Consider the following 51,960-nt stretch of genomic DNA (forward strand, 5'->3'; position numbering starts at 1 on the left):
CGTCGGCGGACGGGGCGCTGCGGCGCGTCCGGCGGACCCGGGCGATCAGGGGCGCCGCGGCGCGTCGCGGTCCCGTCGCGGAGCGTCACTCGTTCGGCTGACGGTGCGGCGCGGTGGAGGCTCCCGGCCGGATCGGTCGTACTCGATCTGCCATGGTGGGCGACGGGGCGTCAGACGCCCTCTCACCCGCCAACTCCCGTACCGGGGGCCCCTGGTGCGCGGGCCGCCGCAGTCCGGCCCCGCGCCCGCCCGGTGCGGCGGAAAGGACGTCGAGCACGATGACCGACGACATCTCCCACGCGAAGATCCACCCCGCCATCGGGCTGGCCCGGCTGGGCAACAGCGCCCACCCCGACGGCTGGTTCTACGGGCCCGAGACCCCCGCCCCCGAACCCGTCACCCCCGGCGCCCACAAGGACGACACCGGCGCGATCAAGCGCCAGGCCGCCCGGTTCCGGATCTACGGCTACGACGCCCGGGGCCGGGTGGTGCGCGAACTCACCACCGCCGAGGCCGGGGTGGAGATCGAGTGGGCCGTGCACGTCGCCAACCGGAAGTCTGCCTGGTACAACTTCGACCTGGCCTTCGACATCCCCGACATGCAGGGCATGAAGTCCGCCCGCCGCAACCCCAAGCAGACCGACCGCGCCCGGCTCGTCATCGACCCCGGCCGCAAGACCCTGCGGGCCGGCACCGGCGGCCAGGTCGAGTTCACCGGCGGCACCTTCCTCGGCGTCGACGTCCCGCTCGGCCGGATGCACACCGACGACCACGGCCGGCTCGTCGTCCTCGGCGGCACCGGCACCTCCGGCGCCCCGAACGGTGAGGAACTGCACTCCTTCGGCAACAACGACGGCTGGTACGACGACACGTCGGACGGCCCGGTCACCGCCACCCTCACCCTCGGCGGCCGGAACGTCCCGGTCGAGGGCGCCTGGGTCGCCGTCGCCCCGCCCAACTACGCCCCCGACGTCAAGACCCTGCGCACCCTGTGGGACCTGCTGCACGACCTCTTCCTCCAGCAGGGCACCGTCCCGCCCGACCCCGCGGTCAACTTCGAGCGCGACGTCCTGCCGATCCTCCGGCGCTTCCACGAACTCCAGTGGGTCAACAACGGCTTCGCCGCCCACTACGGCTTCGGCGGCCCCCAGGACTTCCTCGCCCCCGCGATGCTCGCCCGCCTCGGCAGCACCGCCGACCGCAACCGCGAACTGCGCCGCCAGGTCTGGATCGCGATCCGCGACCACGCCCGCGACGGCCTCTCCCCGCAGCCCTGGCCCTGGTTCTACGGCGACGCGATGGCCAGCAGGCCCAAGTCCGCCCTCCAGTACATGACCCTCTCCGACACCCAGATCGCCCACCTCGCCGCCTGGGCCAAGGGCGAGTTCGACACCACCCCCTGGCCCGGCTTCCCGCACCGCCTGGAGGACGCCCCCGTCGCCGACCAGCCCGGCCTGCTCGACCGCGCCGCCCTCGACTTCTGCCTCGCCGACGCCTTCCACCCCGGCTGCGAAGTCACCTGGCCGATCCGCCACACCACCATGTACCAGGAGCCCTACCGCATCCTGCACCGCCCCGACGGCCAGGACGAACCCGACTACGGCCCCGAACTCACCGACCGCCAGGCCCTCGCCGCCGACGGCCCGCTGCACGCCCAGGGCCCCGGCGACCTCACCCGCTGGATGGCCATCCCCTGGCAGACCGACACCGCCAGCTGCCGCTCCGGCTACGAGTCGATCGCCCTGCCCAGCGTCCGCTACGACCCGCACGTCCCCACCTTCTGGCCCGCCCGGGTGCCCAACCACGTGCTCACCGAGGAGGACTTCCGGATCGTCAACAAGGAGGACGGCGGCACCCCCACCGAGGAGGAGCGCGAGGACGCCTTCGCCCGCCGGGCCTCCTGGCTGCGCGGGCTGCGCGGTGAGTACAAGGAGCAGCTCGCCCAGGCGGTGAAGGAGTGGCACGACTTCGGCATCGTCGAGACCCGGCGGTACACCGTCGGCGACGGCCGCTTCCCCGAGGTCCTCCAGGTCGAGTCCACCCCCGGCTTCCCGCTCGAAGGCGTCTCCCCCGACCGCAACCGCGTCACCCTGCACGTCCCCGAGACCACCCTCGACACCGCCCCCCACCCCGGCCTCCTCGCCGCCGCGGCCACCCACACCGGCTACTCCACGGAGGAGATCACCGTCGGCTACATCGACAAGCTGGACCCGTTCGGCGAGGAGTCCGCGAACGGCGGTGGCGCGAAGCCCGTGGACGGGACGGAGTGAGCGCGGCGGGGTCGGTGGTGTCGGTGGGGGAGCTCCTGGTGGAGGGCCGGGGTCGGGGGATCGGGGAGGGGCGAGGAGTCCGCGAACGGCGGTGGCGCGAAGCCCGTGGACGGGACGGAGCGGGCGCGACGGGGTCGGTGGGGGAGGCCCTGGTGGCGGGCGGGGCGGGGGGACGGTGAGCGGGCGGTACGAGGTGGTGGTGGCCGGGAGCGGGCCGGCCGGGGTGGCGGCGGCTTCGGTGCTGGCGCGGGCCGGGCGGGCGGTGCTGCTGGTGGAGGCCGGACGCGGGCCGGGGTCGGTGGGGGAGGCGCTGCCCGCCGCGGCCCGGGTGCTGCTGCGGGACCTGGGCGCGGAGCGGGTGCTGGCGGACGGTCACCTGCCGTGCCTGGCCAACCGCTCGGCCTGGGGCAGCGCGCTGCTGGGCTCGGCGGACAGCATCCTCGATCCGCACGGCCACGGCTGGCACCTCGACCGTCCGCGCTTCGACCGCCGGTTGCGCGAGTGCGCCCTCGCCCAGGGCGTCCGGTTCGCCGACCGCACCACCGTGCGCCCGCTGGCCCGGACCCCGGACGGAGGCTGGACGGTCGAACTGCGCGGGAGCGGACGGCGGACGGTGCACTGCCGCTGGCTGGTCGACGCGACCGGCCGCCGGGCGGCCCTCGCCCGGTCCTGCGGGGCCCGGATCCTGACCCGGGACCGGCTGGTCGCCGTCCACCTCACCCTCGGCCCCGCCGACCCGCCGGGCGCCGACACCACGACCACCGTCGAGTCCGCCCCCGACGGCTGGTGGTACACCGCACCGCTGCCCGCCGGGCGGCGCCTGCTCGCCTGGTACACCGACGCCGACACCCTCGCCGGGCAGAACGGGCATACCGGGCAGACCGGGGGGAGTGGGGAGGCCGGCTTCGGGCTGCCGGGGCCCGCGGGGCGTCCCGCCGGGGGCGGCTCCCGGTCGGCCGGCCCGGAGGCCTTCCGGCGGGCCCTCGCCGCCACCCGGTACGTCGGCCCGCTGGCCGCCGCGCACCCGTGGCCCGCCGGCGGGGTGCCGAGGCGGGCGCCCGCACACGGTGCGGAGCTGGACGCCGTGCACGGGGAGGGCTGGGTCGCGGCCGGGGACGCGGCCGTCGCGTTCGACCCGCTGTCCTCGCAGGGCATCCTGACCGCCCTGTTCACCGGCCTGCGGGCCGGGCAGGCCGTGCACGCCCGGCTGGGCGGAGACCGGGGGGCACCGGGGGAGTACGCCCGGACGGTGGCCGCCGTCCGGGAGGCACACCTGCGCAACCACCGCGCACACTACGCCGCCGAACGGCGCTGGTCCGACCGGCCGTTCTGGCAGCGCAGACACCGCACCACGACACCCGAGGAGACACCCGCATGAGCACCGGACCCCTGCCCGACACCCTCAGCGCCACCGGCGACCGGCACGGCCACCGCTTCCTGCTGATCGGCAAGAAGACGGTCTTCAGCTACCACCTGGGCCTCTACCACGTCCCGATCCACGCCTTCCAGCTGATCACCGCCTTCGGCCTGGACGACCGGCTGCGCACCACCTACCTCGACGACCTCGCCGCCCACGAGGACCAGCAGGTCTACTACTCGCTGTTCACCGAGGGCCACTGGCCGCTCCAGGAACTCGTCGACGGCACCCGCACCTCGCTCCCCGTCGAGCTGGAGCGGGTCACCGTCGACGCCGAGGGCCGGCGCACCTTCACCCCGCTGCTCCCGGCCGTCGACGTCAGCAGCCGCAAGGAGGACGTGGTCCACTACCGGCCGCTGGTGGCCGACGCCGGCTACCCCGACTTCCTGACCGAACTGGTCTTCGGCCGGGGCGACGAGATCCACCTTACCCACACCCTGGCCGGCGCCCCCAACTGGGACGAGGTGATCACCACCGTCGACCCGCAGGGCTTCCGGCCCGCCGACCTGGCCCCCGCCGCGACGCTCACCGTGCCCTCGGTCAAGGACCCGCACGGCGCCGCCCCGAAGAGCCCGCTGACCCCCGGCGCCCGCTACGAGGCGGGGATCGGCGACCGCGCCGTCTCGTTCACCGTCGGCCGCCAGGGCTGGTGGAACAACACCTCGCTGAACGCGCAGTGACCGCTCCGCGCTGACCTCCGCCCCCGGCCGCCAGGGACGAAAGCCCCGGTGACCGGGGGCGCGGGGGCGGGCAGGCTGGAAGGGGGAGCGGCCCCGCCGGGCGCCGCCGTTCCGGGGCGGGCCCGAGCCCGGGGAGAGCCCAGGACCGGGGAGAGCCCGAGCCCGGGTGAGTCCGAGCCCGGGTGAGTCCGAGGCCGGAGAAGTCCGGAGAAGTTCAGGGGAAGCCCGTGGGGAGTCCGCGGGGGGAGGAAGCAGAACCGCCATGCCGCTGCGCACCGTCGGGCCCCCGTCGCTGCCCGCCCTCGTCCTGTCGCTGTCCGCGCTGGTCGCCGGGGCCTCCGCGGTCGGCGGCTACCTGGTCAACGAGCGCCACGAGAGCACCGTCCGGCAGTTGGAGCAGCGGATCCGTCCCGCCCAGAGCGCCCTCGCCCAGGCCCGGACCGCGGTCGGCGACGCCCGCAGCGCCTGCCTGGCCGAGGACGGCGCCCAGGCCGACACGCTGCGCACCGACGCCCGCGGCCGCCTCGCCCAGCGGCTCCCGGAACTGCGCACCCTCACCGCGTACCACCCGCAACTCGCCGCCAGCACCGCGGACTTCGACCGCGCCACCACCGGCTGGCTGGACGGCCTGCCCGCCGAGGACCGGGCCGCCGCGCTCGCCGCCTGCGGCGCGGCCGGCACCGACGCCGACGGCACCGACGCGGCCGACACCGACGGGGACGGCTACCCGGCCGTCCACCGGCACGCCGACCGGCTCGGCGGCCAGCTCGCCGCCGAGGCCCACCACGCCACCGCCGACGCCACCCGGGAAGGCCGGGCCGTGCTGCTCTACCTGCTCCTGCTGTGCGGCGGCCTGGTCGTACTGGCCGGACTGACCGCCCGCCAGATCACCCGCCGCCTGCTCACCCCGCTGGCCGGGATCGAACAGCGGCTGCGCCAGGACGCCCCGGCTGCCGGAACCCCGGCCGCCGACGGCCCCGCCCCCGCCGCGCTCAGCCGGCTCGCCCACGCCGCCGACACCCTGCGCGGACGGCTGCGCACCGCCCAGCGGCAGGCCCACCGCGACCACCAGGCGCTGGTCCAGAACGGGCCCTGCGTCCAGGGCCTCGGTGCGATCCTCGCCTCCCGGCACCGCTCCGGCCCCGGCGTCACCGCGCACGGCGAACTGGTCGCCGCCGAGGGGCTGCTGGCCGGCGACTACCTCGGCGTGCTCGCGCTGCCCGACGGCTCCACCGCGCTGCTGCTCGGCGACGTCTCCGGACACGGCGTCGAGGCCGCGCTGCTCGCCGTCCAGCTCAAGTGCGCGCTGCGCGGCGCCCTGCGCACCGCCGCCGACCCGGCCGCCGCCGTCCGCGCCGCCTGGCACACCCTCGACCCGGACGACGAGCACTTCAGCACCCTGGTGCTGGCCCGCCTCGACCCGCGCACCGGCCGTCTCGGCTGGCTGAACGCCGGACACGAACGGCCCTTCCTGCGCCGCGCCGACGGCACCGTCGAACGGCTCGCCCCCACCGGCCCGCTGCTGCACCCGCTGATCGAGCCCGACGCCGACACCTGGACCGAGCGCAGCACCCCCTTCCACCCGGACGACCTGCTGGTGCTGTGCACCGACGGCCTGACCGAAGGACGCGGCCCCGGCGGCGAGTTCGGCGAACGGCGGATCGCCGAGCTGCTGGCCGCGCTGCCCGCCGGCACCACCCCCGCCGAGGCGGTCCGCGCCCTGCACGCCGGGGCCGAGCGCTTCGGCCTGGACTGGCGCCGGGACGACGTCACCGTCCTGGCTGCGGCACTGGATTGACGGAGCGTCAGGGGACGGGTTCGAGCGCTGCCCGGGCTCGCGGGGCGCCGCAGGCTGTCCGGCGGCCGGGCTCGGCAGCGGGCGGACCGGAAGCTTCGGAGCGCCGGCCGTCCGCGCGCCGGTGGGGGCGCCACTCTCCTCGCGGCGGGGCCGGATCGACGTCAGGTCAGGTTCCGGGTTCGAGCACCACCCGCCGGTCCGGTCCGAGGAACGCCGCCAGTCGTTCGGCCTCCGCCGTCACCTCCCCGGCGGCCGGACCCGGCAGCGGGCGGAACGGGCGGACCAGCAGCTCCGGGCCGCTGACCGTCCAGGTGCCCGCGACGAAACCGTCCAGCAGGAAGGTCGGGAGGACCCGGGCCGCGCCCGGTAGCACCCGTGGCCGGTCCGCGTCGGCGAGCACCCGGGTGCGGTCGGCGTGCCCGAGCAGCAGGTTGTCGTACGCGGGCAGGAACCGCACCGGGACGGGGCGGGCCGGGTCGGCGAGCACCGCGTCCGGCAGGTCGAACAGCTCGGTGCCGCGCTCGTCGCGGTGCACCCGCAGCCGGGGGCGCAGCTCCTCGAACACCGCCCGCATCCGGGTCAGCCCGGACCAGCTCTGGAAGTCCTTCACCCCGGCGGGGCCGAACGCCGCCAGGTAGCGCAGCACCGCCGTGCCCGCCGACAGCTCGCCGGGCCGCAGTTCGGCGAGCGCCAGCGAGGTGTTCGCCCGGGTGCCCCAGCCGCCCCAGGCGGCGCTGTCAGGTCCGTGCAGCACCGGCACCCGCAGTTGCACCGCGCCCGCCAGCAGTCTGCCGTCCCGGCCCGGGTAGCGGGCGGCCAGCCCGGTGGCGAGGGTCTGTCGGGACAGCGTCCGGCCGGCCAGCAACTCCCGTCCGGCATCGGCGAGTTCGTCCAGGTCGAGGCCGTCGGTGGCGGGGGCGAAGTACCGGGACCGCGAGGTCCGGTCCAGCACCGGCTGGAGCAGCGGCCGCCACTGCCCGAAGTCCGCGCCGCTGGACAGGTGCTGGGTGCTGCGCAGCGAGGCCGAGCGCACCACCCGCCCGTCGGCGAGCAGCGCCGCCAGCTCCTCGCGCCGGAAGTCCTCGATCCGCGCCCACAGCCCGAGGTAGGGCCAGTTCGGCTCCTGCGCCTGGAGCGCGACCAGCCGGTCCACCACCTCCGCCGCGGCGAGCCCGGTCCGTTCGGTGAGGAACTGCCGTTCGAGTAGCGTCCGGTTCAGGGTGCGGACGGACAGTACGTCGTTCATGCGGCGCGGGTTCTCCCGTCGGATCGTGGGGCCTGCCCGCCACGCTACGGGCCACAGCGGTCACTTCCCGTCCGCAATTCGCGGCTCGCCGGAAGGGGGCGAGCGCGGCGGCGGGGCGGGCGGGCCCTGCGGGTGTGTCGCGCGGGCGGATCGATCTTCGGCGGTCAGGATGGTGCTTCCCGCGCCGAAACGCCCCTCCCCGGGGCCGACGAGGAGCAGTCATGGACGTGTCCGCAGGGCTGTGGGCAGGCACCATCGCGGTGCTGGTCGCGCTGATCGTGGCCGACTTCTTCATCGGCGGCCGCAAACCGCACGAGGTCTCGATCAAGGAGGCCGGGATCTGGACCACCGTGTGGGTGGTGCTGGCCGGCCTGTTCGGCGGCTTCGTCTGGTGGTACGGCGGCTCGAAGCCCGCGGTCGAGTTCTTCGCCGGGTACGTCACGGAGAAGTCGCTCAGCGTGGACAACCTGTTCGTGTTCATCCTGATCATGGGCAAGTTCGCGGTGCCGAAGATCTACCAGCAGTGGGTGCTGATGTTCGGGGTGATCATCGCCCTGGTGCTGCGCGGCGTCTTCATCGCGGGCGGCGCCGCGCTGGTCGCCAAGTTCTCCTGGGTGTTCTACATCTTCGGCGCGTTCCTGGTCTGGACGGCCGTCAAGCTGGTCAAGGAGGCCGGGCAGGACAAGACCGAGGAGGAGTTCGAGGAGGGGCGGCTGCTACGGCTGATCAAGAAGCGCGTCCCGTCCACCGACGAGTACCACGGCACCAAGCTGTTCGTCCGGATCGACGGCAGGCGGCTGATGACGCCGATGATGACCGTGATGCTGGCCATCGGCACCACCGACATGCTGTTCGCCCTCGACTCGATCCCGGCGATCTTCGGCCTGACCCAGGACGCGTACATCGTCTTCACCGCCAACGCCTTCGCGCTGATGGGCCTGCGCCAGCTCTACTTCCTGATCGGCGGCCTGCTGACCAGGCTGGTCTACCTCTCCTACGGCCTGTCGGTGATCCTCGGCTTCATCGGCGTCAAGCTGATCCTGCACGCCCTGCACGAGAGCGGCGTGCACGTGCCGGAGATCAGCATCGCCTTCTCGCTGGCCTTCATCGTGGTGGTGCTGGCGGTCACCACCGTCGCCAGCCTGCTGGCCTCCCGGAAGCAGGACCGGAAGCAGGACCGGGCGGCCGGTGCCTGACCCGCGGTCAGGCACCGGCCCGGCGGTTCAGCCGCGCGGGCTGAGCTCGGCCATCGCGCTCCAACCGGTGCCGGGGACCTCGACGTTGACGATCTCCGGGGTCCGGGAGATGAAGTCCGGCATCCAGGCCATCGCGGTCTTGAAGTGCTCCGACTCGACGTGCCGGGCGCCCGCCTCGCCGTCCCGGAACGCCTCCAGCAGCACGTACTGGTGCGGGTCGTCGACGCTGCGGGACCACTCGAAGAAGACGTTGCCCTCCTCGGCGCGGGTCGAGGAGGTGAACTCCTCGACCCGCTCGATCCAGCCGGCGCTGTACTCGGGCCGGACAGTGAACTTGACGGCGATGAAGATCACGACTGCTGCTCCTCGACGGTGGTTCGCGCGCGCTCGCGCGCCTTCACCTGCAACGATCGCAGATCGGCGAGGTGCGCCGCGTCACCGGCTCCGCAGGTACGCCGCCGCGGCCGCCCGCAGCCGCCCTCGCCCCGCCCCCCGGTCGCACGGCCACCACCCTGACCAGCGGAAATCCGTTTGCGCGGCGGCCCCGGCGGGTGCTGGGGTGGGCGGATGGACCAGCACGAGGTACTCGCCCTGTTCGACCGGCGGTTGCGGCGCGACGCGCGGCCGGACAGCCCCACCGCCCGGGTCGAGCGGGACGGCGCCGTGGTGCGGCAGACCGGGGCGGAGCACGACTGGAACGGCGTCCTCTGGTCGGACCTCGACGCGGCGGGCGCGGACGCGGCGATCGCCGCCCAGGCCCGGCACTTCGCCGCGCGCGGCCTGGAGTGCGAGTGGAAGGCGTACGCCCACGACCGGCCCGCCGACCTCGGGCGGCGGCTGTGCGCGGCCGGGTTCACCGCCGGGCCGGCCGAGGCGGTGATGGTCGCCGACGTCCGGGAGCGGGGGACCGACGCGGTCCTGCCCGCGGGCGTCCGGCTCCGCCCGGTCACCGACGCCGCCGGGGTCGACCTGGTGGCGGCCGTCCACGAGCAGGCGTTCGGCACCGACGCCGCCCGGCTGCGGCAGCGGCTGCTCGACCGCCTCGCCCACGACCCCGACACCCTCCGCCTGGTGGTCGCCACGGTCGACGGAACGCCCGTCTGCTCCGCCCGGATGGAACTCCTCCCCGGCACCGGGTTCGCCGGCCTCTGGGGCGGCGGCACCCACCCGGCCTGGCGCGGCCGGGGCATCTACCGGGCGCTGGTCGCCCACCGGGCCCGCCTCGCCGCCGAGCTCGGCTACCGCTACCTCCAGGTCGACGCCACCAACGACAGCCGTCCGATCCTGGACCGGCTCGGCTTCACGACCCTCACCACGACCACGCCGTACCTCCGCCCGCCCCTGGCCTGCTGACCGTCCTGGCCGTCCGGCCCCCCTGGCCCCTCCGGCCGTCCGGGCCGTTCGTCCACCACCGCCGTGAAGTGCGGGGACGGGCGCCGCGGCGCTCGAAGGGCGTCGGTCGCCGCCCCTACGATGGGCGGCATGACGACAGCCGGGCCCGGGGGCCAACTGATCGACGGCCGCTTCGAGTTGCTGGCGCGGCTCGGGGGCGGCGGGATGGGGCTGGTCTGGCGGGCCAGGGACACCCTGCTGGAGCGCGAGGTGGCGCTGAAGGAGGTCCGGCCGCCGGACCCGGCGATGCTGGACGCGGATCCGGCGGCCGCGTACGAGCTGCGCGAGCGGGTCCTGCGGGAGGCGCGGGCGCTGGCCCGGCTGCAGCACCCCAACGTGGTGACCATCCACCACATCGTGGACAACGCCGAACTCGCCCACCCCTGGCTGGTGATGGAGCTGGTCCCCGGCGGCTCGCTGGCCGACCGGCTCGGCCGCGGCCCGCTCGCGCCGCAGGAGGCGGCCCGGCTCGGCCGCGGCCTGCTGGCCGCGCTCGGCGCCGCGCACGCCGCCGGGATCCAGCACCGGGACGTCAAACCGGGCAACGTGCTGCTGCGCGCCGACGGCACGCCCGTGCTCACCGACTTCGGGATCGCCGCGCTCAGCGAGTCCACCAGCCTGACCGCCACCGGCGCGCTGATCGGCTCCCCCGAGTACATCGCCCCCGAGCGGATCCGCGGCCACGAGGGCGACCCGGCCTCCGACCTGTGGTCGCTCGGCATGACGCTCTACGTCGCCGTCGAGGGCCACCACCCGCTGCGCCGGGCCAACAGCATCGCCACCCTGGCCGCCGTCCTGGACCAGCCGCTGCCGCCGCCGGTCCGCTCCGGCCCGCTCGGGCCGACGCTGACCGCGCTGCTGGCCCGCGACCCGGCCGAGCGGCCCGACGCCGCCCGCCTGGACCGGCTGTTCGCGGCCGCCGAGCAGGGCTTCGACGGCACCCTCGGCGGCAGCCCGGCCTTCTCGCCGACCGAGACCAACTCCCCGCCCCCGTACGCCCGGACGGAGACCGACGGCACCCTCCCGCACACCCCGGTTACCACGGGCACCCCGCACACCCCGGACACCCCGCACGCCCCGACCGGGACGGTCGGCCCGGAGCGGTCGCGGCGGCCCGGGGCGCGACTGGCCGTGCTGGCCGGGGTCGCGGCGCTCGGGGTGCTGGGGTGGACGCTCGGGCCGGGCCTGTTCGACCGGAAGGAGGCCGAGGGCGGCGGGCGTTCGGCCGCGAAGGTCTCGGCGCCCGCGAGCACCCCGGCCGCCCCGCCGAGCAGTCCGGCGGCCCCCGCCTCGTCCGCCGGTGCCGACCCCGGGGCGTCCGTCGACCCCATCACCCCCGGTGCGCCCGTCGATCCGGGCACGGGCCTGCTCACCGCGGACGGCGCCCGCGGCCTGGTGGAGAAGATCCGCGCGGCCACCGGCAGCACCACCGTCATCGACATGTCGATCTATCCGGACCACGCCAACGGCAAGGTGCTGAAGAAGGACGACCCCACCCGCTACGACGAGGTCAGCTACCGCGACGGCAAGCTCACCAGCCGGCCCGGCGGCATCGTCATCGAGGGGCAGGACCCCGCCGACCTGGCGAAGATCGACTGGAGCCGGATCCCGACCGTGATGGCCACCGCCAGGGCCCAGCTCGGCGTGCCGCACCCCAAGTCCAGCTACCTGCACGTCGACTACGGCTGGTTCGCCGACGAGATCACCCTGCGCTACTACGTCTCCGACGACTACAACAGCGGCGGCTACCTCACCGCGGGCGCCAGCGGGAAGGTCCTCCGGGTGGTGAAGTCCTGACCGGCCGGAGCGCCGCACGGCGGTCCCGCCCCCCGCTGTCCGGACGGACCGGGCGGACCATCGCCACCAGCTCCGGCGACACCGCCGTGGCGGGCTGCGTGCCGAACGCCCGGTAGCCCCAGTCCTCGTACAGCCGCAGCACCCGGCCCGCCCCCGCCAGCGGGTTCACCATCAGGCAGACCCGCCGCTCCGCCCGCCCGGCCAGCAGCGCGTCGTGGATCCGCCGCGCCGCCCCCGTGCCCCGCCACGGACCCCGGACGCCGATCTCCCGCAGCGCGAGCACCGGCTCGGCGGCGAACCCCGCCGGCAGCGGCCCCGCCAACCGCCCCCAGTACCCGTCATCGGGACCCACCGTGTTCCCGTAGGCGTACCCGACCGGCGTGTCGCCGTCCCGGCCGAGGACCAGCGCGAAGCCCGCCCCCGCCGCGTGCAGGTCGAGCCGCCCGGCGAACGCCCCGACCCGGTAGTTCGGCTCGTGCAGCAACGGCGCCCGGACGTCCGCGTACGCCGCCAGCAACTCCTGCCGGACCTGCGGGGTGAGGACGGTGCAGCGGTGCAACTCGACGGGCACGCGGGGCCTCCGCTTCCTCCGCGAGGCGGATCCAGGGTGGGCGAACCGTAGCACCGGGGCGGCGGGCGGCGGGTGGTAAATGAGTCGACAGCGCCACCGGAGCCCGGCAGAGCGGACGTCCGCGACGGGCAGCGAACTGTGGGACCGGGAGACCGTTCACCCGGGACTCCGCGAAGCACGTCTCCGTCCGGCGCGGACCACCGTCCTGACCGGCCGCCCCGCCGCCGGACCGGGGGTGTCGGCGGTCGTGGCTAGAGTGGCGGCCATGACCCTGGCAGCAGTGATGATCACGGTGGACTGTGCGGAACCGCGGGAACTGGCCCGCTGGTGGGCCGAGGCGCTGGGCGGCGAGATCGCCGAGGACCACGGCGACTTCGTCATCGTCGGCGCGGAGACCGTTGCGATGGGCTTCCAGCGGGTGGCCGAGGAGCGGCAGGGGAAGAACCGGGTGCACGTCGACTTCGCCGTCGCGGCCGGCGCCGGCATGGCGCAGGAGGTGGCGCGCCTGGTCGCCCTGGGGGCGAGCGTCGTCGGGGAGCACAGCGTCCCCGGCCTGACCTGGACGGTGCTGCGGGACCCGGTCGGGAACGAGTTCTGCGTCCACTGAGCCCGGCCCGGCGGCCCCGGCCGCAACGACGGAGCCCCGTCAGGCGAACAACTCCGACATCACCCGATCAAGTTCGGAAGCGCGCCCTGGCCGTCGACGTGCTGGGCCTGGCATCGCCGTCATCGTCCGGGCCGCGAACGCGCACGACAACGCTGCGGGCATCGCCCTGCTGGACCGGGTCGCCCAGCGCGCCGGCGGAAGTGTCCCAAAGGCCCTGGTCGACCAGGGCCTCAAGAAGCAGGTCACCGAGCACGGCGCTCTCCCGGGCGTCGATGTCGAGATCGCCGAACGCAGCCCGCTGCCACCCCTGGCACGGATCCTGACCCCCGGGCAGGCGCAGTGCGGGGAGACCAGCGCGGTGCCCGGGCCGAGGTCACCGGCCAGGACGTAGGCGCGCTCGCCGTCCATCGCACCACCGTGCAACTCGACCTGGACCCACTCCTGCTGCGCCGTGCCCGCCGGGCCGCCGTGCTGACCGCGGTCACGCGTCGCGCGTGGGCTCCGGGCCGGTGGCGGCCCCGGCCAGGGTCCACGAGGCCAGGATGCCCAGCGCCTGGGCGGACGCCGACCGGGGCGCGGCGGTGTAGAGGAACAGCGCGATGTCGCTGTCCCCGGGGAACGACAGCGTCTCGTACTCCACGGTGAGTTCGCCGACCAGGGGGTGCCGCAGCCGTTTGGAGCCGTGCGTGCGCTGGTGGACGCGGTGCTGCTGCCACCAGCGGTCGAACTCCTCGCTGCGTTCCCTCAGTTCGGTGACGAGCGCTTCGGTGAGCCGCCGGTCCGCTTCGCGTACGGCGTCGAGCCGCAGGTTCTCCACCGCGGCGCGCGCCTGCACCTCCCAGTCGACGAACAGGGCGCGCGCGTCCTGGTCGAGGAAGAGCCAGCGGGTGTAGTTGCGCTCCGTGGCGGGCATCGCCTCGAAGTCCGCGAACAGTGCCCTGGCCATGCGGTTCGCCCCCAGGACGGCGGAGCGGCGGCCGAGGACCAGGGCGGGGGCGGCGGGGTCCAAGGAGTCCAGCAGCTGGTGGAGTCCGGGGCGCAGGCGCTGGACGCCGGGTGAGCGGGGTGCCGAACGGGCGATGGTGCTGCCGATGAGGTCCTTGAGGTGGGCGAGGCCCGCCCCGTCGAGTCCCAGGGCGTGCCCGACGGCCTCCACCACGGCCGGGGACGGGCTGATGGGGCGGCCCTGTTCGAGCCGGGCGTAGTAGTCGGCGGAGACGCCCGCGAGGCGGGCGACCTCCTCGCGCCGCAGTCCGGGCACCCGCCGCACCCGCCCGTCCGGTGGCAGTCCCGCCCGCTCGGGGTCGCACTGGGCGCGGGAGCGCTTGAGGAAGTCCGCGAGTTCGCGGTTGACAGCGGCCATGGGAACAGTCTGCGCCACGGGCGGCGGGCGTGGCCCTGCCAGGGAGGGTCTGTCGGTCCTAGTCAGCCGCGGCCCAGGACGTGCGGGGCCCGTTGTGGCCCGGGGGACCGCGCTGCGGCGGCCAAGGATGGAGTCAGCGCCGGAACGGCAGAACGGTCCGGCTCCCCTTCGCGGCACTCAGGAAAGAGGATCACCATGTCCGACACCACCACTCCCGCCACCTGGCTCGTCACCGGCGCCTCCCGCGGCATCGGGCTGGAGCTGGTGCGGCAACTGCTCGCCCAGGGCCACAACGTGGCCGCCACCACCCGTTCCACCGAGCGCCTGACGGCGGCGCTCGGCGCGACGGCCGACACCGGCCGGCTCCTTGCGCTGACCGTGGACCTGACGGACCAGACGCAGGTCGAGGGCGCCGTGCGGCAGGCCGCCGAGCGCTTCGGCCGCCTGGACGTCGTCGTCAACAACGCGGGGTACGGCTACCTCGCGGCGGTCGAGGAGACCAGCGCCGAGGACGTGCGGGACATGCTCGACGTCCAGGTCGCCGGGGTGTGGCACGTGCTGCGCGCGGCGCTGCCGGTGATGCGCGAGCAGCGCGCGGGCCGCGTCATCAACGTCTCCTCGGTGCTGGGTCTGACCGCGGTGCCCGGCTGGGCCCTGTACTGCGCGGGCAAGTTCGCGCTGGAGGGGTTGAGCGAGGCGCTCGCCGCCGAGGTCGCGGACTTCGGCATCAAGGTCACCGTCGTGGAGCCCGGCTACTTCCGCACCTCCTTCCTCACCCCGGACTCCCTCGCCCTGCCCGCCGAGACCTCCGAGCACTACCCGGCGGTGCGGGCCATGGTCGAGGACCACGTCAAGCTCCAGGGCCACCAGCTCGGGGACCCGGTCAAGGGGGCCGCCGCCATCATCGAGCGGGCCGGCCGCGAGGACGGCCCGCTGCGCCAGCTGCTGGGCTCCGACGCCCACGCCTACGCCACCGCGAAGGTCGACGCCCTGCGCGCCGAGCTCGACGCCAACGCGGTGTCCGCCCGCGCCACCGACTTCCCGCGGAGCTGAGCCGCCTCGCCGCCGGGCCGGGCCGAGCCCGGCCCGGTGCCGATGCCGCATCCGAAGATTCGAAACCCGAAGAACAGTACAGAGGGAGCAACCCCGTCATGAGCCGCATCCTGATCGTCATGTCCGCCGCCGATGTCTGGCAGCGGACTGACGGCTCGCTGTACCCCACGGGCTACTGGGCCGAGGAACTCGCCGCTCCGCACGAGAAGTTCGTGCGGGCCGGACACACCGTGGACTTCGCCTCCCCGGGCGGGGTCCTCCAGCCGCTGGACCGGCACAGCGCGGACCCCGCCATCGCCGGGGAGGACTGCGCCCACTACGTGGCGCACGCCCGGCGGGCGCTCGACGATTTCGGCCCGCTGCTGAAGCTGGCGGACGTCGACGCCGCGGCGTACGACGCGATCGTCCTCCCCGGCGGCCACGGCCCGGTGGTGGACCTCCACGAGGACGCCGACCTGGGGCGCGTCCTGGTCGCCGCCGACGCCCGGGACAAGGTCATCGCGGCGGTCTGCCACGGCCCCGCCGCCCTGCTCAGCGCGGTCGGCCCCGACGGACGGTGGATCTTCGCGGGACGCCGCGTCGCCGCCTTCACCACCGAGGAGGAGGAGCTGTTCGGCACCGCCGAGCACGCGCCCTGGCTCCAGGTCGACCGCCTCGTGCGGGCGGGTGCCCGCCACGAGCAGGGAGCGGCGTACCAGCCCTTCGTCGTCCAGGACGGCAACCTCGTCACCGGCCAGAACCCGGCCTCCAGCGGCCCCCTCGCCGACGCCGTCAACAGGCGGCTGGCCGAGCGGGCGTGATCGCCGCCGGCGGGGGGAGGCGGCGCGCGGCCGCCGCCTCCCCCCGCCTCGGGCGGTCGCGGACCCGTCCGGAGAACCCCCTCACCCACGTCCCACCGGACCCATGGAGACCCACGTGCTTCCCACCACCCGCGACCGGGCCGACCGGCAGGCCCCCGCCGATGCCTGCGCGGCCCCGTCCGCCGTCGCGCCCCGCTGGATGTGGCTGGCGATCCTGCCGATCCTGTCGCTGTTCGTCCTCTCCAACGCCGCCACCCCGCTGTACACGGTCTGGCAACGGCGCATCGGCTTCTCCGACACCACCCTCACCTGGATCTTCGCGGTCTACATCGCGGGGCTGCTCACCTCACTGCTCGTCAGCGGGCCCGCCTCCGACCGGGTGGGGCGCAAACCCGTGCTGCTGCCCGCCCTCGCGCTGTCCCTCGTCAGCTGCCTGCTGTTCATGACGGCCGACAGCGTCGCCGCGCTTCTCGCCGCCCGGCTGCTGACCGGTCTCAGCGTCGGCGCCGTCGTCTCCTGCGGCATCGCCGCCGTGGTCGACCTCTCCGGAGGCCGGAGCGCCCGGGCCGCCCTGCTCGCCTCCAGCGCCATCGTGCTGGGTTCCGGGCTGGGCCCCCTGCTGGCGGGGGCCGTCATCGACGCCTCCGCCGAGCCGGTCCTCCCCGTCTTCCTGCTCGTCCTCGTCCTGCTGGCCGCGTCGCTGCTGGTCGCCGCCAGGATGCCGCTGCCCGTCCACCCCCGCCGCGGGGGGCGCCTGGTCCGGATGCCCTCGGTGCCGCGGCCGCAGCTGGCGCACCTGGCCCTGGGGGCCGCCGTCTACGCCCCCGGGCTGGTCGGCGGGTCCTTCTTCCTGGCGCTGGGCCCCTCCCTGCTGCACAGCGTGCGGCCGCACGCCGGGGCCCTGGCCACCGGGGCGCTGGTCTTCCTCGCCTTCGCCGCGGCCACTGGTGTCCAGTTCGCGGCCCGCGGCCTGCCGGTGCGGGTCGCGCTGCCCGCCGGCGCCGGCGCCACGTCCGCCGGCATGGCCTGCCTGCTCGTGGCCGCCGCCGCGCACCAGGTGGTCGCGCTCCACGCCGCCGCCGTCCTCGTCGGCGCGGGACAGGGTGCGGGACAGCTCTCCGCCTTCACCCTGCTCAACTCCTCGGTGCCGCGCGACCGTCTCGCCGCCGCGAACTCGTGCCTGAGCATGAGCGTCTACCTTCCCGCCGCCGCCTTCACCCTGGCCGCCGGCCGGGCGAGCGACCGGTTCGGCATCGACGTCAGCACGCAGCTGCTGGCGGCCGTCGTGATCCTGATCGCCGGTGCCGTCGGCGTCGCTCTCGTCCTCCGCAGGGGCCGGGTGCCCGCGGTGGGCCGGGGATGAACCCGGCGCGCCCGGGTCGGGGTTCAGGGCGTGCCGTTGCCGGACGGCCGACCGGCCGACACCCCGCCGAGCGCGGCCTTCCGGGTGCTGCCGGGTGCCGCGGTCGCACGCAGTTCCCGGCCCGGCCCGCCCACCAGCACCCGCGGGTACTGAACTTGATCGAGTGATGTCGGGGTCGTCTGCCTGCGCGGGGCTGGGCTGGTCCGGTAGCCCTGGGGCGTGAGGGACGCGCAGGGCGGCGGGCTGGCCGACGCCGGCACGGCGGGTCGAAGGGCTCGCCAGGGCGGCCACGGTTGTCCGAGGTTCAACTGGCGCGCTTGGAGCGTGAGTGGGAACGGGGGCCGTTGGCGCACGGCTGGGCGGATCAACGGTGGACGCCGGCCCGGGTGAAGACCCTGATCGGGCGGCTGTTCCACGCGGTCCGGGAGTACACCGGGCGCAAGGACCAGTCGAAGGGCTTCGGCCGGCGCGACTTCCGTGGCCTGCTCGTCCGCGCCCGCATCCAGCTCGGCGGCCCGATCGTCGTGGTGTGGGACAACGTCCGCCTGCACCTGACGAAGCCGTTGCGCGAGTTCATCGACGCGAACGCCGAGCGGCTCACCGTCTTCCGACTTCCCACCTGCGCGCCGACCTCAACCCGACCGAAGGAGTCCGGTCCCTGGTCGAGCGGGACATCGGCAACCTCGCCGCCGCGAGTCTCGCGGATGTCACGCGTGCGGTGAAGCGCCGGCTCAAGAGGCTCCAGTACCGTCCGGACGTGATCGACGGATGGCCTGCCGGCACCGGGCTCTCCCCTGATACCTGAGCTCGCAGTCCCGCCTCCGCAGACCCGTGCTCCAATAGCAGCCCACGCCCGGAGCTGCCCGCTGCTGGGAAAGGCCCAACGCTGAACCGAGGTGACATGACCGGGCGAGGGACTTCAAGAGCCTTCTTCCTCCGTTACTGGCAGCCGACCAACGGGGTGGAGGTCGGCTGCCAGGTGGCCGGCGTCGCCGAAGTTGTCGCGCACGCTGACCAGGCCGCGCAGGCATACACAGCCGAGGAGGCTGATCGTCTGCCCGGCATCTCCCTGTGGCGGGGAGCCGACCTGCCCGAGAACTCGCTCAGCATCGCCATCGGTCCAACGGGCTGGGCCGTCATCCATACCGATGACGCGTTCTTCCAGACCGTGACGCGAGGCCCGCGAAGCCAGCAGCGGACTCGACACAGGGTCCGCTTCGACGACCTGCTGGAGATCCCGGGCGACTGCTTCATCGACAGGGGGCTCGCGATCGACACCGTGTCGCTGTGGATGACCGAGGACGCCCTACTGGAGGCCGCCAGCTTCTCCGACGACCTGTTCAGTCAGGTCCGCGGGGCGGGGCTCACACCGGCCGGCTGATCCGCAGCATCCCGACATCACCCTTTCGACTTCAGCAGCCGCGTTTCTCCAACGTCCGCTCCTTGACTGATAGTTCAATCTTCATATGCCGCAATTGGGGGCCTCCCGCCACCGCGGGAACTGGACCGTCCCGGTCACAACGGGGGAGGAACCGGAGCGGCGCCAGGTGCACACCCTCATGCGCACCCACCCGGAGCGGAGGAAGGCCCCGGGAGTTCATCCGGACCGGAAGCAAGCCAACGCACCCCACCAGCTTGCGAGTTGGTGAACCTTCCCGGCCAACAGCAGATAGGACCGGTGGTGGTCCCGGCACACAGTCACCGGGGTGAGCCGCCCCGTTGCAAGTACGGCCGTGATCTGCCGGTTGCGCCTGCACGGGTAGCACCGCCAGGCCGACCGGCCGCCGAGCACCGACCCTCGCGCTGATCTCCGGGGCGTGGTCGTCCGGCGGGGGAAGCAGTGGGGCGGGGCGTGGGCGGTGCGCTGCGGGTCGGCGATTGGGGGCGTCCGTCAGTGCGGGAGCCGTGGCAGCAGCCGCACTCCGAGCGCCAGCCAGGCGGCTGCCAGCAGCCAGCCGCCCAGGACGTCCAGGGGCCAGTGCACGCCCAGGTAGACCCGGGTGAAGCCGATCACGGCGGTGAACAGCGCTGCCGCTGCCGCTGCGGGGCGGGCCGCCGGGGGGCGGGCGCGGGCCACCGCGACGGCGAGCAGGCCGGCGGAGAGGGCCGAGGTGAAGGCGTGGCCGGAGGGGAAGGCGTGGCCGGAGGCGTCGAAGGCCCAGTCGGCGACCGGGGGGCGGGGGCGGGCGAGGGCGCGCATCAGCCCCTGTCGGAGCAGCTGGCCCGCGATCAGCCAGGCCACCGGGGCGAGGAGGAGGAGAAGGGCCGGCCGGGCGCCGGAGGGGCGGCGGGACCGGACCGCGACCGCGCCCGCCGCCAGGGCCAGCAGGTACGGGAAGACGTCGGTGCCCAGCGCGGTCACCGCCATCGCCACCGTCCGGGCCCAGCCCGGGCGGTGGGTCACGCCCCAGTGCACCGCCGCCGTCTCGAAGCCGAACGGGGCCCGGCCGTGGGCCAGCACCACGACCGTGAGCAGCGCGAACGCCCCGCCGCAGGCCGAAGCCGGCAGGACGGGGCGACGCGGGGAGGAGGCGCTCACTCGGCCCCGGCCCGGCGGCGCGAGCGCAGCAGTTCCAGGGCCAGCGGCAGCAGCGAGACCAGCACCACCAGGGCCACGATCGGCAGCAGGTAGTGGTCGACGTTCGGGATCGACGAACCGAGCGCGTACCCGGCCAGCACCAGCCCCACCGTCCAGACCAGGCCGCCCGCGACCTGCCACACCGTGAAGGTCCGGACGTCCACGCCCAGGGCGCCCGCCAGCGGGTTCAGCACGGTGCGCACCACCGGGACGAAGCGGGCCAGCACCACCGCCTTGGCGTGCCCGTAGCGGGTCAGGATCTCCTCGGCCCGCACCGCCCCGGCCTGCAGGTGCTTGTTGCGGGACCGGGCCAGCAGCGCCCGGCCGCCCCGCTTCCCGATCAGGTACCCGACCTGCGCCCCGGCCAGTGCACCGACCACCGCGGCGGCCAGCACCTGGCCCAGGTTCAGGTGCGGCCCGCTGTGCGCACCGGTGGTGCACAGCAGGCCCGCGGTGAACAGCAGCGAGTCGCCCGGCAGGAAGAACCCGACCAGCAGGCCGGTCTCCGCGAACATCACCACCGCGATGCCCAGCGCGCCGAACGAGGCCAGCAGCGATCCCGCGTCCAGCGGGTTGACGGCCAACAGGGCCGAGGAGGAGAGCATCGGCGGTGCGCCTTTCCGAGGAGGGACGTCGAGGAGATCCGTTGAGGACGGGCGGCACCCTCAGCACCAGCATGGCCCAGGTGTGCTGAACGGTTCCTGAAGACCTGAAGACGGCTTCAGGCGGCGGCGGGACCCGAGGTCAGGCGGCCCCGCGCCCCGCCCGGCCCAGCCGCGGCACGGCGCCCGCGGGCAGCACCGTCAGCACAGCCCCGACGGCGGGCGGCTGTGCTCACCGCAGGTGCGCTCCTCAAGGGAGGCGAGGGGAGGCGAGGGGAGGGGAGGAGGCGAGGGGACGCAAGGGAGGCGGGAGGGGCGGTCAGCCGTTGGGGACGGTGTTGCCGGTCAGGGCGCCGGTCGTGCCGTCCACCGTGACCAGGTGCCGCACGCCGTCCGGGCCGAGCACCACCACCTGCCAGGCCCGGCCGCCGGCGGCGGTGGGGACCGGGCGCAGCGACTCGGCCCGGCCGTCCGGTACCGCGCCGGTCGCCTTCGCCACCGCGTCGGCGGCGGCCAGCGCGGGCAGCGGCGCCGGTGCGGCGGAGGAGCCGGAGGAGCCGGAGGAGCCGGGGGCGTCGGGACCGGTGGGGCCCGGCCGGTCCTGCCGGGTCGACCCGTCGCCGGAGCGGCCGCCCGGCCGCCGGCCGGCGGAACGACCGTCGGAAGGGCCGTCACGGCCGTCGCGCCCGCCCCGGTCGTGCCGTTCGCCGTGCCGCCCCCGGCCGTGCTCCTCGCCGCGGGCCGCGCTCTTCCCGGCGTGGCGCTCGTGGCGCTCGTGGTGCTCGGCGGCCGCGACCGCCGCCGCCCCGCCGAGCAGCAGCGCCGTGACCGCGACCCCGCCGCCCCAGCGCACCGCCCGCCCGCGCAGCCGTACCGGCACCGACCGCCCCGCCGACAGCGGGCGTCCCGCCGCCGGCTGTTCCGCCGGTATCGGCGGGCCCGCCGATACCGGGCGCCCCGCCCCCGACCGCTGCTGCTCGTCCACGGTTCCCGACCCCGGTTCCCCTCCGTGCCCGGGCACCGCGCCGGGGCGAGGGCCCCAGCATGGCGGGGGCGCGCTGAAGGGTTGCTGAAGACCTGAAGACGCCTTCAGTGCGCGGCCGCGCCGACCTGCCACCCTGGGGGCATGCGCGTACTGGTGGTGGAGGACGAACAGCGGCTGGCCCTGGCGATCAAGCACGGGTTGGAGGCGGAGGGCTTCACCGTCGACATCGTCCACGACGGGCTGTCCGGCCTGGCCCGGGCCACCGACCACTCCTACGACGTGGTCATCCTGGACATCATGCTGCCCGGTCTCAACGGCTACCGGGTCTGCGCCCGGCTGCGGGCGGCGGGCAGCGACGCGGGCATCCTGATGCTCACCGCCAAGGACGGCGAGTGGGACGAGGCCGAGGCCCTGGACACCGGCGCCGACGACTACCTGTCCAAGCCGTTCTCCTTCGTCGTGCTGGTCGCCCGGCTCAAGGCGCTGGCCCGCCGGATCGGCTCCCGGGCCCCGCGCCGGGCCGTCCTCGGCGACCTGGTGGTCGACTCCGCCGCCCGCACCTGCACCCGGGGCGGCACCCCGATCGCGCTGACGCCGCGCGAGTTCGCCGTCCTCGACCACCTGGCCCGGCGGGCCGGGGAGGCCGTCTCCAAGCGGGAGATCCTCGAACAGGTCTGGGACGCCGCCGCCGACAGCGACCCCAACACCGTCGAGGTGCACATCAGCGCGCTCCGCCGCAAGATCGACACCCCGTTCGGGCGCAGTGCCCTGCAGACCGTGCGCGGCGCGGGCTACCGACTGGAGCCGGACGGTGGCTGAACGGCCCCGCGCGCCCCGTACCCCCCGCGCCCCCCGCGCGCCCCGGGCCCCCCGCGCCCTGCACGACCTGCACGCCCTCCGGGCCCGCGCGGCCGCCGCCGTCCGCCGCCTCGCGCCCCGCTCGGTGCGCACCCGCACCACCATCGCGGCCTGCCTCAGCGTCGCCGCCGTCCTGCTGATCGCCTCCGCCGCCGTGGTGCTGCTGCTGCGGGTCAACCTGGTGCGCACGGTCGAGGCCGGGGCCCGCGAACAGGCGCTCGCGGTGGCCGGACTGGCCGCCGACGGGCACCTGCCCGGGCAGCTGCCGCTCGACCACGGCACCGACTTCATCCAGGTCACCGACGCCGACGGCAAGGTCGTCGCGGCCAGTCAGAACCTGGCTGGCCACCCCGCGCTGGCCCCCTCCGGCACCAGTGAGGGCCGCTCCACCTTCGACCTCGGGGCGCTCGGCGACGAGCACCACCAGCGGGTCACCACCGTCACCACCGACACCCCCGGCGGGCCGGTCACCATCCGGGTCGGCGCCTCGCTGCACACCGCCGACACCGCCGAGGACCTGACCACCGCCGCACTCGCCGCGCTCAGCGCCGTCCTGGTCGGCACCGTCGGCGCGGTCACCTGGCGGGCCACCGGACGCGCCCTGCGGCCGGTCGAGGCGATCCGCTCCGAGGTCGCCGGGATCGGCGACCGCGACCTGGACCGGCGGGTCCCCGAACCGGGCAGCGACGACGAGATCGCCCGGCTCGCCCACACCATGAACGCCATGCTGGACCGGCTGGAGGCCGCCGGCGTCCGCCAGCGCCGCTTCATCGCCGACGCCTCGCACGAACTGCGCAGCCCGCTCGCCGTGCTGCGCACCCAGTTGGAGGTGGCCCACACCCACCCCGACCCGGCGGTCCGCGCCGAGATGGTCGCCGGGGCGCTCCAGGACAGCGACCGCCTCCAGTCGCTCGCCGCCGACCTGCTGCTGCTCGCCCGGCTCGACGCCGCCGGGCACGACGGCCCCCGCGAGGTGCTCGACCTCGCCGAACTCGCCCGCACCGCGACGGCCGGCCGCCCCCGGGTCGAGGTCCGTACCGAGGACGGCGCCCGGGTGCTCGGCAACCGCCTGTGGCTGGGCCGCCTGCTCACCAACCTGCTCGACAACGCCCAGCGGCACGCCCGCACCGGGGTCACCGTCCTCGTCACCACCGACCCCGCCGCCGGCACCGTCGTCCTGGACGTCACCAACGACGGCCCGCCGATCGCCCCCGCCGACCGGGAGAAGGTCTTCGAACGGTTCACCCGGCTCGACGACGCCCGCAGCCGCGACGACGGCGGCACCGGCCTCGGCCTGCCGATCGCCCGCGACATCGCCGCCCTGCACGGCGGCACCCTGACCGTCACCGACGGCCCGGGCACCACCTTCCGCACCACCCTGCCCGCCGCCGGGGAGGGCCCCGACCGGCCTGCTGCGTAGCGGGCGCGGGGAGTGCCGGGCGGCGTGCTACGCGGGGGAGTTGGGGCGGGTCAGGCCCAGGTCGTAGGTGAAGATGACGGCCTGCACCCGGTCGCGGGCGCCGATCTTGGCGAGGACCCGGCCGACGTGGGTCTTGACGGTGGACTCGGAGAGGACGAGGCGTTCGGCGATCTCGCCGTTGGTCCAGCCCCGGCCGACGGCGAGCAGGATCTCGCGTTCGCGGCCGGTCAGCGCGGCCAGCCGGGGGTCGTCGTCGGCCGGGCCGGCCGGCCGGGCCGGGAGGTGGTGGGCGTAGGCGTCGAGCAGGCGGCGGGTGACGGCGGGGGCCACCACGGCGTCGCCGACGGCCACCGCGCGCACGCCGGCCAGGAGTTCCTCGGGGCGGGCGTCCTTGAGCAGGAAGCCGCTGGCCCCGGCGCGCAGCGCGGCGTGCGCGTACTCGTCCAGGTCGAAGGTGGTCAGCACCAGGACCCGGGAGCGGCCGCCGGCGGCGACGATCAGCCGGGTCGCCTCGATGCCGTCCATGCCGGGCATCCGGATGTCCATCAGGACCACGTCGGGGCGCAGTTCGGCGGCCAGCCGGACCGCTTCGGCGCCGTGCCCGGCCTCCCCGGCCACCGAGGTGTCGGGCTGGCTCTCCAGCAGCATCCGGAAGCCGAAGCGCTGCAGGGGCTGGTCGTCCACGATCAGGACGGTGGTCACACCGGGCCTCCGGCCGGGTCGAGGGCGGGCAGGGCGCCCAACACGGGTGCCGGGGCGACGGGGGTGACGTCCAGGTCGGCGAGCACCGACCAGCCCCCGCCCGGGGCCGGGCCCGCCGTGACGGTGCCACCGTACAGCGAGGCCCGCTCCCGCATGCCGGTGACGCCCTGGCCCTCGCCGGGGGGCGTGCGGTCCGGCGCGGGGGCGCCGCCGGGCGGGCCGCTGTCGTCGATCCGGACCCGCAGCCGGGTGTCCGCGAGCGAGACGGAGACCCGGGTGCGGGCCTGCGGGCCGGCGTGCTTGAGGGTGTTGGTGAGCGCCTCCTGGACGATCCGGTAGACCGTCAACTGGACGCCGCGGTCCAGCGTTTCGAGGGCGCCCTCGGTGCGGTGCAGCACCTCGGGGCCCGCCGCCCGGATCCGGCCGCACAGTCCGTCCAGGTCGGCGATGCCCGGTTGCGGGGCCAGTTCGGGGCCGGCGCCGTGCTCGCGCAGCACGCCCAGCATCCGGCGCAGCTCGCCGAGCGCCTGCCGGCCCGCGTCGCCGATCAGGGTCAGCGCCTCCGGCCCGCGCTCGGGGGTGGAGCGGGCCGCGTAGGCGCCGCCGTCCGCGAGGGTGATGATCACCGACAGGTTGTGGCCGATGATGTCGTGCATCTCCCGGGCCACCCGGGCGCGTTCGCTCGCCGCGGCCAGCCGGCTGCGCTGGTCGCGCTCCACCTCCAGCCGGGCGGCCCGCTCGCGCAGCCCGGCCAGCTGGGCGCGGCGCACCCGTACCGCGATGCCCAGGGCGACGGCGGCCGTCACCGCGGCGACCAGGAAGAACAGCACGTCCCACACCGGCACCGCCGAGGACAGCCGGACGGCGACCAGCCCGGTGCCGAGCGCACTGGCCGCGCAGGCCCAGGCGAGGTCGCGCAGCCGCCCGTGCAGGGCCAGCGCGTACAGCGCCAGCAGCAGCGCCGCGTCCGCCCGCAGCGCCGCGCCGAGCGACCACTGCACCAGGAACACCGCCGTCACGGCGGCGAACGCGGCGGCCGGCCGGCGGCGGCGCCACAGCAGCGGCAGCAGCAGCGCGGTCTGGAAGGCCAGCACGGCGGGCAGCGGCAGGTGGGTGAAGGCGACGCGGTGCCCGCGCGGGCCGTCGCCGTCCCCGTCGTGCACCAGGTCGGGGACGCAGAACGCCAGGAAGGAGAGGGCGACCACGGCGGCGTCCAGCAGCCAGGGGCGCCGGACGGCGGGCCCGCGCAGGCGTTGGGCGGCCCGGGCCAGCTGGTCGAGCAGCGGGTGGCCCGGCAGCGGATGGCCCGGGAGTGGAAGGCCCGGCAGCGGGTGGCCCGGCAGCGGCGCGCCCTCGGCGCCCTGCGGGTGGTGGGGGAGGACCGGATCGTGCACGGGAAGCCCCAGGGGTGGGTCGGACGGCGTACGACGCGGCGCCCGGTCGGCGGTCGGCCGCCCGGGCACCGCGGGGGTGGATCAGTCTGTCAGGTGTCGGACGCGGGTCAGGCGTCGCGCCGCAGCAGTCGCACCGCGGCGCCGGCCAGCGCCGCCGCCGTCCACAGCGCGAACACGGCGAGCCCGGCGCCCGGCGACAGCGTGGTGCTGTCGTGGTGCAGGGCGAACATCGCCTCGCCCGCGTTGCTCGGCAGGTACGGGCTGATGTGGCTGTGCCAGGACTCGGGCAGCAGCGAGATCAGGCCGGGCACCAGCATCAGCGAGGCGACCAGTACCGAGATGCCGCCGGCGATCGAGCGCAGCAGCATGCCCAGCGCGACGCCGATCACGCCGACCAGCGCCAGGTACAGGCCCGCGCCGAACAGGCCGCGCACCACCCCGGCGTCCGAGAGGGTCAGCGCCGCCCTGGTGCCGGAGAGGATCCCGCTGCCGCACAGGAAGGCGACGAACACCCCGGCCGTGGCCAGCACCAGCGCGACCGCCCCGTACACCAGGGCCTTCGCCCACAGCACCGGCAGCCGGCGCGGCACCGCGGCCAGCGTGGAGCGGATCATGCCGGTCGAGTACTCGCCCGCCGCGATCAGCACGCCCAGCACGCCGAGCGCGAGCTGTGCGAAGTTGGTGCCGAACAGCGACAGGGTGAGCGCGCTGGCGTCGGCGAAGTCCCGGTCCATGGGCCGGCCGGAGGTCAGCCGGGACTTGAACTGGTAGGCGGCGATCAGGCCGAACGCGATCAGGAAGAACAGGCCGAGGCCCAGGGTGATCCAGGTCGAGCGCAGCGACCAGGCCTTCGCCCACTCGGAGCGCAGCACCCGGACGAAGGTGACCCGGTAGGGCGGACGGGCGGGGCGGGCGGCGGTGGCGGCCGGCTCGGTGACGGTGGTGGTGCTCACGCGGCGCTCCTCGAAGCCTCGGCGGGGGTGGTGGCGGAGCCGTGGTACTCCACGGCGTCCCGGGTCAGGTCCATGAACGCCTGCTCCAGGGAGACCGTCCGGGTGGCCAACTCGTAGAGCGTGATGCCGTGTTCGGCCGCGACGGTGCCGATCCGGCGGGCCGTCAGGCCGGTCACCTCCAGCTCCTCCGAACCGCTCCGGCCGGTGATCTCCACGCCGGGCCCGGTGAGCAGCCCGCGCAGCTTCGCCGGGTCGGCGGAGGCGACCGTGACCCGGTCCCCGCCGGCCTGCCCGACCAGCTCCCGCACCGTGGTGTCGGCCAGCAGCCGGCCCCGGCCGACCACGATCAGGTGGTCGGCGACCAGCGCGACCTCGCTCATCAGGTGCGAGGAGACGAACACCGTCCGCCCCTCGGCGGCCAGGCCGGTGAGCAGGTTGCGGATCCACAGCACGCCCTCCGGGTCGAGGCCGTTGACCGGCTCGTCCAGCATCACCGTGGCCGGGTCGCCCAGCAGCGCCGCCGCGATGCCCAGCCGCTGCCCCATGCCCAGCGAGAACGCCCCGGCGCGCTTCTTCGCCACCGACTCCAGGCCGGTCAGGCCGATCACCTCCTCGACCCGGGAGCGCGGGATGCCGTGGGTGTGCGCCAGCGCCATCAGGTGGTTGAACGCCGAGCGCCCCGGGTGGATCGACTTCGCCTCCAGCAGCGCGCCGACCTCCTGCAGCGGCGCGGCGTGCTCGGCGTAGCGGCGGCCGTTGACCCGCACCGAGCCGCCGGTGGGCGCGTCCAGCCCGACGATCATCCGCATCGTGGTGGACTTCCCGGCGCCGTTCGGGCCGAGGAACCCGGTCACGCTGCCCGGCCTGACGGTGAAGTCCAACCCGTCGACGGCGGTCTTCTCGCCGTAACGCTTCGTCAACTGCTGCGCCTCGATCATCGGCCCGCTCCCTGCCGTCGCCCGGCCGGGGCCTTCCCGACCGCCTCACCGGTGCCGCGTCAGAAGCGGCACCCACAACGCTAGGCGCGGCCCGGGCCGGGACGGCGGCACCCGGGGACGATCATTCGCCGTCGGGTGGTACCGGGGTACTACCCCCTCCGGGTGCCGGTACCAGCGCGGCGACCAGACGGCGGATCAGCTCCGGGGGGTCGGCAGGCCCGGCGTGAGCGTGCATCAGCAGGTGGTGGACGGTGCCGACCAGGGCGAGCGCCAGCATCGGGCAGTCGGCGGCGGGGGAGAGGCGGCCCAGCCGCTGTTCGGCCGCCAGGTAGGCGGTCACCGCGTCCTCCACCGCGCCCGGCCCCGGCGCGCCCTCCCGCCAGGCCCGCTCGACCCGTTCGGCCACGCCGTTGCGGGAGACCGCGGCGGCGGCGATCACCGGCCCGTTGGCGCCGAGCAGCACCAGCGCGGCCCCGGCCAGGTTCTCCCGGACGTCCCCCCGGCCGGCCCGGTCGGGCAGCGGGGCGACCTCGGCGGCGACCTTCGCGAAGCGGTCCAGGACGAGCTGCGCCACGAAGTCGTCCAGGTCGGCGAAGTGGTTGTACAGCAGGCCCTTGGCGCAGTCGGCCTCCTCGGTGACCGAGCGGTTGGTCAGTCCGGCCGGGCCCTCCCGGGAGAGCACCCGTTCGGCGGCGGCGAACAGCCGCTCCCGGGCGTCGGGGATCGCTACGCCGCGCGGTGACATGTGGGGTCCTCCCGGTGGGGGCTTGCCAGTATGGGCGCTCGCCCATACCGTGGGAATGGGCAGGCGCCCATACTACTGGTCCGACCAGGGGGAACCCATGACCGCCACCGCCAACACCGCCCAGTCCGACGCCTGGAACGGCCCCGAAGGCCGCTACTGGAGCGAGCACCAGGACCGCTGGAACGCCGTCAACGAGGGCTTCGACGCGCCACTGCTCGCCGCCGCCGCGATCGACGCCCGCACCCGCGTCCTCGACGTCGGCTGCGGCGCCGGCCAGACCGCCCGGCTGGCCGCCCGCACCGCCGCCGCCGTCCTCGGCCTCGACCTCTCCGCCCCGATGCTCGCCACCGCCCGCGCCCTGGCCGCCGCCGAAGGACTCGACCGGATCGCCTTCGAACAGGGCGACGCCCAGGTCCACCCGCTGCCCGCCGCCGCCTTCGACGCCGCGATCAGCCGCTTCGGCGTCATGTTCTTCGACGACCCGGTCGCCGCCTTCACCAACCTCGCCCGCGCCCTGCGCCCCGGCGGCCGGCTCGCCTTCGTCTGCATGGCCGACCCCGCCCGCACCGAGTGGGTCCGGCTGTACGACACCGTCCGCGAACTGCTCGGCGTCCCCGCGCAGGAACCCGGACCCGCCGACGGCCCCGGCATGTTCTCGCTCGCCGATCCGGCCACCGTCCACCGTACCCTGGACGCGGCCGGGTTCGGCCGGGTCCACGCCGAGCCCGTCGAGAGCGCCGGCCGCTTCGGACGCGACCCCGAGGAGGCCGCCGACCTGCTGCTCGGCTCCGGCCCCGGCCGCCACCTGCTCACCCTGCTCGACCCCGAGCACCCCGAGGACGCCGCCCCGCGCGCCCACGCCGCCTTCACCACCGCCCTCGCCCCCCACCGCCACCCCGACGGCGTCCGGCTGCGCACCGCCGCCCACCTGGTCACCGCCGTCCGCCGCTGAGCCCGCCCCCGGCCCCGTTTCACCAGCCCGGCCGGGGGCACACGCGCCCGCATGGACCAGTCCCAAGCGCCGGTGCTAGAGGCCCTCGCGGCCTTCCACGCCAACCCGCTGACCGTGTTCACCCCACCCGGCCACAAGCAGGGGCGGGGCGCCGACCCGCGCGTCCTGGAGGTGCTCGGGCCGGACGTGTTCCGCTCCGACGTGCTGGCCAGCGGTGGCCTCGACGACCGCACCGACTCGCGCGGCATCCTGCCGCACGCCCAGGCGCTGATGGCCGAGGCGGTGGGCGCCGAGCACACCTTCTTCTCCACCTGCGGCAGCTCGCTGTCGGTCAAGGCGGCGATGCTGTCCGTCGCCGGGCCGCACGAGGAACTGCTGGTCGGCCGGGACGCCCACAAGTCCGTGGTGGCCGGGCTGATCCTGGCCGGGATCCGCCCGGTCTGGGTCGACCCGTCCTGGGACGCCGACCTGCACCTGGCCCACCCGCCGCGCGCCGAGGCGTTCCGGGCCGCCCTGGAACGGCACCCCGACGCCAAGGGCGCGCTGGTCACCTCGCCCACCCCGTACGGCACCTGCGCCGACCTGAAGGGCATCGCCGAGGTGTGCCACGCCGCCGGGAAACCGCTGATCGTCGACGAGGCGTGGGGCGCGCACCTGCCCTTCCACCCCGACCTGCCGCAGTGGGCGATGGACGCCGGGGCGGACGTGTGCGTCACCTCCGTCCACAAGATGGGCTCGGCCCTCGAACAGAGTTCGGTCTTCCACCTCCAGGGCGACCTGGTCGCCCCCGACGCCCTCAAGCAGCGCGAGGACCTGCTCGGCACCACCAGCCCCTCCGTGCTGCTGTACGCCGCGCTCGACGGCTGGCGCCGCCAGATGGTCCAGCACGGCCGCGAACTGTTCGGGGCCGCGCTGGCGCTGGCCGCCGACGTCCGCGAACGGATCGACGCCCTGGACGGGCTGCACGTCCACGGCCGGGACGACTTCTGCGGGCCGCAGCTGGCCGCCGACCTCGACCCGCTGCAGGTGATCGTCGACGTCTCCGCGCTCGGCACCACCGGCTACCGGGCCGGCGACTGGCTGCGCTCCCACCACCAGCTCACCCTGCACGTCTGCGACCACCGCCGGATCAGCGCCCAGCTCACCCACGCCGACGACCCCGTCACCGCCGACGCCCTGCTGCACGGCCTGCGCGAACTCGTCGCCGCCGCCCCCACCCTCCGCCCCGCCGCCCGGGTGCACGTGCCCGACCCCGCCGAGCTGCGGCTGGAGCAGGCGGACCTGCCGCGCGACGCGTTCTTCGGCCCGACCGAGCAGGTGCCGCTGAAGGAGGCGGCCGGCCGGACCGCCGCCGAGATGCTCACCCCGTACCCGCCCGGCATCCCCGCCGCGCTCCCCGGCGAACGCCTCAACGACGCCGTCCTGGAGTACCTGCGCACCGGCGTGGCGGCGGGCATGCTCGTTCCCGACAGCGCCGACTCCGACCTGGCGACCGTCAAGGTCGTCCGCGAGCCGTGAGCGCCGACGGCCCCCGGCCCGGCCTGGACGAGCGCGCCGTGCTGGCCCGGCAGGTCACCGCCGCGCTCGCCGCCGCCGGGCACACCGTCGCCACCGCCGAGTCGCTCACCGCCGGACGGCTCGCCGCCGCCCTCGCCGACGCCCCCGGCGCGGGCGGGGTCTTCCTCGGCGGCGTCGTCGCCTACGCGGCCGAGCTCAAGACCGGCCTGCTGCGGGTGGACGCCGCGCTGGTCGCCGAGCAGGGCACCGTCCACCCCGAGGTCGCCGCCCAGATGGCCGAGGGCGTCCGGGGCCGCACCGGCGCCACCTACGGCCTGGCCACCACCGGCGCGGCCGGGCCCGCCCCGCACGACGGCCGCCCCGTCGGCACCGTGCACGTCGCCGTCAGCGGCCCCGGCGGCACCCGCACCGCCCGCCCCGAGCCGCCCACCGACCGGCCCGCCGACGTCCGGGCCGCCGCCGTCGAAGCCGCCCTGCGCCTGCTGCGCGACGCGCTGCGCCCCGACGGATGAACGGACAGGTGTGGTGCGCGGACCCCGGGGTACACGCGGCGGCCGTCGGGCCGCGACAGACGGAGGTGGAGCCATGCGCGAACGGATCGACCGGATCGCCGAACCCTGGGGCGACCGGACCCCGTACGGGCCGGGACAGCCGTGGCCGGCCCGCCGCGACAGCCACCTGACCGGATCCGGCGTCGACCGCTGGGTGCCGGCCGCCTCGCTGCTGCACTCCAACGGCGACGCGATGGACGTCGCGGTGCGCGACGGCCGGATCGTCGGGGTGCGCGGCCGGGCCGACGACCGGGTCAACCGGGGGCGGCTCGGCCCCAAGGACCTGTTCGGCTGGCAGGCCAACCACGCCCGCGACCGGCTCACCGTGCCGCTGGTGCGGCGCGGCGCAGAGCTGGTGGAGAGCGACTGGGACACCGCCATGGGCCTGGTCACCGACCGGACGAAGCAGCTGCTGGACGCGCACGGCCCCGGCGCGATCGGCTTCTACACCTCCGGGCAGCTGTTCCTGGAGGAGTACTACACGCTCGCGGTGATCGCCCGCGCGGGCATCGGCACCAACCACCTGGACGGCAACACCCGGCTGTGCACCGCCACCGCCGCCGAGGCGCTCAAGGAGACCTTCGGCTGCGACGGCCAGCCCGCCTCCTACACCGACGTCGACCACTGCGACACGCTCGCCCTGTTCGGCCACAACATGGCCGAGACCCAGCCGGTGCTGTGGATGCGGGTGCTGGACCGCCTGGCCGGGCCCGAACCGCCCCGGCTGCTGTGCGTCGACCCGCGCCCCACCCCCGTCGCCGCCCGCTCCGAGGTGCACCTCGCGCCCCGGATCGGCACCAACGTCGCCCTGCTCAACGCGCTGCTGCACGAACTCGTCCGCACCGACCGGATCGACCACGCGTACCTGGACGCGCACACCGTCGGGTACCAGGAGCTCGCCGCGGGCGTCGAGAAGTGCACCCCCGCGTGGGCCGCGCGGATCTGCGACGTGCCCGCCCGGGAGATCCGGCGGGCCGCCGAACTGCTCGGCGACGCAGGGAGGTTGCTCTCCACCGTGCTGCAGGGCGTCTACCAGTCGCACCAGGCCACCGCCGCCGCCGTCCAGGTCAACAACCTCCAGCTGCTGCGCGGCATGCTCGGCCGCCCCGGCTGCGGGGTGCTCCAGATGAACGGCCAGCCCACCGCCGAGAACACCCGCGAGTGCGGCGCCGACGGCGACCTGCCCGGCTTCCGCAACTGGCAGAACGGGCAGCACGTCGCCGAACTCGCCGAGCTGTGGAACGTGGCGGAGGAGCGCATCCCGCACTACGGCGCCCCCACCCCCGCGATGCAGATCTTCCGGTACGCCGAACAGGGCTCGATCAAGCTGCTGTGGATCTCCGGCACCAACCCGGCGGTCTCGCTGCCCGAACTCGCCCGGATCCGCGAACTCCTGCGCGCCGAGGGCCTGTTCACCGTCGTCCAGGACCTCTACCCGACCGAGACCGCGCTGCTCGCCGACGTGGTGCTGCCCGCCGCCACCTGGGGCGAGAAGACCGGCACCTTCACCAACGCCGACCGCACCGTCCACCTCTGCGAGCAGGCCGTCGAACCGCCCGGGCAGGCCCGCCCCGACCTCGCCATCCTGCTCGACTACGCCCGCCGGATGGACTTCCGCGACCGCGACGGCGCCCCGCTGATCCGCTGGCACGACCCGCGCACCGCGTTCGAGGCATGGCAGCGCTGCTCCGCCGGCCGCCCCTGCGACTACACCGGCCTCAGCTACGCACTGCTGCGCGAGCGCGGCGGCGTCCAGTGGCCCTGCGACGCCGAGCACCCCGACGGCACCGAACGCCTCTACACCGACGGCGTCTCCTGGGCCGCCCCCGACACCTGCGAGACCTACGGGCGCGACCTGGTCACCGGCGCCGCCGTCTCCGAGACCGAGTACCGGGCGCTCAACCCCGGCGGCAAGGCGGTGCTCAAGGCCGCCGAGTACCTGCCCCCGCACGAGGACGTCAGCGCCGAGTACCCGCTGCAGCTCACCACCGGCCGCACCCTCTACCACTTCCACACCCGCACCAAGACCGGCCGCGTCCCCCAACTCGCCGCCGCCGCACCCGAGACGTGGGCCGAGATCGGCGCCGGGGAGGCCCGCCTGCGCGGCCTCGGCGAAGGCGACCTGGTCGAGGTCGCCACGGCGCGCGGCGCCGTCCGGGCCCGGCTGCGGGTCACCGCGCTGCGCGACGGACTGCTCTTCCTGCCCTTCCACTACGGTTACTGGGACACTCCCGGCCGCACCGGACCCGGGCCCGAGGGCGGGCGCGCCGCCAACGAGACCACCGTCACCGACTGGGACCCGGTCTCCAAACAGCCCCTCTACAAGACCGCCGCCGCCCGCCTCACCCGGATCGCCCCCGCCGACGGCACCCCCGCGCCCGCCCCCACCACCGGCGCCTCCGCGCCCGCCGACCCCGCCGCCGCGCCCCCCACCACCGGCGGCCCCGACGCCCTCGCCGACCAGCGGCCCGACCCCGCACCGGAGGCCACCCCGTGAACCCCGTCGAAGCCGTGCTGTACGCCCTCCACAGCGGCGAACTCGCCCTCCGGGACGGCCTGCTGGCCGCCGCCGAGGACCACCGGGCCGAACACGAGTTCCACCACGTCGCCACCGACACCGCCCGCTGGTCCGCCGAACACGCCCGGCTGATCGCCGCCACCGCCACCGAGCGCGGCCTGCGCCTGCCCGCCGACCGGGAGCCCTCCACCGCCCTCACCCGGCTGCGCCGCAAGGCCGCGGAGGACCTCGACCCGCACCCCGAACCCGGCCTCCCCGCCCTGCTGGAGGCCCTGGGCGAACTGCACCTCGCCGCGAGCCGCAACTCGCTGCACTGGGAGATGCTCGCCCAGGCCGCGCAGGCCGGCCAGGACGGCGAACTGCTCGCCCTGGCGAGCCGCTGCCACCCGCAGACGCTCCGCCAGATGCGCTGGACCAACACCCTGATCAAGACGCTCTCACCACAGCTGCTGACCGCGTAGACCACTACGGGAGGAGCCACCCATGCGCATCGGATACACCCTCATGACCGAGCAGCGCGGCCCGCGCGACCTGGTCGCCGACGCGGTGCGCGCCGAACGGGCCGGGTTCGACTTCGCGGTCGTCTCCGACCACTACTTCCCCTGGCTGGACGAGCAGGGCCACGCCCCCTACGCCTGGGCGGTGCTCGGCGCGGTCGCCCAGGCCACCGCCGAACTGCCGCTGATGACGTACGTGACCTGCCCGACCGTCCGCTACCACCCGGCGGTGGTCGCGCAGAAGGCCGCCACCGTGCAACTGCTCTCCGAGGGGCGGTTCCGGCTCGGGCTGGGCAGCGGGGAGAACCTCAACGAGCACGTGGTGGGCCGCGGTTGGCCCCCCGTCGCGGTCCGGCAGGAGATGCTGGCCGAGGCCGTGGAGATCATCCGGGCGCTGTTCGCCGGCGGCTACGTCACCCACCACGGACGCCACTTCCAGGTGGACGGCGCCAAGCTCTGGGACCTGCCCGAGCAGCCGCCGCCGATCGGCGTCGCCGTCTCCGGGCCGGTCTCCTGCGCCACCGCCGGGCGGCTCGCCGACCTGGTGATCGCCGTCCAGCCCGAGCGCGAACTGCTCACCGCCTTCGCCGAGGCCGGCGGCGCGGGCAAGCCCGCGGTCGGCCAGGTGCCGGTCTGCTTCGACCGCGACCGGGACGCCGCCGTCGCCCGCGCGCACGCCCAGTTCCGCTGGTTCGGCGGCGGCTGGAAGGTCAACGCCGACCTGCCCGGCACCGCCGCCTTCGCCGCCGCCAGCCAGTACGTCCGCCCCGAGGACGTCGCCGGCTCCATCCCGTGCGGCGACCGGGTCGAGGACTTCCTCGACGCCGTCCGCCCCTACGCCGCGGCCGGGTTCGACGAACTCGCCCTGATCCAGGTCGGCGGCGAGAGCCAGCCCGCGTTCGCCGACTGGGCCGAGCACGAACTGCTGCCCGCGCTGCGCGCCGCCCGGTGAGAACCGCCCGCCCGCGGGGGCGTCAGCCGCCGAACTCGGCGACCGCCGCCGCCACGATCGCGTCCAGGCGCGCGTGGTGCGCCCCGCGCCAGTAGACCTGCCCGCAGTCGGCGCACTGGGCGAAGGCGTCGTACGAGCGCTCGGTCCCCTCCTCGATCCGGCCGTGCACCGCCTCCTTGGCGGCGGCGTGCAGCGTGCCGTTGCAGGCGGTGCACCTGGTCCACGGCGCCAGCGGCGGCGCGAACCGGGAGAGCACGTCGCGCAGTTGGTCGGCCGGCCGGTGGCTGTAGACGTAGCCGCCGGCCCACAGCTCGCGCCGGTGCAGCAGGCCCCGGTCCCGGGAGAGCAGCACCCGCCGCTCGGCGGCCGACCGGGCGGCCAGCGCCGGGTCGCCGATGTCCACGCTCTCGTACGCGGCGTCGACGCCGAGCAGCCGCAGCCGGCGGGCCAGCGTGCCCAGGTGGACGTCGAGCAGGAAGCGGGCCGGCCCGACCAGCCGCTGGGGCCTGGTCACCCCGAGCACCGCGACCCGGGCGCCCGGCCCGGCCACCCGGGAGGCGGGCACGGGCTCGCCGTCGACGCGCAGTTCGCCGACCTCGGTGAGCGGGACGCCCAGCGACTCGACCACGTGCCCGAGCGTCGAGGCGCCGTCGGTCCGCACCGCGGCGAGCCCGTCGCGGTACCGGGCGCGGACGAAGAGGTGCAGGTCGGGGGCGAACTCGATCCAGATCTCCGGTCTCTCCACGGCACCAGCATGCCAGCGGCCCCGAGCGCTCCCCCCGCCCGGGGCCGCGGTCCGCCCGGTCAGGGCTTGAACAGCACCTTGACCGCGCCGTCCCGCTTCTGCTGGAACATCGCGTACGCCTCCGGCGCCTCGGCCAGCGGCAGGTGGTGGGTGGCGAAGGAGTCCACGCCCAGCGGGTCGGCGTCGGTCAGCAGCGGCAGCAGCTCGTCCGTCCAGCGGCGCACGTTGGCCTGGCCCATCCGCAGCTGGACCTGCTTGTCGAACATGGTCAGCAGCGGCATCGGGTCGGCCGCGCCGCCGTACACGCCGGACACCGAGATGGTGCCGCCGCGCCGCACCAGCTCCACCGCCAGGTGCAGCGCCTGCAGCCGGTCCACCCCGGCCTTCTGCATCAGCGTCCGGGCCAGCGCGTCCGGCAGCAGGCCGGTCACCCGCTGCGCCACCGACGCGGCGGGGGAGCCGTGCGCCTCCATGCCGACCGCGTCGACCACGCTGTCCGGGCCGAGCCCGTCGGTCAGGTCGCGGACGACCTCCGGCAGCTGCTCGGGCTGGTCGTTCAGGTCCAGCACCACCGCGCCGCGCTCGCGGGCCCGCCGCAGCCGCTCCGGCACCAGGTCGACGCCGATCACCTGCCGCACCCCCGGGCGCAGCAGCGCCATCCGCACGCACATCTCGCCGATCGGGCCCAGGCCCAGCACCAGCAGCGTGCCGCCCTCCGGCACCGCCGCGTACTCCAGCGCCTGCCAGGCGGTCGGCAGCACGTCGGACAGGAACACGAACCGGTCGTCCGGCGGCCCGTGCGGCACCTTCACCGGCAGCGTGTCGCCGAACGGGACGCGCAGCAACTCGGCCTGTCCGCCCGGCACCTGGCCGTACAGCTTGGTGTAGCCGAACAGCGCCGCGCCGCTGCCGTACTCGCGCACCTGGGTGGTCTCGCACTGCGAGTGCAGCCCGTTCGCGCACATCCGGCAGGTGCCGCAGCTGACGTTGAACGGCACCACCACCCGGTCGCCCGGGCTCAGCGTGCGCACCGCGCCGCCCACCTCGCGGACGATGCCCATCGCCTCGTGGCCCAGGACGTCACCCGGGTCGAGGAACGGCCCGAGCACCTCGTACAGGTGCAGGTCGGAGCCGCACAGGCCGGTCGAGGTCACCTCCACCAGCACGTCCGAGGGTTCTTGGATCCGCGGGTCGGGCACCTCCGTCACCTTGACGTCCCGCCTGCCCTGCCAGGTCACCGCGCGCATCACGCGCTCCTTCCGTAGGGATGGTCAATTCGCCTGCGGGCCGGGTTCGTTGTTCTCCCGCCCGGCCCGGTCGCCGAGGGCGGTCAGCACCGGCACCAGCCGCCCGGTGCGCCCGGCCGCCGCCTCGCCCGGCAGGTCGTGCTCCGCCACCCGGCCCGGCCCCGGCAGCAGCCGGCCCGCCGCGCCCAGCAGCGCCCCGAACGTCGCCGGGGCCACCCCCTCCAGGCGCACCGCCAGCTTCGCCGCCGGGGTCAGCACCAGCTCCGGCCGCCCCCGTTCGGCGGCCCGCACGATCCGGCGCGCCGCCCGGCCCGCGTCCATCGACAGCAGCGGCAGGCTCGCCGCCGGGCCGAACCAGGAGTACTCCAGCGGCGCCCGGCCGGAGAACCGGGCCGCCCGGTGCGAGCCCGTCCGCATCAGGCCCGGCACCACCGTGGTCACCCGCACCCCGGTGCCGGCCAGCTCGACCCGCAGCCCGCGGGAGAACGCCGCCAGCGCGGCCTTCGCCGTCACGTACGGCAGCAGGTGCGGCGCCGGGACGGGCCCGCCGATCGAGGCGATGTTCACCACCGAGCCCGCGCCGCGCTCGCGCATGCCGGGCAGCACCGCCAGCACCAGTTCCACCGGCGCCGCGACCATGACGTCCCAGGAGGAGCGGAAGTCGTCCCCGACCAGCGCCGGCAGCGGCCCGACCTGGATCACCCCCGCGTTGTTCACCAGCAGGTCCAGCGGACGCCCCAGCCGTTCGGCCGCCTCCGCGGCCACCGCCCGCCCCGCGCCCGGCACCGACAGGTCGCACTCCAGCGCCGCCCGCCGGGTCGTCAGCCGCCCCAGCCTCCGCTCAGCGAAAGCCAGTTCGGCGCCGTCCCGGGCGCACACCGCGACCCGGCAGCCGCGCCGGGCCAGCTCCTCGGCGACCAGCAGGCCCAACCCGCGCGACCCGCCGGTGACCAGCGCCGCCCGGTCCGCGAAATCCACCCGTGCCACGTCCGTCACCCCTTCTCCGCATCCGACTGTGCCGCGCCTGCCCGGGGTGCAGGGGAGGAAACCGGGCGATAAGAGATGTACGGGGACATTCGTCCGTTTCTGCTCGGGCCCGGCGGGTTAGCCGGGTCGGTAACGCCCACGACCTCCACGCTCCGGAAGGACACCCATGACTGCCGACGACACCCGCCCCGACCTGCCCGGCGCGCCCACCGCCGGCGAACCGACGGTGGAGGAGCCCGTCGAGCCCCGCCCGCCGCTGCCGCCCAAGCCCGACCAGGCCGCCCCCGAGCCGCTCTCGGCGACCGGCCGCCGCCCGCAGGACGGCAGCGGCCCGGTCCGCGCCCAGGACGGTGCGTACCTCACCAACGCGCAGGGCACCCGGCTGCCGGACTCCGACCACTCGCTGAAGGCCGGACCGCGCGGCCCCGTCCTGCTCCAGGACCACCACCTGCGCGAGAAGATCACCCATTTCGACCACGAGCGGATCCCGGAGCGCGTGGTGCACGCCCGCGGCGCCGCCGCGCACGGCGTGTTCGAGAGCTACGGCACGGGCGCGGGCCTCAGCAAGGCCGGGTTCCTCGCGGCCGGGGCCAGGACGCCCGTCTTCGTCCGGTTCTCCACCGTGCTCGGCTCGCGCGGCTCCGCCGACACCGTCCGCGACACCCGCGGCTTCGCCACCAAGTTCTACACCGACGAGGGCGTCTTCGACCTGGTCGGCAACAACATCCCGGTGTTCTTCATCCAGGACGCGATCAAGTTCCCGGACGTCATCCACGCGGGCAAACCGCACCCCGACCGGGAGATCCCGCAGGCGCAGTCCGCCCACGACACCTTCTGGGACTTCGTCTCGCTGCACACCGAGGCCACCCACCACACCCTGTGGAACATGTCCGACCGGGGCATCCCGCGCTCCTACCGGACGATGGAGGGCTTCGGCATCCACACCTTCCGGCTGATCGCCCCCGACGGCTCCACCTCCCTGGTCAAGTGGCACTGGAAGCCCAAGCTCGGCGTCCACTCGCTCACCTGGGACGAGGCCCAGCTGATCGGCGGCGCCGACCCCGACTTCCACCGCCGCGACCTGTACGACGCCATCGAGGCCGGCGCGTTCCCGCACTGGGAGCTCGGCGTCCAGGTCATGCCCGACACCCCCGAGCAGACCTTCGAGGGCATCGACCTGCTCGACCCGACGAAGATCGTCCCCGAGGAGCTGGTGCCGGTCCAGCCGCTCGGCCTGATGACCCTGAACGCCAACCCGACCAACTTCTTCGCCGAGGTCGAGCAGGTCGCCTTCCACCCCGGCCACCTGGTGCCCGGCATCGACATCACCGACGACCCGCTGCTCTCCGGCCGGCTCTTCTCCTACCTGGACACCCAGATCACCCGGCTGGGCGGCCCCAACTTCGCCCAGATCCCGATCAACCGCACCCACGCGCCGGTCAACGACATGCTGCGCGACGGCTTCCACCAGGACGCCGTGCACTCCGGCGTCGCGCCCTACAAGCCCAACTCGCTGGACGGCGGCTGCCCGTTCTTCGCCGGCGCCGACGAGCACGCCTTCATCGAGCACCCGCAGCCCGTCCCCGAGTCCCGGAAGGTCCGGGAGGCGCCCGCCTCGTTCGACGACCACTACAGCCAGGCCCGGCTCTTCTGGCTCAGCATGACGCCCGTCGAGCAGGAGCACATCATCAACGCCTACTCCTTCGAGCTCGGCAAGTGCACCGAACCCGCCGTCCGCGAACGCAACCTGCGGGTGCTGGCCCGGATCGACCCCCGGCTGTGCGCCGAGGTCGCCACCGGCCTCGGCCTGCCCGCGCCCGCCCCCGACGGCGACCTGGCCGACCCCGACCCCAGCCCCGCGCTCTCCCAGCTCGGCCGCGAGTGGCCGGTCGCGGGCCGGACGGTGGGCATCCTCACCGGCCCCGACACCGACCCCGGCGTGCTCGCCGCCGTCCGCGAGGCCGCGCTCGCCGCCGACCTGGTGCCCCTGGTGGTCGCCCCCACCGGCGGCGACCCGGCCGAGGTGCAGCGCAGCTTCGCCACCGCCCGCTCGATCGAGTTCGACGCCGTCCTGCTGGCCGGCGTCCCCGGCCCCGCCCCCGACGCCGCCCCCGCCCGGGACGCCCGCGCCGCCGGACCGCACGCCGCCCTCGACCCGCGGCTGGTCCTGCTGCTCGGCGAGGCGTGGCGGCACGCCAAGGCGATCGGCGGCTTGGGCGACGCCCGCGACGTCCTGGCGGCCGCCGGGCTCCCGTCGGACGGGCCCGGCCTCGTCCTCGGCACCGACCCGGTCCAGGTCCTGCGCGACCTGGCGGACCTGCTCGCCGGGCACCGGGTCTGGGACCGCTTCCCGCCGCCCGAGCAGGGCTGAACCGGCGCGGAATCGGACGGATTTTCGTACCGGTGACGGCATAGACGGGCGATCAGCGGGCAGACGGCGGACGTACTGATCCGAAGGAGGACAAATCGTGGTTCCGCTTCTGCTGGTCCTGCTCCTCGCCCTGCTCCTGTTCGGCGCCGGGTTCGCGGTGAAGATCCTGTGGTGGGTCGCGGTCATCGTGCTCGTCGTGTGGCTGGTGGGCTTCATCGCCCGCGGTACCAACGCGACCGGCGGCCGCGGACGTTGGTACCGCTGGTAGCGGATCCCGCGGTACCGACGACGCCGACGGCGGAGGCTCACGGCCTCCGCCGTCGGCGTACGTGCGGTGCGTGCGGCACGTGCGGTGCGGGCGGCGCGGGCGGCGCGTCGAGCGGGGCCTCACCAGCGGGAGGCGCGGGGGCGGGTGTCGTCCAGCAGCGGCGGGGCGAGCGGCTGCCACTCGATCATCATGATGGTCGCGTCGTCGGTGAGCCCCTCGTCCTGGTGCTCCAGGATCGCGTGCATCAGCCGGCGCAGCGTCTCCGGCGCGGTCTCCCCGGCGCCGGCGGCCCGGATCACGAAGTCGGTGAACCGGGCCAGGCCGAAGAACTCGTGGTTGCCGCCCTTCGCGTCCACCACCCCGTCGGTGTAGATCAGCAGCCGGTCGCCCGGCTTGAGCGAGAAGGTCCGCACCGTCCGCGCGGCGCCGGTGTAGTGGCTCAGCCCCAGCGGCAGCTCGCCGGGCCCGTCCAGCGCGCCCGGGACCACCTCGCCGGAGCGGATCAGCAGCGGGTGCGGATGGCCGCAGTTCGCCCAGTGCAGGGTGCCGGTGGCGATGTCCAGCCGCAGAAAGACACCGGTGGCGAACCGGTCCGGGAACCAGGCGTGCAGCGCCTCGTCGATGGTGTCCACCAGGTCCGGCAGGTCGGCGCCGTTGCGGCGGGCGTTGCGGCAGGCGCCCAGGGCCAGCGCGGCGGTCAGGCCGGACGCCAGGTCGTGGCCCATCGCGTCCAGCACCGCGGCGTGCAGCACCCCGTCGGCCAGCGAGTGCTCGAACGCGTCCCCGCCCAGCCGGTAGGCCGGCTCCAGGACGGCGGTGGAGATCGCCCGGTCGGTGCAGACGGTCCGCGGCGGCAGGAAGGCCCGCAGCATCTCGGACGGCAGGCTCATGGTGTCGGACCGGGTGCCGTGCGCGTAACTGTCGCTGGTGTCCCGCTTGGAGGTGATCACCATCGCCAGCACCGAGGCCAGCAGCCGACAGCGCCGCACCGCCTCCCGGTCCAGCGACGGCGTGCGCAGCCCCAGCACGCCCAGCCGCTCGGCACCGTCGGTCAGCGGGAACCAGGCCACCAGGCCCGCGTCGGGGTCCTCGGCCACCCGCATCGTCCCGGTCCGGAACGCCCAGCCCGCCAGCGTGCCGTCGACCGGCAGGTCCGGCCCCTCGGCGAGGGCGACCAGCCGGTGCTGCTGGATGTCCGCCAGGTACACGGCCGCCGAGCCCAGGCCCAGCGCCCGGGTGTACTGCTCGGCGAAGCGCGGCGCCTCCCCCGGGTCGAGGGTGCGGCCCGCGGTCAGGAACCGCTCCAGCAGCTCCTCGCCGAGGTTCAGCGGCGGTGCCCCGTCGGGCACCCCGGGCGCCCCCGGTACCTCAGGCATCGCTCAGGCTCGTTCCGGGGACGGCCCGGCCCGCCGGGCGGGAGCCGGACGGGCGGGAAGCGGACGGACGGGGTGCGGGCAGCCGGGGCGCGGGCTCGGCGTGCGCGCCCAGCCGCAGGTCGCGTTCGAGCTCCTCGATCCGGGCCGCGACCGCCGACGGCTCCGGACGGACCGCGGCCCCGGGACGCCCGCGGTCCAGCGCCACCGCGCCGACCAGGCCGTGCAGCGCCAGGACGGGCAGCGCCACCGGCCACAGCGCGCCCGCGCACAGCGCGAACGCCTCGGTCTGCTGCCGCTCCTGCCGCTCGAACGTACCGACCCGCCGCGCCGCGGCACCCGCCCGCGCCCCGCCCGCCCGCAGGAAGCGCTCCCGCTCCCGCCGGAAGACCGCCCGGGCCGTCAACAGCCCTCCGAGCAGGTAACCCGCCACCACCCCCAGACACAGCACCACCACCGTTGCTCGCCTCCTCGCTCACTACGCCTCTCCGGGTACGCCGCGCGTATGCCCGGCCTCGCGCCGGTCAACGGCCCTGCACCCGGATCGGCGTTCGAATCAGCGCTCGGGCCGGTGTTCGGACGGGCGCCCGGACGGGTCGTCGGCACCGCCCCCGGGGCCCTCCCCGTCCGGCGTGCGCCAGGACTCCGTCCCCTGCCCGGTCGGGCCCGGCCCGCCCGGGAGCCGGCGGCGGTTCCACCGCCGGCTGCCCCAGACGAACGCCCCGATCAGCAGCACCGCGACGATCAGCGCCGGAATGATCACCACCAGGAGGGACGGGCCGCTCGACTCCGCTGCCAGTACCGCGTCGACCGTCATGACCTGCTCCTTCCGCTCGGACGGGCCCGCTCGAACGGGCCCGTGACGCCGGGCGTCTACCCGCTCAATTCGGGATGAATGCCGAAAAGCCCTGGAAATCGCCGTGTCGTTCTCGGGCCCCCGGGTAGGCGGTACGACTGTCGAAGCGGAGCGGCCCCCCGGCCGCCCGACTCCTTAACGGGGAATCCCATGAACAACACGAAGTTGGCAACCGCCGTGGTCGCGGGCTACTTCCTGGGGCGCTGGCACAAGGCCCGCTGGGCGTTGGCCCTGGCCGGAATGGCGGCAGGAAAGAAAATCAGCACCAATCCCGGCGTTCTGGTCGGTCAACTCCTGGAGTCCTCACCGCAGTTGCGCGGCCTGGTGGACGAAATGCGGGGCGACCTGGCGGACGCGGGCAAGGACGCCGTCATGGCGGCCGCGGGCAACCGGATGAGCGCGCTCACCGACCGCCTCCAGCAGCAGACCGAAGCCGTCCGGGAACGGACCGCCGCGCGCGGCCAGGACGACGAGGAACCGGACGACGAGGAACCGGACGAGGTGGACGAGACCGAGTCCGACGACAGCGAGTCCGACGAGCCCGAGCCCGACGAGGAACCGGACGACGAGGAGTCGGACGAGCCCGAGGAGGAGCCCGAGGCCGAGCCGGAGGAGGAGGCCGAGGACGAGGCCGAGCCGGAGGAGGAGCCCGCGGAGGAGAAGAAGCCGCGCCGCCGCACGTCCCGCAGCAGTAGCAGCGGAGCGTCCGGCACGAGCAGCTCCTCGAAGCGCCCCTCCCGGTCGACCGCCGCGAAGAAGTCGGCGGCCCCGCGCAAGTCGGCGGCCCCGCGCAAGACCGCGGCCCGCAAGACCGCCGCCTCGTCGTCGTCCGGCCGGAAGTCGACCGGGACCGCGTCCGCCCGCAAGAGCGCGTCGGGCGCGAAGAGCACCGGGAGCAGCGGGACGCGGACCAAGGCGTCGTCCAGGAAGAAGACGGGGTGAGCGGCGATGGCCAGGCAGTCCGATGACGGCAAGAACGGTTCGGGCGGTGTGACGAAAGCGCTGCCCACCGAACAACTGATGGACCAGGCGAAGGACCTGATGTCCGCGCTGGGGGAGCGCGCGGTGGCCGCGGCGAGCGACAAGGTCGGTTCGGCGACCGACCGGCTGGTCGGCTACGTGGCCGACGGGGGCGGGGGCGGGGGCGGGATCGGCGGGGGCATGGCGAAGACGCTGCTGAAGACGGGCGCGTCCGGGCTGAAGCAGGCCGTGATGGGGAAGTTCGGCGGCGGCGGGGGAGACGACGGCGGGGACGGGGGCGGCGGTGGCGGTGGCGGGGGCGGGGGCGGGGGAGGCGGCAAGGAGACCAAGGTCACCAACATCATCGAGCAGATCGACGTCGGGGTCCCGATCCGGGTCGCGTACAACACGTGGACGGAGTTCCAGGACTTCCCGAAGTACACCAAGCGCGTCGAGAACGTCGACCAGTCCGCCGACGAGAAGCTCAGCTGGAAGGCCGGCATCTTCCTCTCGCACCGCACCTGGGAGTCGACGATCGTCGAACAGGTCCCGGAGGACCGGATCGTGTGGCGCTCCAAGGGCGAGAAGGGCTCGGTGGACGGTGCGGTGACGTTCCACGAACTCACCCCCAACCTGACCAGGATCCTGGTGGTCCTCGAATACCACCCCCAGGGCCTGTTCGAACGGACCGGCAACCTGTGGCGGGCCCAGGGCAGGCGCGCCCGGCTGGAGCTGAAGCACTTCCGGCGCCACGTGATGACCCGGACCATCCTCGACCCCGACAGCGTCGAGGGCTGGCGCGGCGAGATCCGCGACAGCGAGGTCGTGCGCTCGCACGAGGACGCGGTGAAGGAGGAAGAGGAGCAGCAGCAGGACCAGGACGAGCCCGACGAGGAGTACGACGAGGAGGAGCCCGAGGACGAGGGCTACGAGGACGAGGACCAGGACGGGCCCGAGGACGAGGACGAGGGCCAGGACGACGACGAGGAGTACGACGAGGAGTACGACGACGAGGGCGAGGACGAGCCCGAGGACGACGAGTACGAGGACGAGGAGGGCGCGGACGAGGACGAGGAGGACGCGGAGGACACCGAGGACGAGGACGAACAGCCCGCCCGCCGAAGCTCCCGCCGGGCCTCCTCCCGGAAGAGGTGAGAGCGGTGTCAGTGACCCCGCGTTCGAGTAACTACATGTCCCGCCCGTCCTCCTCGGGCCTGGTGGACGTGGTCGACCTGATCCTCGACAAGGGCCTGGTCATCGACATCTACATCCGGGTCTCCCTGGTCGGGATCGAACTGCTGACCATCGACGCCCGCATCGTGGTGGCGAGCGTCGACACGTACCTGCGCTTCGCCGAGGCGGTCAACCGGCTCGACCTGGCGGACGACAAGAGCCAGGGGCTGCCGGAGCTGGTGGAGGGCATGCAGGAGGGCGGAGCGCGGCACAAGACCCGCGGTGCGCTCGAAGGCGTGAAGGACAAGGTGTCCGGCCTGATCGGCGGGGGAGAGGACGAGGACGACGAGGAGGAGGAGCCGGAGGAGCGGCCCCGCCGCCGTTCGCGGCCCACCACCCGGAAGGGGCACGGGCGATGAGCACCACCCCGCCGCAAGCGGCCTGCTACGTCTACGGGATCGTCCCGTCCGGCACCCGCCCGCCCGAGGCGGCCGGGGTCGGCGACCCGCCCGCACCGGTGACGCTGGTGAGCCACCACGGGGTGGCCGCCCTGGTCGGCGAGATCGACGTCCGCCGCCCGCTCGGCACGCCCCGGGACCTGATCGGCCACGCCCGGGTGCTGGACGCGGTGGCGGCCGCCCGCACGCCCGTCCTGCCGTTCCGGTTCGGCGCGGTGGTCCGGGACACGGCGGCCGTCACGGACGAACTGCTCGCCCCGCAGGAACAGCGGTTCCTGGCCGCGCTGGAGGACCTGGACGGCCTCGCCCAGTTCACCGCCCGGGCCACCTACCGGCAGGACCGGGTGCTGCGCGAGATCGTCGCCCACCGCCCGGACATCGCCCGGCTCCGGGAGGAGGTCGCCGAACTGCCGGAAGCCGCCTCCCGGCCCCGCCGGATCCGGCTCGGCGAACTGGTCGCCGAGGCACTGGTCGCCCGCGGCCGCTCCGACACCGACCACCTGGTGGCCGAGCTCGGACCGCTCGCCGTAGCCACCTCCCGCGCCGAGTCGACCGCCGACCAGCCGGCCACCGTCTCCTTCCTGGTCGACGCCGACCGCTGGAGCGCCTTCGAACGCGCCGCGGACGCGCTCGCCGCCGACTGGGACGGACGCGTCGACTTCCGGCTGATCGGCCCGCTGGCCCCGTACGACTTCGCCCCGCAGCTCGTCGACGCGCAAGGACGCGGGTCATGGGACTGATCACCGGCCTGCTCACCCTGCCGCTCGCCCCCGTCCGCGGCGTGGTCTGGGTGGCCGAGCGGCTGCACGAGCAGGCGTGGCAGGAACTGAACGACCCGGCCGCCGTGCGCCGGCAGCTGATGGAGGTCCAGGCCGCCCGGGAGGCCGGGACGATCGACGAGCAGGAGGCCGAACGCCGGGAGGCGGAACTGGTCCGGCGCCTGCTGCCGCCCACCATCGGGGACCTGGAGGTATGAACCGTGCCCGAGTCACGCACCCGCCGCCCGTCCACCGCCGCACCGCGACGGCGCACCGCGCGCCGCGACCCCGAAGCGGAGCCGCGACCCCGCCGCCGGGCCGTGAAGGAGCGGGACGCGCCGGAGGAGACGGACGCGCCGGAGGAGACGGACGAGGAGGAGCCGGACGAGGAGGAGCCGGACGAGCCGCCACGGCGCCGGCGTCGGCCGGCGGCGGAGCGCGGGACGAGCGGGTCGGCGCCGCGCCGCCGCAAGGCCCGGCCGGACGAGGCCGACGACCGCGACGAGGCCGACGGCCGCGACGAGGAGGAGGGCGAGGGCGAGGAGGAGGGCGAGGGCGAGGAGCCGGACGAGGGCGAGGAGCCGGACGAGGAGCAGGGCGACGACCGGGACGGGCGGCGGGCCGGGATCGGGGCCGCCGCGGCCGCCGCCCGGGCCGCCACCCACGTACGGGCGATGACCGGGCGCAGCCCGGAGGGCGTCACCTCGCTGGAGCGGACCGAGGAGGGCTGGCGGATCGGCGTCGAGGTGGTGGAGAGCCGGCGGATCCCCGACACCACCGACATCCTGGCCGTCTACCGGGTCGACCTCGACCGTGACGGCGAACTGCTCGCCTACCGCCGGGAGGACCGCTACCACCGCGGTCGCACCCCCGACCGGGAGGAGGACCCGTGAGCACGCCCGCCCCGTGGCGCGGCACCGGCGCGGTGCCCGCCTACCCCGGGACCTCCGCCGCGCCGCAACCCGCCAACCTGGCCGACCTGCTCGAACGCGTCCTGGACAAGGGCATCGTGATCGCCGGGGACATCCGGATCAACCTGCTGGACATCGAACTGCTCACGATCAGGATCCGGCTGCTGATCGCCTCGGTCGACCGGGCCCGCGAGATGGGCATCGACTGGTGGGAGCACGACCCCACGCTCTCCTCCGGCGACCGCCGCCGGGACCTCGCCGCCGAGAACCGCCGCCTGCGCGAACGCCTCGGCGAACTGGAGGCCGCCCGCTCGCAGGACGCCCGGGACGCCCGGGAGGCCGGCGCCGGAGCCGCACCCGGACCGGAACCCGAACCGGTGGACGACGATCGCCCGGCCCGGAAGGGCACCCGGCGGCGGGAGGAGCCGTGACCTACACCTGGCTGTACGCCGTCGCCCCGGCCGGCCCCGAGCCGTCCCCGCCGAAGGGCGCCCCCGGAGGCGTCGCCGACGAGCACCCGAGGACGGTCGCGGCCGCCGACCTGCTCGCGGTGGTCGGTTCGGTGCCCGACGCCGACTTCGACTCCGACGCCCTGCAGCGCCACCTCGGCGACCCGCAGTGGCTCGAACGCGCGGTGCGCGCCCACCACCGGGTGGTCTCCGCCACCGCCACCGGCGGCCGGGCCCTCCCGGTCCGCTTCGGCACGGTGTACCGCGACGACGACCGGGTCCGCGCCCTGCTGGCGGCGCACGCCGACGGCATCCGCGCCGCCCTGTCCGACATCGCCGACCGCACCGAGTGGGGCGTCAAGGCGTACCTGGACCGGGCGCACCCGGACGGCGCGGACGACGCCGGGGGCGGATCCGACCGTCCGGCGGGGGACCGGCCGGGCACCGCCTACCTGCTGCGCCGCCGGACCGCCCGCGACCGGGCCGAACACGCCCTGACGGACGCCGCCGGGCAGGCCCGGCAGGCCCACCTGGCGCTGTCCGGGCTCGCCGACCGCAGTACCGAGCACCCGCCGCAGCCCGCGGAGGCGACCGGCGTCCGCGATCCGATGCTGCTCAACGGCGCCTACCTGGTGCACCGTTCGCGGGCGGCGGAGTTCGCCCGCACGGTCGAGGCGCTCCGGGCGCGGCACGGCCCCGCACTGCGGCTGGAACTCACTGGCCCCTGGCCGCCGTACTCCTTCGCCGCCCTGCCGACCGCCGGGGACGGTGCGCGATGACCACCGAAGAGCTCGCCCCCGAGCTGCGGCAGCGCGACGTCGCACTGGTCGACCTGCTCGACCGGCTGCTGGCCGGCGGCGTGGTGATCGCGGGCGAGATCACCCTCTCGATCGCCGACATCGACCTGGTCCGGATCAGCCTGCGGGCCCTGATCGCCTCGGTCAGCTCGCTGGCCGACCCGGGCGGAAGCGACGGGGGAGCCGCCCTGTGAGCGACGAACCGGCCCGCCGGATCGAGCTCGACCCCGAGACGGTCGGGCGGGACCTCGCCTCGCTGGTCCTCACCGTGGTCGAACTGCTCCGGCAGCTGATGGAGCGCCAGGCGCTGCGCCGGATCGACCGGGGCGATCTGGACGAGGAGCAGGTCGAGCGGCTGGGCCTGACCCTGATGGCGCTGGAGGAGCGGATGGCGGAACTCCGCGAGCACTTCGGCCTCACCCCGGAGGACCTCAACCTCGACCTCGGCCCGCTCGGCCCGCTGCTCTCCAGCGAGTGACCGCGTGACCGCGTGGCCGCGTGCCTGCGGACGGGGCGGGGCCCCGCCGGTTCAGGACGCCCGCTTGAGGTTCCGGCGCGGACGGGCGGCCGCCTTCAGCGCGTACTGGAGCTGGTCGCGGGTCATGGTCGACCGGTGCGGGATGCCGAGCGCGGCGGCCCGCCGGTACAGCTCGGCCTTGCTGAGCGAGCCGAGGTCCTCCACGGCCTCCGCAGGCTCCGCCGATTTCGCCGCCTTCGCCGATCTCGCGGACTTCGCGGACTTCACCGACCGCACCGAGCGCTCCGTCCTCGCGGCCGGTTTCGCGGCCGGTTTCGTGGCCGTCCTCGCGGCCGGTTTCGTCCGGCCGCCGCCCTGCGCCCGGGCCTGGTCCAGGCTGCGGCGCAGCACGTCCACCAGGTCGGTGAGGTCGGTGGGTTCGGGTTCCTCCCCGGTGGACAGCGCGATCTCCCGGCCCTCGGCCTTCGCCTCGACCAGCGCCCGGACCCGCTCCTCGTAGGTGTCGTGGTAGTCGTCCGGGTGCCAGCCGACGGTGAGCATGTCGATCAGCTGCTCGGCGGTGGCGAGCTCCGTCCGGTTGAAGTCCTTGCGCCGGGAGGGCAGGTCGGGCACCTCCGCCTGCGGGTCGCGGAGCTCGTCGGACCAGTGCATGGTGCGCAGTTCGAGCAGCCCGTCGGTGGAGTCGACCGCGGTCAGGTACTCCCGGCCGCGCATCGAGAACACGGCGATCCCGGCCCGGCCGGAGTGCGCGAGCGCCTCGACCAGGAGCTGGTAGACCTTGGCGGTCGCCGGATCGCCCGGGCCCAGGTAGTAGGTCTTGTCGAAGAAGACCGGATCGATCTCCGCCAGGTCGGCGAAGCCGCCGATCTCGATCGTCCGGGACCGCCCGGGGGACAGCTCCTCCAACTCGGCGGGCTCCACGACGACGTACTGCCCCTCGCCGAGCTCGTAGCCCTTGACCACGTCCTCGAACGGCACCTCCTCGCCGGTGCGCTCGTTCACCCGCCGCTGCCGCACCCGGTCGGTGGTGCCGCGCTGCAACTGGTGGAAGCGCACCGCGTGCGACTCGGTCGCCGGGTACAGCGCCACCGGCAGGCTCACCAGTCCGAAGGACAACGTCCCCTTCCACACCGGCTTGGCCATCGTGCCCACCTTCCTCCTCGACGGGGGCGCGCACCCGTCCGGCCGGCGCCCGTCCGTGTCCTGCCGCGCGGCTGCCCGATCCGGCCCGCGCCCACACCAGGGTCCGACCGCGCGCCCCGGCCCGCACCCGCTCACGGCCCCGCGCCGGGCCCCGCAGCCACGAGCGCGCGGTCCGGGAGGCCCGGGCGGGCGTCCGGCCGCGCTCGTCCGGCAGTGCGGACGTGTCGGACCCGCCCGGGTCGGGTAGACGCCGGGACCGGCCCGACCGGCCCGACCGGCCCGGACAGGACCGCCCGCCGTCCGCCGACCGGGTCCGGGCACGGGGCACGCCACGACCACCGTCGAACGGGGCACGCCATGACCACCGTCGAGTTCCGGGCCAGCGGCCGGATCGTCCAGCTGAAACGGGCCGACAAGGAGCTGTTCCCGGCGGACGGCCGTGCCGGGGCGATCACCAAGGCGGACCTCGCCGCGCACTACCGCCGGGTCGCCCGCCGCATCCTGCCGCAGCTGCGCGGCCGGCCGCTGATGCTGGAGCGCTACCCCGACGGCATCGACGGACCCCGGCTCGTCCAGAAGGACACCCCCGCGCACTTCCCCGACTGGATCCGCCGCAGCGAACTGCCCAAGGCCGGCGGCACCGTCGACTACCCGGTCTGCGACGACCTGGCCACCCTGCTCTACCTGGTCGGCCAGGCGTGCGTCACCCCGCACCGCTGGCTGTCCAGGGCGGACCGGCCCGACCACCCCGACCTGCTGGTCATCGACCTCGACCCGGCGGGCGAGGACTTCGCACCGGTCCGGGAGGCCGCCGTCCTGGCGCACGCCCTGCTCGGCGAACTCGGCCTCCCCGCCGAGCTGATGACCACCGGCTCGCGCGGCTTGCACGTCCTGGTCCGGCTCGACCGCCGGGCCCCCTTCGACGAGGTCCGGGCCTTCGCCCACGACGTGGCCGCCGTGCTCGCCGGCCGCCGCCCCGACCTGCTCACCACCGAGCCCCGCAAGGCGGCCCGCCGGGGACGGCTCTACCTCGACGTCCAGCGCAACGCCTACGGCCAGAACGCGGTCACCCCCTACGCGGTCCGCCCGCTGCCCGGCGCGCCGGTCGCCACCCCGCTGGCCCGGGCCGAACTCGACGACCCCGCCCTCACCCCGCGCCGCTGGACCCTCGCCACCGTGCAGGAGCGCCTGGACGCCCCCGACCCGTGGCGCGCCGCGGCGCGCCGGGCCCGGTGACTGACAAAGGGAGAGCGGGGGGGGGGGGAAGAGG

The 51,960-nt window shown here is 75.2% G+C and carries 53 protein-coding genes and 1 pseudogene; 34 read left to right on the plus strand and 20 right to left on the minus strand.

Going from position 1 to position 51,960, the window contains the following annotated elements; translation table 11 throughout:
* The first annotated feature begins 278 nt into the window (after positions 1-278).
* From ACWEO5_RS15620 to ACWEO5_RS15635, 4 genes are all read left to right on the plus strand, one after another.
* On the plus strand, positions 279-2,270 hold the full coding sequence (locus ACWEO5_RS15620; protein ID WP_452162898.1) for a LodA/GoxA family CTQ-dependent oxidase: 1,992 nt from the start codon (positions 279-281) through the stop codon (positions 2,268-2,270).
* 175 nt (positions 2,271-2,445) lie between these two features.
* Positions 2,446-3,648, plus strand: coding sequence for an NAD(P)/FAD-dependent oxidoreductase (locus ACWEO5_RS15625; RefSeq protein WP_452162899.1), 1,203 nt, complete (start codon positions 2,446-2,448; stop codon positions 3,646-3,648).
* Positions 3,645-4,367 carry a hypothetical protein gene (locus ACWEO5_RS15630; RefSeq protein ID WP_452162900.1) on the plus strand — a complete coding sequence of 241 codons (723 nt, stop codon included), beginning with the start codon at positions 3,645-3,647 and terminating at the stop codon, positions 4,365-4,367. Before ACWEO5_RS15625 ends, ACWEO5_RS15630 begins: the two co-directional genes overlap by 4 nt.
* Before the next feature lie 262 nt (positions 4,368-4,629).
* On the plus strand, positions 4,630-6,165 hold the full coding sequence (locus ACWEO5_RS15635; RefSeq protein WP_452162901.1) for a PP2C family protein-serine/threonine phosphatase: 1,536 nt from the start codon (positions 4,630-4,632) through the stop codon (positions 6,163-6,165).
* A 166-nt stretch (positions 6,166-6,331) separates the two neighbouring features.
* On the opposite strand, the gene ACWEO5_RS15640 is transcribed toward ACWEO5_RS15635, so the two are convergent.
* Positions 6,332-7,411, minus strand: coding sequence for a winged helix DNA-binding domain-containing protein (locus tag ACWEO5_RS15640; RefSeq protein WP_452162902.1), 1,080 nt, complete (start codon positions 7,409-7,411; stop codon positions 6,332-6,334).
* Between the two features lie 221 nt (positions 7,412-7,632).
* Between ACWEO5_RS15640 and ACWEO5_RS15645 the strand changes: the two genes are divergently transcribed.
* Positions 7,633-8,607 carry a TerC family protein gene (locus ACWEO5_RS15645; protein ID WP_452162903.1) on the plus strand — a complete coding sequence of 325 codons (975 nt, stop codon included), beginning with the start codon at positions 7,633-7,635 and terminating at the stop codon, positions 8,605-8,607.
* A gap of 27 nt (positions 8,608-8,634) precedes the next feature.
* Here ACWEO5_RS15645 and ACWEO5_RS15650 read toward each other — a convergent pair whose 3' ends face one another.
* Positions 8,635-8,961 carry a putative quinol monooxygenase gene (locus tag ACWEO5_RS15650; protein WP_344550411.1) on the minus strand — a complete coding sequence of 109 codons (327 nt, stop codon included), beginning with the start codon at positions 8,959-8,961 and terminating at the stop codon, positions 8,635-8,637.
* Positions 8,962-9,174: 213 nt separating this feature from the next.
* On the opposite strand from ACWEO5_RS15650, the gene ACWEO5_RS15655 reads away from it, so the two are divergent.
* Together ACWEO5_RS15655 and ACWEO5_RS15660 are read left to right on the plus strand one after the other, a co-directional pair.
* Complete coding sequence (locus ACWEO5_RS15655) at positions 9,175-9,960, plus strand: GNAT family N-acetyltransferase (protein ID WP_452162904.1); 786 nt, start codon at positions 9,175-9,177, stop codon at positions 9,958-9,960.
* Between the two features lie 129 nt (positions 9,961-10,089).
* Positions 10,090-11,796, plus strand: a complete 1,707-nt coding sequence (locus ACWEO5_RS15660; protein ID WP_452162905.1) for a serine/threonine-protein kinase — start codon at positions 10,090-10,092, stop codon at positions 11,794-11,796.
* On the opposite strand, the gene ACWEO5_RS15665 is transcribed toward ACWEO5_RS15660, so the two are convergent.
* On the minus strand, positions 11,750-12,367 hold the full coding sequence (locus ACWEO5_RS15665; RefSeq protein WP_452162906.1) for a GNAT family N-acetyltransferase: 618 nt from the start codon (positions 12,365-12,367) through the stop codon (positions 11,750-11,752). The genes ACWEO5_RS15660 and ACWEO5_RS15665 overlap by 47 nt on opposite strands.
* Positions 12,368-12,632: 265 nt before the next feature.
* On the opposite strand from ACWEO5_RS15665, the gene ACWEO5_RS15670 reads away from it, so the two are divergent.
* On the plus strand, positions 12,633-12,974 hold the full coding sequence (locus ACWEO5_RS15670; protein ID WP_452162907.1) for a VOC family protein: 342 nt from the start codon (positions 12,633-12,635) through the stop codon (positions 12,972-12,974).
* A 67-nt stretch (positions 12,975-13,041) separates the two neighbouring features.
* Here the strand turns inward: ACWEO5_RS15670 and ACWEO5_RS15675 are convergent, their stop codons facing one another.
* Positions 13,042-13,227 (minus strand): hypothetical protein, encoded by a 186-nt coding sequence (locus tag ACWEO5_RS15675; protein ID WP_452162908.1) that lies wholly within the window; start codon positions 13,225-13,227, stop codon positions 13,042-13,044.
* Between the two features lie 228 nt (positions 13,228-13,455).
* On the minus strand, positions 13,456-14,337 hold the full coding sequence (locus tag ACWEO5_RS15680) for a helix-turn-helix transcriptional regulator (RefSeq protein ID WP_452162909.1): 882 nt from the start codon (positions 14,335-14,337) through the stop codon (positions 13,456-13,458).
* 195 nt (positions 14,338-14,532) lie between these two features.
* Between ACWEO5_RS15680 and ACWEO5_RS15685 the strand changes: the two genes are divergently transcribed.
* The 5 genes and pseudogenes from ACWEO5_RS15685 (at position 14,533) to ACWEO5_RS15705 (ending at position 18,934) form a co-directional block, all read left to right on the plus strand.
* Positions 14,533-15,390 carry an SDR family NAD(P)-dependent oxidoreductase gene (locus ACWEO5_RS15685; protein WP_452162910.1) on the plus strand — a complete coding sequence of 286 codons (858 nt, stop codon included), beginning with the start codon at positions 14,533-14,535 and terminating at the stop codon, positions 15,388-15,390.
* Positions 15,391-15,488: 98 nt separating this feature from the next.
* Entirely contained in the window at positions 15,489-16,190 is a 702-nt protein-coding gene (locus tag ACWEO5_RS15690) for a type 1 glutamine amidotransferase domain-containing protein (protein WP_452162911.1), read from the plus strand.
* A 115-nt stretch (positions 16,191-16,305) separates the two neighbouring features.
* Positions 16,306-17,553, plus strand: a complete 1,248-nt coding sequence (locus ACWEO5_RS15695; protein WP_452162912.1) for an MFS transporter — start codon at positions 16,306-16,308, stop codon at positions 17,551-17,553.
* A gap of 236 nt (positions 17,554-17,789) precedes the next feature.
* Positions 17,790-18,358 (plus strand): annotated as a pseudogene (locus tag ACWEO5_RS15700) (transposase); the annotation flags it as partial.
* Positions 18,359-18,454: 96 nt separating this feature from the next.
* Positions 18,455-18,934 (plus strand): hypothetical protein, encoded by a 480-nt coding sequence (locus ACWEO5_RS15705; RefSeq protein WP_452162913.1) that lies wholly within the window; start codon positions 18,455-18,457, stop codon positions 18,932-18,934.
* 510 nt (positions 18,935-19,444) lie between these two features.
* Here ACWEO5_RS15705 and ACWEO5_RS15710 read toward each other — a convergent pair.
* The 3 genes from ACWEO5_RS15710 to ACWEO5_RS15720 all read right to left on the minus strand — a co-directional run bounded on the left by ACWEO5_RS15710 (position 19,445) and on the right by ACWEO5_RS15720 (position 21,613).
* A complete protein-coding gene (locus ACWEO5_RS15710) occupies positions 19,445-20,092 on the minus strand; it encodes a phosphatase PAP2 family protein (RefSeq protein WP_452162914.1) in 648 nt (215 codons plus the stop codon).
* The gene (locus ACWEO5_RS15715; protein WP_452162915.1) at positions 20,089-20,736 is read right to left on the minus strand and encodes a DedA family protein; all 648 of its coding nucleotides are present in this window, start codon (positions 20,734-20,736) and stop codon (positions 20,089-20,091) included. Before ACWEO5_RS15715 ends, ACWEO5_RS15710 begins: the two co-directional genes overlap by 4 nt.
* 316 nt (positions 20,737-21,052) lie before the next feature.
* A complete protein-coding gene (locus ACWEO5_RS15720; RefSeq protein WP_452162916.1) occupies positions 21,053-21,613 on the minus strand; it encodes a hypothetical protein in 561 nt (186 codons plus the stop codon).
* Between the two features lie 246 nt (positions 21,614-21,859).
* Between ACWEO5_RS15720 and ACWEO5_RS15725 the strand changes: the two genes are divergently transcribed.
* Together ACWEO5_RS15725 and ACWEO5_RS15730 are read left to right on the plus strand one after the other, a co-directional pair.
* Positions 21,860-22,537 carry a response regulator transcription factor gene (locus ACWEO5_RS15725; protein ID WP_344550426.1) on the plus strand — a complete coding sequence of 226 codons (678 nt, stop codon included), beginning with the start codon at positions 21,860-21,862 and terminating at the stop codon, positions 22,535-22,537.
* The gene (locus tag ACWEO5_RS15730) at positions 22,530-23,996 is read left to right on the plus strand and encodes a sensor histidine kinase (RefSeq protein WP_452162917.1); all 1,467 of its coding nucleotides are present in this window, start codon (positions 22,530-22,532) and stop codon (positions 23,994-23,996) included. Before ACWEO5_RS15725 ends, ACWEO5_RS15730 begins: the two co-directional genes overlap by 8 nt.
* A gap of 27 nt (positions 23,997-24,023) precedes the next feature.
* Here ACWEO5_RS15730 and ACWEO5_RS15735 read toward each other — a convergent pair whose 3' ends face one another.
* From ACWEO5_RS15735 to ACWEO5_RS15755, 5 genes are all read right to left on the minus strand, one after another.
* The gene (locus tag ACWEO5_RS15735; RefSeq protein WP_452162918.1) at positions 24,024-24,698 is read right to left on the minus strand and encodes a response regulator; all 675 of its coding nucleotides are present in this window, start codon (positions 24,696-24,698) and stop codon (positions 24,024-24,026) included.
* Entirely contained in the window at positions 24,695-26,026 is a 1,332-nt protein-coding gene (locus ACWEO5_RS15740; protein ID WP_452162945.1) for a sensor histidine kinase, read from the minus strand. Before ACWEO5_RS15740 ends, ACWEO5_RS15735 begins: the two co-directional genes overlap by 4 nt.
* Before the next feature lie 173 nt (positions 26,027-26,199).
* Complete coding sequence (locus ACWEO5_RS15745; RefSeq protein WP_452162919.1) at positions 26,200-27,045, minus strand: ABC transporter permease; 846 nt, start codon at positions 27,043-27,045, stop codon at positions 26,200-26,202.
* Positions 27,042-27,983: an ABC transporter ATP-binding protein gene (locus tag ACWEO5_RS15750; protein WP_452162920.1), complete on the minus strand. Its 942-nt coding sequence runs from the start codon at positions 27,981-27,983 to the stop codon at positions 27,042-27,044. Before ACWEO5_RS15750 ends, ACWEO5_RS15745 begins: the two co-directional genes overlap by 4 nt.
* 121 nt (positions 27,984-28,104) lie before the next feature.
* Positions 28,105-28,728, minus strand: coding sequence for a TetR/AcrR family transcriptional regulator (locus ACWEO5_RS15755; protein WP_452162921.1), 624 nt, complete (start codon positions 28,726-28,728; stop codon positions 28,105-28,107).
* Between the two features lie 97 nt (positions 28,729-28,825).
* On the opposite strand from ACWEO5_RS15755, the gene ACWEO5_RS15760 reads away from it, so the two are divergent.
* From ACWEO5_RS15760 to ACWEO5_RS15785, 6 genes are all read left to right on the plus strand, one after another.
* Positions 28,826-29,680: a class I SAM-dependent methyltransferase gene (locus tag ACWEO5_RS15760; RefSeq protein WP_452162922.1), complete on the plus strand. Its 855-nt coding sequence runs from the start codon at positions 28,826-28,828 to the stop codon at positions 29,678-29,680.
* Positions 29,681-29,731: 51 nt separating this feature from the next.
* The gene (locus ACWEO5_RS15765) at positions 29,732-31,198 is read left to right on the plus strand and encodes an aminotransferase class I/II-fold pyridoxal phosphate-dependent enzyme (protein WP_452162923.1); all 1,467 of its coding nucleotides are present in this window, start codon (positions 29,732-29,734) and stop codon (positions 31,196-31,198) included.
* On the plus strand, positions 31,195-31,710 hold the full coding sequence (locus ACWEO5_RS15770) for a CinA family protein (protein WP_452162924.1): 516 nt from the start codon (positions 31,195-31,197) through the stop codon (positions 31,708-31,710). The genes ACWEO5_RS15765 and ACWEO5_RS15770 overlap by 4 nt, the downstream gene beginning before the upstream one ends.
* Before the next feature lie 73 nt (positions 31,711-31,783).
* The gene (locus ACWEO5_RS15775) at positions 31,784-34,246 is read left to right on the plus strand and encodes a molybdopterin oxidoreductase family protein (RefSeq protein ID WP_452162925.1); all 2,463 of its coding nucleotides are present in this window, start codon (positions 31,784-31,786) and stop codon (positions 34,244-34,246) included.
* Positions 34,243-34,728, plus strand: coding sequence for a hypothetical protein (locus tag ACWEO5_RS15780; RefSeq protein ID WP_452162926.1), 486 nt, complete (start codon positions 34,243-34,245; stop codon positions 34,726-34,728). The genes ACWEO5_RS15775 and ACWEO5_RS15780 overlap by 4 nt, the downstream gene beginning before the upstream one ends.
* Positions 34,729-34,750: 22 nt before the next feature.
* The gene (locus tag ACWEO5_RS15785; RefSeq protein WP_452162927.1) at positions 34,751-35,716 is read left to right on the plus strand and encodes an LLM class F420-dependent oxidoreductase; all 966 of its coding nucleotides are present in this window, start codon (positions 34,751-34,753) and stop codon (positions 35,714-35,716) included.
* 22 nt (positions 35,717-35,738) lie between these two features.
* On the opposite strand, the gene ACWEO5_RS15790 is transcribed toward ACWEO5_RS15785, so the two are convergent.
* The 3 genes from ACWEO5_RS15790 to ACWEO5_RS15800 are packed head-to-tail and all read right to left on the minus strand — an operon-like array spanning position 35,739 to position 38,695.
* Positions 35,739-36,461, minus strand: a complete 723-nt coding sequence (locus ACWEO5_RS15790) for a Mut7-C RNAse domain-containing protein (RefSeq protein ID WP_452162928.1) — start codon at positions 36,459-36,461, stop codon at positions 35,739-35,741.
* A gap of 59 nt (positions 36,462-36,520) precedes the next feature.
* Positions 36,521-37,708 carry an alcohol dehydrogenase catalytic domain-containing protein gene (locus tag ACWEO5_RS15795; protein WP_452162929.1) on the minus strand — a complete coding sequence of 396 codons (1,188 nt, stop codon included), beginning with the start codon at positions 37,706-37,708 and terminating at the stop codon, positions 36,521-36,523.
* Between the two features lie 24 nt (positions 37,709-37,732).
* Complete coding sequence (locus ACWEO5_RS15800) at positions 37,733-38,695, minus strand: SDR family NAD(P)-dependent oxidoreductase (protein ID WP_452162930.1); 963 nt, start codon at positions 38,693-38,695, stop codon at positions 37,733-37,735.
* Between the two features lie 166 nt (positions 38,696-38,861).
* Between ACWEO5_RS15800 and ACWEO5_RS15805 the strand changes: the two genes are divergently transcribed.
* A complete protein-coding gene (locus ACWEO5_RS15805) occupies positions 38,862-41,066 on the plus strand; it encodes a catalase (protein ID WP_452162931.1) in 2,205 nt (734 codons plus the stop codon).
* Between the two features lie 97 nt (positions 41,067-41,163).
* Positions 41,164-41,334, plus strand: coding sequence for a hydrophobic protein (locus ACWEO5_RS15810; RefSeq protein ID WP_344550440.1), 171 nt, complete (start codon positions 41,164-41,166; stop codon positions 41,332-41,334).
* 119 nt (positions 41,335-41,453) lie between these two features.
* Here ACWEO5_RS15810 and ACWEO5_RS15815 read toward each other — a convergent pair whose 3' ends face one another.
* The 3 genes from ACWEO5_RS15815 to ACWEO5_RS15825 all read right to left on the minus strand — a co-directional run bounded on the left by ACWEO5_RS15815 (position 41,454) and on the right by ACWEO5_RS15825 (position 43,524).
* Positions 41,454-42,710 (minus strand): PP2C family protein-serine/threonine phosphatase, encoded by a 1,257-nt coding sequence (locus ACWEO5_RS15815; protein ID WP_452162932.1) that lies wholly within the window; start codon positions 42,708-42,710, stop codon positions 41,454-41,456.
* Complete coding sequence (locus ACWEO5_RS15820; RefSeq protein ID WP_452162933.1) at positions 42,703-43,164, minus strand: hypothetical protein; 462 nt, start codon at positions 43,162-43,164, stop codon at positions 42,703-42,705. The genes ACWEO5_RS15815 and ACWEO5_RS15820 overlap by 8 nt, the downstream gene beginning before the upstream one ends.
* A 99-nt stretch (positions 43,165-43,263) precedes the next feature.
* Positions 43,264-43,524 (minus strand): DUF6479 family protein, encoded by a 261-nt coding sequence (locus tag ACWEO5_RS15825; RefSeq protein ID WP_452162934.1) that lies wholly within the window; start codon positions 43,522-43,524, stop codon positions 43,264-43,266.
* A 189-nt stretch (positions 43,525-43,713) separates the two neighbouring features.
* On the opposite strand from ACWEO5_RS15825, the gene ACWEO5_RS15830 reads away from it, so the two are divergent.
* From ACWEO5_RS15830 to ACWEO5_RS15875, 10 genes are read left to right on the plus strand one after another with little or no spacing between them, the layout of a single operon-like run.
* Positions 43,714-44,505 (plus strand): hypothetical protein, encoded by a 792-nt coding sequence (locus tag ACWEO5_RS15830; RefSeq protein WP_452162935.1) that lies wholly within the window; start codon positions 43,714-43,716, stop codon positions 44,503-44,505.
* Positions 44,506-44,511: 6 nt separating this feature from the next.
* Positions 44,512-45,678 (plus strand): SRPBCC family protein, encoded by a 1,167-nt coding sequence (locus ACWEO5_RS15835; RefSeq protein ID WP_452162936.1) that lies wholly within the window; start codon positions 44,512-44,514, stop codon positions 45,676-45,678.
* Between the two features lie 35 nt (positions 45,679-45,713).
* On the plus strand, positions 45,714-46,115 hold the full coding sequence (gene gvpJ / locus ACWEO5_RS15840; RefSeq protein WP_452162937.1) for a gas vesicle protein GvpJ: 402 nt from the start codon (positions 45,714-45,716) through the stop codon (positions 46,113-46,115).
* Positions 46,112-46,894 carry a GvpL/GvpF family gas vesicle protein gene (locus tag ACWEO5_RS15845; RefSeq protein ID WP_452162938.1) on the plus strand — a complete coding sequence of 261 codons (783 nt, stop codon included), beginning with the start codon at positions 46,112-46,114 and terminating at the stop codon, positions 46,892-46,894. The genes gvpJ and ACWEO5_RS15845 overlap by 4 nt, the downstream gene beginning before the upstream one ends.
* Positions 46,885-47,130, plus strand: a complete 246-nt coding sequence (locus ACWEO5_RS15850) for a gas vesicle protein GvpG (protein WP_344550448.1) — start codon at positions 46,885-46,887, stop codon at positions 47,128-47,130. Before ACWEO5_RS15845 ends, ACWEO5_RS15850 begins: the two co-directional genes overlap by 10 nt.
* Positions 47,131-47,133: 3 nt before the next feature.
* Positions 47,134-47,805 carry a gas vesicle protein GvpO gene (gvpO, locus tag ACWEO5_RS15855; protein ID WP_452162939.1) on the plus strand — a complete coding sequence of 224 codons (672 nt, stop codon included), beginning with the start codon at positions 47,134-47,136 and terminating at the stop codon, positions 47,803-47,805.
* Between the two features lie 32 nt (positions 47,806-47,837).
* Positions 47,838-48,254 (plus strand): gas vesicle protein, encoded by a 417-nt coding sequence (locus tag ACWEO5_RS15860; protein WP_452162946.1) that lies wholly within the window; start codon positions 47,838-47,840, stop codon positions 48,252-48,254.
* Positions 48,251-49,051 (plus strand): GvpL/GvpF family gas vesicle protein, encoded by an 801-nt coding sequence (locus ACWEO5_RS15865; RefSeq protein WP_452162940.1) that lies wholly within the window; start codon positions 48,251-48,253, stop codon positions 49,049-49,051. Before ACWEO5_RS15860 ends, ACWEO5_RS15865 begins: the two co-directional genes overlap by 4 nt.
* Positions 49,048-49,263 (plus strand): gas vesicle protein, encoded by a 216-nt coding sequence (locus tag ACWEO5_RS15870; RefSeq protein WP_452162941.1) that lies wholly within the window; start codon positions 49,048-49,050, stop codon positions 49,261-49,263. The genes ACWEO5_RS15865 and ACWEO5_RS15870 overlap by 4 nt, the downstream gene beginning before the upstream one ends.
* Entirely contained in the window at positions 49,260-49,547 is a 288-nt protein-coding gene (locus ACWEO5_RS15875) for a gas vesicle protein K (RefSeq protein ID WP_452162942.1), read from the plus strand. Before ACWEO5_RS15870 ends, ACWEO5_RS15875 begins: the two co-directional genes overlap by 4 nt.
* Before the next feature lie 51 nt (positions 49,548-49,598).
* Here the strand turns inward: ACWEO5_RS15875 and ku are convergent, their stop codons facing one another.
* A complete protein-coding gene (ku, locus tag ACWEO5_RS15880; protein ID WP_452162943.1) occupies positions 49,599-50,690 on the minus strand; it encodes a non-homologous end joining protein Ku in 1,092 nt (363 codons plus the stop codon).
* Positions 50,691-51,047: 357 nt separating this feature from the next.
* Between ku and ACWEO5_RS15885 the strand changes: the two genes are divergently transcribed.
* Complete coding sequence (locus ACWEO5_RS15885) at positions 51,048-51,926, plus strand: DNA polymerase domain-containing protein (protein ID WP_452162944.1); 879 nt, start codon at positions 51,048-51,050, stop codon at positions 51,924-51,926.
* The last annotated feature ends 34 nt before the right edge of the window (positions 51,927-51,960 follow it).

Source organism: Kitasatospora sp. NPDC004272, from assembly GCF_053603035.1.

Excerpts from the sequence above, each read along its gene's own strand:
- ACWEO5_RS15620 (WP_452162898.1), top strand. The coding sequence starts at position 279 with ATGACCGACGACATCTCCCACGCGAAGATCCACCCCGCCATCGGGCTG.
- ACWEO5_RS15630 (WP_452162900.1), top strand. The coding sequence starts at position 3,645 with ATGAGCACCGGACCCCTGCCCGACACCCTCAGCGCCACCGGCGACCGG.
- ACWEO5_RS15635 (WP_452162901.1), top strand. The coding sequence starts at position 4,630 with ATGCCGCTGCGCACCGTCGGGCCCCCGTCGCTGCCCGCCCTCGTCCTG.
- ACWEO5_RS15640 (WP_452162902.1), bottom strand. The coding sequence starts at position 7,411 with ATGAACGACGTACTGTCCGTCCGCACCCTGAACCGGACGCTACTCGAA.
- ACWEO5_RS15645 (WP_452162903.1), top strand. The coding sequence starts at position 7,633 with ATGGACGTGTCCGCAGGGCTGTGGGCAGGCACCATCGCGGTGCTGGTC.
- ACWEO5_RS15655 (WP_452162904.1), top strand. The coding sequence starts at position 9,175 with ATGGACCAGCACGAGGTACTCGCCCTGTTCGACCGGCGGTTGCGGCGC.
- ACWEO5_RS15660 (WP_452162905.1), top strand. The coding sequence starts at position 10,090 with ATGACGACAGCCGGGCCCGGGGGCCAACTGATCGACGGCCGCTTCGAG.
- ACWEO5_RS15670 (WP_452162907.1), top strand. The coding sequence starts at position 12,633 with ATGACCCTGGCAGCAGTGATGATCACGGTGGACTGTGCGGAACCGCGG.
- ACWEO5_RS15680 (WP_452162909.1), bottom strand. The coding sequence starts at position 14,337 with ATGGCCGCTGTCAACCGCGAACTCGCGGACTTCCTCAAGCGCTCCCGC.
- ACWEO5_RS15685 (WP_452162910.1), top strand. The coding sequence starts at position 14,533 with ATGTCCGACACCACCACTCCCGCCACCTGGCTCGTCACCGGCGCCTCC.
- ACWEO5_RS15690 (WP_452162911.1), top strand. The coding sequence starts at position 15,489 with ATGAGCCGCATCCTGATCGTCATGTCCGCCGCCGATGTCTGGCAGCGG.
- ACWEO5_RS15705 (WP_452162913.1), top strand. The coding sequence starts at position 18,455 with ATGACCGGGCGAGGGACTTCAAGAGCCTTCTTCCTCCGTTACTGGCAG.
- ACWEO5_RS15715 (WP_452162915.1), bottom strand. The coding sequence starts at position 20,736 with ATGCTCTCCTCCTCGGCCCTGTTGGCCGTCAACCCGCTGGACGCGGGA.
- ACWEO5_RS15725 (WP_344550426.1), top strand. The coding sequence starts at position 21,860 with ATGCGCGTACTGGTGGTGGAGGACGAACAGCGGCTGGCCCTGGCGATC.
- ACWEO5_RS15750 (WP_452162920.1), bottom strand. The coding sequence starts at position 27,983 with ATGATCGAGGCGCAGCAGTTGACGAAGCGTTACGGCGAGAAGACCGCC.
- ACWEO5_RS15755 (WP_452162921.1), bottom strand. The coding sequence starts at position 28,728 with ATGTCACCGCGCGGCGTAGCGATCCCCGACGCCCGGGAGCGGCTGTTC.
- ACWEO5_RS15760 (WP_452162922.1), top strand. The coding sequence starts at position 28,826 with ATGACCGCCACCGCCAACACCGCCCAGTCCGACGCCTGGAACGGCCCC.
- ACWEO5_RS15765 (WP_452162923.1), top strand. The coding sequence starts at position 29,732 with ATGGACCAGTCCCAAGCGCCGGTGCTAGAGGCCCTCGCGGCCTTCCAC.
- ACWEO5_RS15775 (WP_452162925.1), top strand. The coding sequence starts at position 31,784 with ATGCGCGAACGGATCGACCGGATCGCCGAACCCTGGGGCGACCGGACC.
- ACWEO5_RS15785 (WP_452162927.1), top strand. The coding sequence starts at position 34,751 with ATGCGCATCGGATACACCCTCATGACCGAGCAGCGCGGCCCGCGCGAC.
- ACWEO5_RS15795 (WP_452162929.1), bottom strand. The coding sequence starts at position 37,708 with ATGCGCGCGGTGACCTGGCAGGGCAGGCGGGACGTCAAGGTGACGGAG.
- ACWEO5_RS15805 (WP_452162931.1), top strand. The coding sequence starts at position 38,862 with ATGACTGCCGACGACACCCGCCCCGACCTGCCCGGCGCGCCCACCGCC.
- ACWEO5_RS15815 (WP_452162932.1), bottom strand. The coding sequence starts at position 42,710 with ATGCCTGAGGTACCGGGGGCGCCCGGGGTGCCCGACGGGGCACCGCCG.
- ACWEO5_RS15825 (WP_452162934.1), bottom strand. The coding sequence starts at position 43,524 with ATGACGGTCGACGCGGTACTGGCAGCGGAGTCGAGCGGCCCGTCCCTC.
- ACWEO5_RS15830 (WP_452162935.1), top strand. The coding sequence starts at position 43,714 with ATGAACAACACGAAGTTGGCAACCGCCGTGGTCGCGGGCTACTTCCTG.
- ACWEO5_RS15835 (WP_452162936.1), top strand. The coding sequence starts at position 44,512 with ATGGCCAGGCAGTCCGATGACGGCAAGAACGGTTCGGGCGGTGTGACG.
- gvpJ (WP_452162937.1), top strand. The coding sequence starts at position 45,714 with ATGTCCCGCCCGTCCTCCTCGGGCCTGGTGGACGTGGTCGACCTGATC.
- ACWEO5_RS15845 (WP_452162938.1), top strand. The coding sequence starts at position 46,112 with ATGAGCACCACCCCGCCGCAAGCGGCCTGCTACGTCTACGGGATCGTC.
- ACWEO5_RS15850 (WP_344550448.1), top strand. The coding sequence starts at position 46,885 with ATGGGACTGATCACCGGCCTGCTCACCCTGCCGCTCGCCCCCGTCCGC.
- ACWEO5_RS15870 (WP_452162941.1), top strand. The coding sequence starts at position 49,048 with ATGACCACCGAAGAGCTCGCCCCCGAGCTGCGGCAGCGCGACGTCGCA.
- ku (WP_452162943.1), bottom strand. The coding sequence starts at position 50,690 with ATGGCCAAGCCGGTGTGGAAGGGGACGTTGTCCTTCGGACTGGTGAGC.
- ACWEO5_RS15885 (WP_452162944.1), top strand. The coding sequence starts at position 51,048 with ATGACCACCGTCGAGTTCCGGGCCAGCGGCCGGATCGTCCAGCTGAAA.